This window comes from Veillonella intestinalis (assembly GCF_943192895.1).
In the GTDB taxonomy this organism is placed as follows: Bacteria; Bacillota; Negativicutes; order Veillonellales; family Veillonellaceae; genus Veillonella_A; species Veillonella_A intestinalis.
In genome coordinates this window covers 1-57,671 of the sequence record NZ_CALPCB010000006.1, presented here as the reverse complement: position 1 = coordinate 57,671, position 57,671 = coordinate 1, and the positions used below count along the sequence as shown (strand labels likewise).

Annotated in this window: 43 protein-coding genes and 3 tRNA genes (1 of these 46 running past the window's edge); 42 read left to right on the top strand and 4 right to left on the bottom strand. The window is 39.1% G+C overall.

Translation table 11 applies throughout. The features are described from left to right. From NFR27_RS05820 to NFR27_RS05720, 21 genes are all read left to right on the top strand, one after another. Positions 1 to 260: the 3' end of an amino acid ABC transporter ATP-binding protein gene (locus tag NFR27_RS05820; protein WP_251442591.1), read on the top strand. 499 nt of this gene lie to the left of the window's left edge; only the last 260 of its 759 coding nucleotides appear in the window; its start codon lies beyond the left edge, outside the window; the stop codon is at positions 258 to 260. Next, positions 257 to 790, top strand: coding sequence for a GNAT family N-acetyltransferase (locus NFR27_RS05815; protein WP_251442588.1), 534 nt, complete (start codon positions 257 to 259; stop codon positions 788 to 790). Before NFR27_RS05820 ends, NFR27_RS05815 begins: the two co-directional genes overlap by 4 nt. A gap of 258 nt (positions 791 to 1,048) precedes the next feature. Further along, complete coding sequence (gene panD, locus NFR27_RS05810; protein WP_251442585.1) at positions 1,049 to 1,441, top strand: aspartate 1-decarboxylase; 393 nt, start codon at positions 1,049 to 1,051, stop codon at positions 1,439 to 1,441. A gap of 58 nt (positions 1,442 to 1,499) precedes the next feature. Further along, on the top strand, positions 1,500 to 2,354 hold the full coding sequence (gene panC, locus NFR27_RS05805; RefSeq protein WP_251442582.1) for a pantoate--beta-alanine ligase: 855 nt from the start codon (positions 1,500 to 1,502) through the stop codon (positions 2,352 to 2,354). 22 nt (positions 2,355 to 2,376) lie between these two features. Beyond that, the gene (locus NFR27_RS05800; RefSeq protein WP_251442579.1) at positions 2,377 to 3,366 is read left to right on the top strand and encodes a bile acid:sodium symporter family protein; all 990 of its coding nucleotides are present in this window, start codon (positions 2,377 to 2,379) and stop codon (positions 3,364 to 3,366) included. 419 nt (positions 3,367 to 3,785) lie between these two features. Further along, positions 3,786 to 5,624: a carbon starvation CstA family protein gene (locus NFR27_RS05795; protein ID WP_277612537.1), complete on the top strand. Its 1,839-nt coding sequence runs from the start codon at positions 3,786 to 3,788 to the stop codon at positions 5,622 to 5,624. 300 nt (positions 5,625 to 5,924) lie between these two features. Beyond that, complete coding sequence (zwf, locus tag NFR27_RS05790) at positions 5,925 to 7,457, top strand: glucose-6-phosphate dehydrogenase (RefSeq protein ID WP_251442576.1); 1,533 nt, start codon at positions 5,925 to 5,927, stop codon at positions 7,455 to 7,457. Then, on the top strand, positions 7,442 to 8,188 hold the full coding sequence (gene pgl / locus NFR27_RS05785) for a 6-phosphogluconolactonase (protein ID WP_251442573.1): 747 nt from the start codon (positions 7,442 to 7,444) through the stop codon (positions 8,186 to 8,188). The genes zwf and pgl overlap by 16 nt, the downstream gene beginning before the upstream one ends. Positions 8,189 to 8,295: 107 nt before the next feature. Continuing rightward, positions 8,296 to 8,532 (top strand): Sec-independent protein translocase subunit TatA/TatB, encoded by a 237-nt coding sequence (locus tag NFR27_RS05780; RefSeq protein ID WP_251442570.1) that lies wholly within the window; start codon positions 8,296 to 8,298, stop codon positions 8,530 to 8,532. A 76-nt stretch (positions 8,533 to 8,608) separates the two neighbouring features. Continuing rightward, a complete protein-coding gene (locus NFR27_RS05775; protein ID WP_251442567.1) occupies positions 8,609 to 8,920 on the top strand; it encodes a heavy-metal-associated domain-containing protein in 312 nt (103 codons plus the stop codon). A gap of 76 nt (positions 8,921 to 8,996) precedes the next feature. Next, a complete protein-coding gene (locus tag NFR27_RS05770) occupies positions 8,997 to 9,440 on the top strand; it encodes a cupin domain-containing protein (RefSeq protein ID WP_251442564.1) in 444 nt (147 codons plus the stop codon). 168 nt (positions 9,441 to 9,608) lie between these two features. Then, positions 9,609 to 11,420 carry a translational GTPase TypA gene (gene typA / locus NFR27_RS05765; protein WP_251442562.1) on the top strand — a complete coding sequence of 604 codons (1,812 nt, stop codon included), beginning with the start codon at positions 9,609 to 9,611 and terminating at the stop codon, positions 11,418 to 11,420. Positions 11,421 to 11,431: 11 nt separating this feature from the next. Next, positions 11,432 to 12,214 carry a M48 family metallopeptidase gene (locus NFR27_RS05760; RefSeq protein WP_251442559.1) on the top strand — a complete coding sequence of 261 codons (783 nt, stop codon included), beginning with the start codon at positions 11,432 to 11,434 and terminating at the stop codon, positions 12,212 to 12,214. A 184-nt stretch (positions 12,215 to 12,398) separates the two neighbouring features. Beyond that, positions 12,399 to 15,809, top strand: a complete 3,411-nt coding sequence (locus NFR27_RS05755) for a DNA polymerase III subunit alpha (protein ID WP_251442555.1) — start codon at positions 12,399 to 12,401, stop codon at positions 15,807 to 15,809. 77 nt (positions 15,810 to 15,886) lie between these two features. Further along, positions 15,887 to 17,635 (top strand): pyruvate kinase, encoded by a 1,749-nt coding sequence (pyk, locus tag NFR27_RS05750; RefSeq protein ID WP_251442552.1) that lies wholly within the window; start codon positions 15,887 to 15,889, stop codon positions 17,633 to 17,635. A 58-nt stretch (positions 17,636 to 17,693) separates the two neighbouring features. Next, entirely contained in the window at positions 17,694 to 18,392 is a 699-nt protein-coding gene (locus NFR27_RS05745; protein WP_251442548.1) for a Bax inhibitor-1/YccA family protein, read from the top strand. Positions 18,393 to 18,404: 12 nt separating this feature from the next. After that, positions 18,405 to 19,298, top strand: a complete 894-nt coding sequence (locus NFR27_RS05740) for a LysR family transcriptional regulator (RefSeq protein ID WP_251442545.1) — start codon at positions 18,405 to 18,407, stop codon at positions 19,296 to 19,298. Between the two features lie 349 nt (positions 19,299 to 19,647). Further along, positions 19,648 to 21,078: an anion permease gene (locus NFR27_RS05735; RefSeq protein ID WP_251442542.1), complete on the top strand. Its 1,431-nt coding sequence runs from the start codon at positions 19,648 to 19,650 to the stop codon at positions 21,076 to 21,078. A gap of 125 nt (positions 21,079 to 21,203) precedes the next feature. Further along, complete coding sequence (citD, locus tag NFR27_RS05730) at positions 21,204 to 22,448, top strand: citrate lyase acyl carrier protein (protein ID WP_251442540.1); 1,245 nt, start codon at positions 21,204 to 21,206, stop codon at positions 22,446 to 22,448. Beyond that, positions 22,438 to 23,991: a citrate lyase subunit alpha gene (gene citF / locus NFR27_RS05725; RefSeq protein ID WP_251442536.1), complete on the top strand. Its 1,554-nt coding sequence runs from the start codon at positions 22,438 to 22,440 to the stop codon at positions 23,989 to 23,991. The genes citD and citF overlap by 11 nt, the downstream gene beginning before the upstream one ends. Positions 23,992 to 24,184: 193 nt before the next feature. Further along, positions 24,185 to 25,513, top strand: a complete 1,329-nt coding sequence (locus tag NFR27_RS05720) for a CitMHS family transporter (protein ID WP_251442533.1) — start codon at positions 24,185 to 24,187, stop codon at positions 25,511 to 25,513. Positions 25,514 to 25,605: 92 nt separating this feature from the next. Here NFR27_RS05720 and NFR27_RS05715 read toward each other — a convergent pair whose 3' ends face one another. After that, complete coding sequence (locus NFR27_RS05715; protein WP_251442530.1) at positions 25,606 to 26,079, bottom strand: hypothetical protein; 474 nt, start codon at positions 26,077 to 26,079, stop codon at positions 25,606 to 25,608. A 5-nt stretch (positions 26,080 to 26,084) separates the two neighbouring features. After that, positions 26,085 to 27,014, bottom strand: a complete 930-nt coding sequence (locus NFR27_RS05710) for a LysR family transcriptional regulator (protein ID WP_251442527.1) — start codon at positions 27,012 to 27,014, stop codon at positions 26,085 to 26,087. Positions 27,015 to 27,617: 603 nt separating this feature from the next. Between NFR27_RS05710 and nifJ the strand changes: the two genes are divergently transcribed. The 4 genes from nifJ to NFR27_RS05690 all read left to right on the top strand — a co-directional run bounded on the left by nifJ (position 27,618) and on the right by NFR27_RS05690 (position 36,834). Beyond that, the gene (gene nifJ, locus NFR27_RS05705) at positions 27,618 to 31,148 is read left to right on the top strand and encodes a pyruvate:ferredoxin (flavodoxin) oxidoreductase (RefSeq protein WP_251442524.1); all 3,531 of its coding nucleotides are present in this window, start codon (positions 27,618 to 27,620) and stop codon (positions 31,146 to 31,148) included. Between the two features lie 425 nt (positions 31,149 to 31,573). Continuing rightward, positions 31,574 to 33,133 carry a WG repeat-containing protein gene (locus NFR27_RS05700; protein WP_251442521.1) on the top strand — a complete coding sequence of 520 codons (1,560 nt, stop codon included), beginning with the start codon at positions 31,574 to 31,576 and terminating at the stop codon, positions 33,131 to 33,133. A 338-nt stretch (positions 33,134 to 33,471) separates the two neighbouring features. Then, positions 33,472 to 35,100: a YadA-like family protein gene (locus NFR27_RS05695; protein WP_251442519.1), complete on the top strand. Its 1,629-nt coding sequence runs from the start codon at positions 33,472 to 33,474 to the stop codon at positions 35,098 to 35,100. 135 nt (positions 35,101 to 35,235) lie between these two features. Next, positions 35,236 to 36,834: a YadA-like family protein gene (locus tag NFR27_RS05690; protein ID WP_251442516.1), complete on the top strand. Its 1,599-nt coding sequence runs from the start codon at positions 35,236 to 35,238 to the stop codon at positions 36,832 to 36,834. A 263-nt stretch (positions 36,835 to 37,097) separates the two neighbouring features. Here the strand turns inward: NFR27_RS05690 and putP are convergent, their stop codons facing one another. Further along, positions 37,098 to 38,579: a sodium/proline symporter PutP gene (gene putP, locus NFR27_RS05685; RefSeq protein WP_251442512.1), complete on the bottom strand. Its 1,482-nt coding sequence runs from the start codon at positions 38,577 to 38,579 to the stop codon at positions 37,098 to 37,100. 164 nt (positions 38,580 to 38,743) lie between these two features. After that, positions 38,744 to 39,562, bottom strand: a complete 819-nt coding sequence (locus NFR27_RS05680) for a sulfurtransferase (RefSeq protein WP_251442508.1) — start codon at positions 39,560 to 39,562, stop codon at positions 38,744 to 38,746. Between the two features lie 287 nt (positions 39,563 to 39,849). Between NFR27_RS05680 and recQ the strand changes: the two genes are divergently transcribed. The 17 genes from recQ (at position 39,850) to NFR27_RS05595 (ending at position 57,177) form a co-directional block, all read left to right on the top strand. Then, positions 39,850 to 41,703 (top strand): DNA helicase RecQ, encoded by a 1,854-nt coding sequence (gene recQ / locus NFR27_RS05675; RefSeq protein ID WP_251443266.1) that lies wholly within the window; start codon positions 39,850 to 39,852, stop codon positions 41,701 to 41,703. A 183-nt stretch (positions 41,704 to 41,886) separates the two neighbouring features. After that, positions 41,887 to 42,678, top strand: a complete 792-nt coding sequence (locus NFR27_RS05670; protein WP_251442505.1) for a thymidylate synthase — start codon at positions 41,887 to 41,889, stop codon at positions 42,676 to 42,678. Beyond that, entirely contained in the window at positions 42,678 to 43,169 is a 492-nt protein-coding gene (locus NFR27_RS05665; protein ID WP_251442502.1) for a dihydrofolate reductase, read from the top strand. The genes NFR27_RS05670 and NFR27_RS05665 overlap by 1 nt, the downstream gene beginning before the upstream one ends. A gap of 3 nt (positions 43,170 to 43,172) precedes the next feature. Next, complete coding sequence (locus NFR27_RS05660) at positions 43,173 to 45,620, top strand: Tex family protein (RefSeq protein WP_251442499.1); 2,448 nt, start codon at positions 43,173 to 43,175, stop codon at positions 45,618 to 45,620. Between the two features lie 185 nt (positions 45,621 to 45,805). After that, the gene (gene cshA / locus NFR27_RS05655; protein ID WP_251442496.1) at positions 45,806 to 47,377 is read left to right on the top strand and encodes a degradosome RNA helicase CshA; all 1,572 of its coding nucleotides are present in this window, start codon (positions 45,806 to 45,808) and stop codon (positions 47,375 to 47,377) included. Between the two features lie 178 nt (positions 47,378 to 47,555). After that, on the top strand, positions 47,556 to 47,975 hold the full coding sequence (locus NFR27_RS05650) for a Fur family transcriptional regulator (protein WP_251454711.1): 420 nt from the start codon (positions 47,556 to 47,558) through the stop codon (positions 47,973 to 47,975). 273 nt (positions 47,976 to 48,248) lie between these two features. Beyond that, on the top strand, positions 48,249 to 49,085 hold the full coding sequence (locus NFR27_RS05645; protein WP_251442490.1) for a deoxyribonuclease IV: 837 nt from the start codon (positions 48,249 to 48,251) through the stop codon (positions 49,083 to 49,085). Between the two features lies 1 nt (position 49,086). Continuing rightward, the gene (locus NFR27_RS05640; protein ID WP_251442488.1) at positions 49,087 to 50,274 is read left to right on the top strand and encodes an exonuclease SbcCD subunit D; all 1,188 of its coding nucleotides are present in this window, start codon (positions 49,087 to 49,089) and stop codon (positions 50,272 to 50,274) included. Continuing rightward, positions 50,271 to 53,354, top strand: coding sequence for an AAA family ATPase (locus NFR27_RS05635; RefSeq protein WP_251442486.1), 3,084 nt, complete (start codon positions 50,271 to 50,273; stop codon positions 53,352 to 53,354). Before NFR27_RS05640 ends, NFR27_RS05635 begins: the two co-directional genes overlap by 4 nt. Before the next feature lie 218 nt (positions 53,355 to 53,572). Then, positions 53,573 to 53,944 carry a VOC family protein gene (locus NFR27_RS05630; RefSeq protein WP_251442484.1) on the top strand — a complete coding sequence of 124 codons (372 nt, stop codon included), beginning with the start codon at positions 53,573 to 53,575 and terminating at the stop codon, positions 53,942 to 53,944. A 27-nt stretch (positions 53,945 to 53,971) separates the two neighbouring features. Continuing rightward, a complete protein-coding gene (locus tag NFR27_RS05625) occupies positions 53,972 to 54,673 on the top strand; it encodes a tRNA threonylcarbamoyladenosine dehydratase (protein ID WP_251454709.1) in 702 nt (233 codons plus the stop codon). 2 nt (positions 54,674 to 54,675) lie between these two features. Then, entirely contained in the window at positions 54,676 to 55,107 is a 432-nt protein-coding gene (locus tag NFR27_RS05620) for a peptidylprolyl isomerase (protein ID WP_251442480.1), read from the top strand. A gap of 91 nt (positions 55,108 to 55,198) precedes the next feature. Then, positions 55,199 to 55,825: a hypothetical protein gene (locus NFR27_RS05615; protein WP_251442478.1), complete on the top strand. Its 627-nt coding sequence runs from the start codon at positions 55,199 to 55,201 to the stop codon at positions 55,823 to 55,825. Between the two features lie 198 nt (positions 55,826 to 56,023). Continuing rightward, complete coding sequence (gene speE, locus NFR27_RS05610) at positions 56,024 to 56,863, top strand: polyamine aminopropyltransferase (RefSeq protein ID WP_251442477.1); 840 nt, start codon at positions 56,024 to 56,026, stop codon at positions 56,861 to 56,863. A gap of 75 nt (positions 56,864 to 56,938) precedes the next feature. Next, positions 56,939 to 57,014 (top strand) — tRNA-His (locus tag NFR27_RS05605). Positions 57,015 to 57,022: 8 nt separating this feature from the next. Beyond that, positions 57,023 to 57,097 (top strand) — tRNA-Gln (locus tag NFR27_RS05600). Between the two features lie 4 nt (positions 57,098 to 57,101). Beyond that, positions 57,102 to 57,177, top strand: a tRNA-Lys gene (locus tag NFR27_RS05595). The last annotated feature ends 494 nt before the right edge of the window (positions 57,178 to 57,671 follow it).

Genomic DNA, 57,671 nt, shown 5'->3' with positions numbered 1-57,671 from the left:
CCAGTGCTTTAGACCCTGAATTAGTAGGTGAAGTATTAGGGGCTATCAAAACCATTGCCCGTGAAATGCATGTGACTATGATTGTAGTGACTCATGAAATTAGCTTTGCTAAAGAAGTGGCAGATCAAGTTATTTTCATGGAGCAAGGGGTTATTGTAGAACAGGGAACGGCTAAAGAAGTTATTAGCAATCCTCGTGAAGATAGAACTCGTCAGTTCTTAAATCGCTATTTAGGACAATGGGAGGACTATGTAATATGAGTCAAGTTGAATCTAAACAAACAGTGGTTAGTGTAGTTGGTGAGTTAAGCTATCGTCAATTGACTGCTCAAGATGGGCCTGCATATTATGAAGTTCTTCATGAAGGGTATGCTAGTAATTTAGAACATGGTGTTGACTTTTCCGCCAGTCATATGACGGAAGCAGACGCTCTTGATTGGGTGAATACGCACCCTACTTATGGGTTATTTGTAGACGGTCAATTAGCCAGCTCTATTACGCTACGGATGCCTTGGGGACCAAAACCAGGCCCTCGAGAATATCCTCATATTGGCCATTTTGTGACCTCTCCTCGTTTTAAACAACAAGGATATGCTAAGAAAATGCTACAGTGGTTGGAAACTAATGTATTGCGCGATCAGTTAAAAGCGCCTATAGTTACGTTAGGAACTGCTGATACGCATCCTTGGCTTAAAGATATGTATATAAGCTTAGGGTTTACGATTACTAAAATAACTCAACTGCCTGGTTTGAGTCATAAAACTATTTATTTTGAAAAGAAAATTGTATAGTGCTAGGAGTCAGATGGAATTTATGTTATACTGCAGAGGGAGATAGTATTCTGTAGAAACTATACTCTATCTGACACACAATGCTTCATGTATATATAGACGAGAGAAGGTCTCGCCGTGTAGGGGCAATCTTTAGGATGTCCAATACAAGACGGAGAGGCTTAGTTTGCCTATGTAGGTGTTCGATGGATATAGCTCCACGAACACCTTTTTTATTGCTTTGGCCTTTAAAAAGGCATGACAGTAAAGGAGATATACATGATACGTGAAGTATTAGCTGGTAAAATTCACCGGGCTACGGTGACACAAGCAGAGCTTGATTATGTAGGAAGTATTACAGTAGATTCAGAATTGTTAAAAGCAGCAGGAATCTACGAATATCAGAAAGTGGATATTGTAAATATTAACAATGGTGAACGCTTTCAGACTTATACCATTAGTGGTGAAGCCAATAGTGGTGTAATTTGTTTGAATGGTGCCGCCGCTCGTTGTGCTTGTACTGGGGACATGATTATTATCATGGCTTATGGTCAATTAGCTGACGAAGAGATTGAAAATCATAAACCGTCCGTTGTGTTTGTGGATGAGAAGAATGCGATTGTAAGAGTGACAAACTATGAAAAACATGGTTTGTTAGCCGATATGAAGTAATTGTGCTGTCAGAGCAGAGCTATCTTCGCAAACGTAAATCACGAAAGGACGAGATATTATGAAAATCATAACAACTATTAGTGAGGTGCGAGCTATGGTTACCGCTTGGCGCCAAGAAGGAAAGACAGTAGGTTTTGTGCCAACAATGGGTTTTTTACATGAGGGTCACGCTTCTTTAATTCAACGGGCTGTGGCAGAAAATGATAAAGTGGTAGTGTCAACCTTTGTCAATCCCACTCAATTCGGGCCTACTGAAGATTTGGAGGCCTATCCACGTGATGAGGCTCGTGATGCCGCTTTGTGTGAAAGCTTGGGGGCCCATATTATGTTCCGTCCAGAGCCTACTGAAATGTATGATAATCCTAAAGTGTCGGTTGTTGTAAAAGATATGAATGAGCATTTGTGCGGTGTAAGTCGCCCCATTCATTTCCATGGTGTTTGCACGGTTGTAACTAAGCTATTTAATATTGTCACACCTGATAAAGCATATTTTGGTGAAAAGGATGCGCAACAATTGGCGATTATTCGTAAAATGGTAAAGGATTTAAATATGCCATTAGAGATTGTGGGTTGCCCGATTGTGCGTGAAGCAGATGGACTAGCGAAATCTTCACGCAATACGTATTTATCCCCTGCTGAACGAGAAGCAGCCCTTTGCCTATCTCGCAGTATTTTTTATGGCCAGGATCATATTAAAGTAGGCCTAAAAGCAGCTGAATTAGAAGAGGCCATGAAGGATATCATTGCTAAGGAGCCAATGGCTACTATTGAATATGTAAAAGTAATTGATGCTTTGACTATGGAAGATGTTGAGACTATTGAACAACCTGTATTAGTAGCTATGGCGGTGTATATTGGTAAAACGCGCCTTATTGATAATTTTAGTTTTAATCCTTTAGATGAGAAGAATTAGGCGAATGCGTAAGGAGGCTGCTATGAATGGACTTGTGCTTAGCTTACAACGTATTACTACTATGATTACTAAGTATATTGGTGTTATTATTATTGCCTTTACGATTTGGGCTTGTTGGACTCCCGAATTATTTAGTTGGACCGTTAGTTATACCTCGGTGTTTTTAGGGGTAGCCATGTTTGGTATGGGATTATCTATTAAAGCCCAAGATTTTAAAATTGTTTGGGCCAATCCAAAAGAAATCTTGTTAGGCGGCATATTGCTTCAGTATACGATTATGCCTATTACCGCTTATATTCTTTGCCAAGCGTTACAGTTGCCTACGGATATTGCCATAGGTGTTATTTTGGTAGGCTGTTGTCCTGGGGGGACGGCGAGTAATGTAATTACCTATATTGCTAAAGGGGATGTCGCCTTATCAGTAGGGATGACGATTGCCTCAACTTTGTTGGCGCCTTTGATTACACCATTTTTAATTTTTTCGCTAGGTGGCACTTGGGTAGAAGTGTCCTTTTTAGCTATGGTGTTGTCTGTCGTGAAAGTCGTATTGTTGCCTGTATTGATAGGCATTGCAATTCATCATTTCTTTGGCAAAAAATTAGAAGCTCTTTTGGCTTGCATGCCTTTAGTTTCGTCAGTAGCTATTGTAATGATTATTGCCGGTATTATTTCGGTCAATGTGACTAAAATATTTACTGCTGGTTTATTGGTTTTAGCGGTGGTTATCCTGCATAATATCATTGGCATGTGCTTGGGACTTGTGGCGGCTAAACTGTTACGAACCACCTATCCTAAAGCTACGGCCATTGCCATTGAAGTGGGGATGCAAAATAGTGGTTTAGCCGTATCGCTAGCAACCTTGCATTTTGCTATGAATCCATTAGCAACATTACCAGGGGCAATTTTTAGTGTGTGGCACAATATTTCAGGTGCTATTTTTGCGTCTATACGTCAAAAGCATAAGAGCCTAAAACCCTCGATGCCTACTGATTTTATAGGAGAATCCGAATAGACGTTTTTTTGACGATTGTATACTAAATCAGCCTATAATTAATCTATTATTCATAAATGATAATTGACACAGTTAAGAATCGATGTAAAATAGGTACATGAAAGATTGCATTTTGGCATAAGTATGCGAAAGAATTGATAAATTTCTAGGTGTTGTTTGTTAGAGTTTCCAGTGAATTTGTGACTTACGCCATTGGGAGGATGTAATCACAGTTAGACAGCGGTTTATACAATGTCAGCTTGTGACCCCAACATTGGTTGTTAGTGAGCGGCGATATAGACCAGATGTCTAGAAGAATATACGCTCCCTTAATAGCAACATTGTTTGTGAGGACGCATCGATTATTATTCTGCTCTTATTTATTTTGAATGTGAGCCATCACCTTCAGTGTTGTTATAAAACACTGGAGGTGTTTTTTTGTGGAAATGAATGGTTTGTATCTAGTAATCGCCTCGGCGTGTATCCTCGTCTTAGCGTATCGCTTCTACGGGGCATTCCTTGCGTCGAAGGTATTGGTGTTGGACCAATTCCGTCCTACACCAGCGGTCGTTCACAATGACGGCCATGACTATGTACCTACAAATAAGTGGGTAACATTTGGTCACCATTTTGCAGCTATTGCCGGTGCTGGTCCATTAGTAGGTCCAGTTATTGCAGCGCAATTTGGTTATTTGCCAGGTTTACTTTGGATCTTAATTGGGTCCGTAGTAGCTGGTGCTGTGCATGATATGGTAATTTTATTTGCCTCTGTTCGCTATGATGGCAAATCGATTGCCGATATTGCCAAAGAAGAAATTTCCAATTTAGCTAGTGTAGGCGCTATGTTAGCTACTTTATTCTTGCTTATCATTACCTTAGCAGGGATGGCCGTAGTAGTTGCTAATGCTCTTCACAATTCCGCTTGGGGTTTCTTCTCCGTAAGTATGACAATTCCGATTGCTGTTTTTGTAGGGATTTACTTACGTTGGTTACGCCCTGGTAAGATTCAAGAAGCGACAGTTATTGGGGTAGCGCTTATCTTTGCGGCTATTTTCTATGGCCCAGAAGTAGCAGCATCTCCATATGCGCATTGGTTTACGTATGACTTGCAAACTATTGAAATCATGTTAGCTGTATATGGTTTCTTTGCAGCCGCTTTACCAGTTTGGTTATTGTTGGCACCTCGTGACTATTTGTCCACATACTTAAAAATCGGTACTATTGGCGCATTAGCACTTGGTATTATCATCGTAATGCCTGTAATTCAGATGCCAGCTGTGACACAATTTGTTCATGGTGGTGGCCCTGTATTGAAAGGGTCTGTATTCCCATTCATCTTTATTACTATCGCTTGTGGTGCTTTATCCGGTTTCCATACAGTAATTGCGACTGGTACAACACCTAAGATGATTACTAATGAACGTGAAATTTTACCTATCGGTTATGGTGCGATGCTTACAGAAGCCTTCATCGCTATGATGGCGTTGATTGCGGCTACAGCATTACATCCAGATGATTACTTTGCTATTAACTCTACGGCTGAATCCTTTAAAGCGTTAGGCTTACAGGTTCATGAATTGCCAGCCTTATCGGCTATGGTAGGGGAAGATTTAATGCACCGTCCAGGTGGTGCTGTATCATTAGCTGTTGGTATGGCTCATATTTTCTCTAAATTGCCTAATATGGATCATTTAATGGGTTACTGGTACCACTTCTGTATCATGTTTGAAGCATTGTTCATCATGACATTAATCGATGCTGGTACTCGTGTAGGTCGTTATTTATTACAAGAATTATTAGGCCGTTTCTACAAACCACTTGAAAACGTTAACTGGGCTCCTGGCGTATATGGCTGTGCAGCTCTTATCTGTATCATGTGGGGTTACCTCGTATTACAAGGTAACATCGGTATTATCTGGCCATTATTTGGTGTATCTAACCAGTTATTAGGGACTATGACCTTAGCTGTTGGTACGACTGTTATTATGCGCCTTGGCCATAAACGTTACGCTTGGGTAACGGCGGTACCTTGTTTCTTCATGGCTATTATTGCCATTGCCGCAGATTTTGAAAACGTGTTCTATAGCTATATTCCAGCTGGCAAATGGACACTTGTGGCGTTTAGCTTAGTTATGTTCCTTATGATTGTTATCGTGTTGGTAGAAGCTGTTCGCAGCTGGATTCGCTTGGCTAAGATGCCTCAAAGCTATCGTACCCAAGAAGAAATCGAAGCAGAAAGCCTTAAAAAATATGGCACTGCTAATGTAGAAGTGAAATAGTCTCTACATAACTATGGTTTGAATGACATTACTATAAGAATAACCGTCTTAAGTTTGTAAAAACTTGAGGCGGTTATTTTTTATTTTTATATATGATTGTGAAATTTGCATAGTTATAAATATTACGTCGTCAAAGGTGATTGTATACTTATTTGTTATGAATTGGCTACTGTTGTATATTGTGCGCTTAAGAAGTATCTTCTATGCAGTCGTTTTCTTATACCCGTATATTGAAGTTCTTCTCATTTTGTGCTAGAGTAAGCATATAATGATATTCTATAGTATAGGAGATTGCTAACAATGAGTGCAAAACCAATGACAGTTTCGTATAACTGCCGAGAACAATTATGTGTTGAATCGGCACCAGGTCCAGGAGCTATCGTAATTTTTGGGGCTTCTGGTGATTTGACGAAACGAAAATTGTTACCCGCTATATATGCATTGTTTGAACGAAAATTATTACCAGAGAAATTTGCAGTAGTTGGTGTAGCGCGCACAGAAATGAGTAATGAAGAGTTTCAAGCAGAAGTGCGTGAATCTATGCTAGCTAATGGTGATACAGTGACAGAGGACTTCTTGTCGCGTTTTTCCTATGTAGCTGGGCAATATACCGAAGCGGATACTTTTAAGCGTTTACAATCGGAATTAACTCGTGTGAGTGATGTCCATGGTACAGAAGGGAATGCTTTATTCTATTTAGCTATGCCGCCAACTATGTTTGAGCCGATTGTAAAGGGCTTAGCAGAGCAAGGCTTATTAGCTGAAGATGAGGCTTGGGCACGCGTAATTATTGAAAAACCATTTGGACATGATTTAGAAAGTGCCGTAGCTCTAGATAAATCGTTAAAACGATATATTAAGGAATCCCAGACATATCGTATTGACCATTATTTAGGTAAAGAAACAGTACAGAATATTTTAATGCTCCGCTTTGCTAATTCTATTTTTGAACCGCTATGGAATCACACTTATATTGAAAAAGTGGAAATCACGGTAGCGGAAGAATTAGGTGTAGAAAAACGAGCTGGTTATTATGACAAAGCCGGTGCTTTGCGTGATATGTTCCAGAATCATATGGTGCAAATGTTATCGCTCATTGCAATGGAACCACCGGCCGTATTTGAAGCGGATGCATATCGTGATGAAATAGCAAAATTAATTTCATCCATTCGTCCATTAGAAGAACAAGAACTTGGTCAAATTGCCGTGCGTGGTCAATATGTAGAGTCCGTTGATTCTGATAGACCAGCAGCAGGCTATCGCAAAGAAGAAGGAGTAAATCCTCGTTCGCAAACAGAGACCTATGTAGCTTTGAAACTATTCATTGATAATTGGCGTTGGCGTGGCGTGCCGTTTTATATGAGAACGGGCAAGCGTTTACCTAAGAAGTCTAGTGAAATTGCGATTACGTTTAAGCCAATTCCACATTCCATTTTTAGACCAATTCGTCCTAAAGACTTTAATCAAAATGTGTTGTTATTACGGATGCAGCCTCACGAAGGTATGGGCTTATCTATTGAAGTGAAGGCGCCTGGCTCTAAGTTATGTGTAAACACTTTAGATATGGACTTTTCCTATAGTGATTTCATGCAAGGGGAAGATATTCCAGATGCTTATGAACGCTTGATTTTAGATGCTCTTTTAGGTGATCAGACACTCTTTGTGCGCAATGATACAGTTGAAGCATCTTGGCAGTTATTTATGCCTTTATTGCGTGCGTGGGAGGCGAATGCTGATGATGTGCCGCTTTGTTTCTATCCTGCCTTTAGTGAAGGGCCAAAAGAAACCAACGAGATTTTGGAAGGGGGATCCTTACAATGGCGCAAGATATAATTCATTCCTTTGAAACGCCACAAGAAGTGGCTGAAGCAGTAGCAAATGCCTTTGTCGCGTTGACTAATCAATGTATTGCCGATACTGGTTCTTGTGTAGTCGCTATTTCTGGCGGTACTACGCCCAATACATTGTTTGAACTATTGAATACTGATGAATATCGCAAGCAACTTGATTGGGAACGGATTTATTTTCTTTGGGTTGATGAGCGCTTTGTGCCACATACTGATCCAGATAATAATTTCTATCGTGCTAAAGAGCGTTTATTTGCTTATATTGGTGGTAGCAGCCATTTTTATCCAGTGCCAACTAATAGTGGTACGGTAGAGGAAGCAGCGGATGCTTATGAAAAAGAAGTCATGATGGTGTTGCGGGCTTGTGAAAAAGAAGGTGTTGATTTAGCCCTACTTGGTCTTGGTGATGATGGACATACGGCCTCTTTATTTGCTCGTTCTACCGCGTTAGAAGAAGAAAGTCGTGCTGTGATTCCTGTAACTGATGGCAAAGTATGGCAACGCGTGAGCATGTCGTTCCCATTTTTAGCCAAAGCGAAACATGTATGGTTTACCGTTGTTGGTGAATCTAAAGCGGCGGCTTTAGGCCGTGTATTGCGTCAGCGGGCTGATTATATGGATGAACCTTGGCAAGATCGAATTGGTCATGTATTACCGGGGGCTGTATTGTCGCAAGAGGAAGTTGTTTGGTACGTTGACAAAGCCGCTAAAAATTAATGTTTAAATTGACAATTTGCTATGACTCATCTATAGCTATTTAGGTTCTTTTCGTGTTACACTGTAAAGAGAAACGATTATTATTGTAGCTAAACGAGGTGAAAATTATGTTTAATTTCGGAACACAAGAATTAATCTTAGTGCTTATCATTGCACTGGTTGTGTTCGGACCAGGTAAGCTACCAGAAGTAGGCAAAGCCATTGGTAAGGGCATTAATGAATTTAAAGATGCAGTAAGTTCAGATAAGAAAAAAGAAGAAAAAGTATCTGATGTAGCTAAAGTGGAAACTATTGATGTAGAAGCGGGCGCTATTAATGATAAAAAGCATAAAGATGCTGAATAAGTAAACTATGCAAGGCCTCCCTATGCCGTTAGGCCCTAGGGAGGTCTTTATGACTTTTGTGATTGGAGGTTTATATATGTGTAAAGATTGCGGTTGTGGCAGCACTGGCCACACTCATCAACAAGTATTTAATGTGCCAGGTATGATGTGCAGTAATTGCGAAAATACAGTAAAAACAGCTGTATTAGGTTTGCCTGGTGTTATGTCTGCTGAAGTGGATTTGAAGTCTAAAGATGTGACAATTGCTTATGATAGCAATAAAGTTAATGCTGATGCTATTAAAGAAGCAATTGATGCTACTGGTTTTGATGTGGCGTCTGTATCAGCAGCTACTCATGGTCACGAACATGGCGGGCTTATGGGTACTTTAAAACGTTTATTTAAGTAAGTTTGTGATGCGTCCGTACTATGAGTAACGGACGCATTTTATGTACTGTATCATTGTTAGGGTTGAGGAGCTACGCATGATTAAGAAGTTTGACACAGATACCTACACTTGGGAAGGTGTAGATACATTAGTCTATAAACAAGATGGCAGTCCGTTTAAAGATGTAACACGGCAAGTTCTTTTTAATGGAGCCTTTGATATTCCTTGCCAATTTCGTTATTTTGAAGTGAAACCAGGTGGTTATTCTACATTGGAACATCATGAACATACCCACATGGTTATGATTTTCCGTGGGCAGGGGCAATGTTTATTAGGGGATTCGATTGTAGATGTAAAAGTGGGCGATTTCCTTGAAATTCCTAGCCATACGATTCATCAATTCCGTGCTAATAAAGGGGACTATATAGGCTTTTTATGTTTAGTAAATGTAGAGCGTGATAAGGTTCAAATTCCTACAGCCGAAGAAATAGAAGTCTTGAAAGAGAATCCTGCTATAAAAGAGTTTTTAGAAAGTTGTTAAAACCTACTCTTTATGTTATAATTAAGCGTTATCACTGTAAATTGTTTTCGGCTGTAAGCTGTTAAATAGGCAGGATAACGCTTTATACTGCTGCGTAATGAATCGTGATTGCACGCTTCATTTCACACATATACTTTTGATTTGTAGCGAAACAGGAGGCAAACATACATGATTCGCGAAGATATTCGTAATGTTGCAATTATTGCACACGTTGACCATGGTAAAACAACTTTGGTAGACGCCTTGTTAAAACAAAGCCATATTTTTAGAGAGAATGAAAAAGTGGCCGAACGCGTAATGGACTCTAATGATTTGGAAAGAGAACGTGGGATTACCATTTTGTCTAAAAATACGGCTGTTATGCATAATGGTGTAAAGATTAACATCGTTGACACCCCAGGCCATGCTGACTTCGGCGGCGAAGTAGAACGTGTACTTAACATGGTAGATGGCGTATTATTATTGGTTGATGCTTTTGAAGGTCCTATGCCACAGACTAAATATGTACTTCGTAAGGCATTGGAACAGAAATTAAAACCAATCGTAGTTATTAACAAAATTGACCGTCCAGACCAACGTGTTCATGAAGTAGAAGATGAAGTGTTAGAATTATTCATGGAACTTGAAGCTGATGATGATCAATTAGATTTCCCTGTAGTATATGCATCAGCTCGTGATGGTATTGCTAAAGCAAGCATGGAAGATGAAGGCAAAGATATGCAACCTTTATTTGAAGTATTGCTTAAAGAAATTCCAGCACCACAAGGTGATATTGAAGGCCCATTACAGTTCATGGTAACAACGCTTGACTATGATGATTATGTAGGTAAAATTGCCGTTGGTCGTATTGTGCGTGGTCGCATGAAAACAAACCAACAAGTTGTGATTATGAATGGCGAAAGCACACGCAAAGCTAAAATCGGTCGAGTATACACTTACAATGGTTTAAATCGTGTAGAAACTGACGAAATGGCTATGGGCGATATTACGGCTTTCGTAGGTATTGAAGATATCAATATTGGTGAAACTGTTGCCGATTCAGAACATCCAGAAGCATTGCCAGCCCTTACGATTGATGAACCAACATTATCCATGGTATTCTCCGTAAATAACTCTCCATTTGCAGGTCGTGAAGGGGATTATGTAACAAGCCGTCATTTGCGTGACCGTTTGTTCAAAGAAGTAGAAACCAATGTGTCCATGAAAGTGGAAGAAACAGAATCTCCAGATGCCTTTAAAGTATCTGGCCGTGGTGAACTTCATTTAGCAGTTTTAATTGAAACTATGCGCCGTGAAGGGTATGAATTGCAAGTTGGGAAACCTCGCGTAATTTACAAACGCATTAATGATCAATTGTGCGAACCATTAGAATATTTAACAATTGACGTACCACAAGAATTCATGGGTACTGTTATGGAAAACTTAGGGGCTCGTAAGGCTGAATTAATTAATATGAACGAATTAGCTGGTTACTTACGTATGGAATTCATTATTCCAGCTCGTGGGCTTATTGGTTTCCGCGCACAATTCTTAACAAGCACTAAAGGTAATGGTATTATGAACCATGTATTCCATGGATATGCACCATTTAAGGGTGAAATTCCTGGCCGTACACGTGGTGCCTTAGTAGCCTTTGAAGATGGCGAAACAACACCATATGGATTGAACTCCATTCAAGATCGTGGAACTTTATTCATCGGCCCAAATGAACCAGTGTATACAGGTCGTGTTATTGGTGAAAATGCTCGTGAGTCAGATATGGACGTTAACCCATGTAAGAAAAAACATGTTACTAACATGCGTTCTAGCTCCTCTGATGAAGCGGTGCGTTTAGTACCACCTCGCATTTTCAGCTTAGAACAAGCTTTAGAATGGATTAATGACGATGAATTAGTAGAAGTTACACCAAAGAGCATTCGCATGCGTAAAGCTATCTTAGATCGTGCTGCACGTGCTAAAGCAGCTAAAAACGCACGCTAAGAGCTAGTGTCATGGCTAACTGGTCACGAAATTCGTCGCGTAAGTCGGAATCTAGGACCTATGAATTACGCATTGCCGGCGAAATGGTTCCTTATACAGTAACTTGGAAAGCTATTAAGAATTTAAATTTACGTGTTATGCCTAATGGAGCTGTCAAAGTTTCAGCTCCTTGGCGCACGTCAGCAACCACGATTGCTCACTTTGTAGATGAGCATAAGGGTTTTATTGATAGAGCTAGACAGCGCTTTGCCACATATCAGCAACCAACGGTAGAAGTGAGCTATGAAACGGGCGATATTTTTTATATACTGGGATATAAGGCTAAATTATTGGTAGAGCCTTGTGAACCGAATCATAGTTCTTATGTGACCTGGAGTGAATCGGATCCGTATACTATTTATATGTATGTAAAACCGGCGAGTACCTTAGACCAGCGGGCACAATTGATGCTGAAGTTTTGGCTACAATTGTGTGAGGCTACCGTCAAGGACATGCGTGATCGTATTTATAATCGTTATATTGAGGCGGGCTATGATGTACCCTATCCAAGTCTTAGAATTCGTAAAGCGAAAACTCGTTGGGGTTCTTGCTCTTTGCGGACACAACGAATTATGATTAATCAACAATTGTTAATGGGGCCGCAGCATTTTTTAGAATATGTGATGATTCATGAATTTGCTCATTTCATACAGCCGAATCACTCACCTAAGTTTTGGCAAGTAGTTGCACAATTTATGCCTGAATGGCGTGAAGTACGGCATGCGTTAACAGCGTATTTTCGTGGTAAATCGTAATATGTAATTTATGAGTCAACAACGTTAATATAATGCATAAGATGTAGTTGTTAGATGTGATATAATTAAATAAGGTACAGAATCAGGACTGACCTCGTGGTCGGTCCTTTTTATATAAAGAAACACATCAAGTTAAAACTATAGAAAACAGGATAACCTTGTGAGTCTATAAAGGAGGGCACCTATGAAACCATTTGTTCATTTGCATGGACATACAGAATATAGTTTGCAAGATGGGATTAGTCGGTTGCCACAGATGGTGGCACGGGCTAAGGAATTGAATATGCCCGCTTTAGCTATTACAGACCATGGGAACATGTGTGGGGCTATCTATTTTTATAAAGAAGCTGTTAAAGCTGGCATTAAACCGATTATTGGTTGTGAAGTGTATGTTACAGTAGGGAGTCGTTTTGACAAAGACGCTAATAGTGTTAAACAGGAGCGTTTAAAGCATTTAATTCTGCTAGCTGAAACTATGGAAGGCTATCAAAATCTTACGAAGATTGTATCTCGTGGATTTACCGAAGGTTTTTATCGTAAACCTCGGGTAGATCATGATTTATTGCGCCGTCATAGCAAGGGACTAATTGCACTGAGTGCTTGTATTCAAGGGGAAATCCCTCAGTGCATTTTGCAGGATAATCCCGAAGGGGCTCGTCGTGCGTTAGAAACATATATTGATATTTATGGGAAAGATAACTTTTTCTTAGAAATACAAAATCATGGCTTGCCAGCGGAAGTAAAGGCGCAAGAAGCTTTAGTAGCGTTGGCCAAGGAATATGAGGTAGGCATTGTTTGCTCTAATGATTTTCATTATGTACTGAAAGAAGATGCTGATGCCCAAGATATTAAAGTGTGCATTGCTACTGGGGCAAAAGTAGCCGAAACGAATCGTTTAAAATTCCCTAATGACGAATTTTATATGAAAAGTGGCGATGAAATGGCAGCCTTATTTGGTCATATTCCAGGGGCTATAGAAAATACGCTCGCCATTGCTGAACGGTGTCAGGTCGCGTTTAATTTTGATGAACACCACTTACCTCATTTTGATGTGCCAGAAGGAGAAAATGCGACTACTTATTTACGTCATTTATGTGAGCGAGAAATTCCTCGGCTCTATGGCACAGTAACACCAGAATTGCAGGAACGGTTAGACTATGAATTATCTGTTATTGCTCAAATGGGCTTTGACGATTATTTTCTAATCGTATGGGACTATGTGCGATACGCGCGGGAACATGACATTTTAGTGGGCCCTGGACGTGGCAGTGCGGCTGGCTCTGTGGTGGCATATTTACTGGGGATTACGGGCCTTGATCCATTAAAATATAATCTTTTGTTTGAACGCTTTTTGAATCCAGAACGCATTAGTATGCCTGATATTGATATTGACTTTTGCTATGAAAAACGTGGCAAGGCAATTGAATATGTAACTGAAAAATATGGGCAAGCACGAGTAGCACAAATTATTACGTTTGGTACAGAAGCGGCACGAGCCGTTATTCGTGATGTGGGCCGTGTACTAGATCATCCGCTACCAGAAGTCAATCGGTTAGCTAAGATGATTCCTAATGAATTGGGGATTACGTTGGATAAGGCCTTGAAAGGTAAAGAGTTGAAGGCAGCCTATGAAAGTGATCCTCAAGTTAAGCAATTATTTGATTATGGTCGTAAATTGGAAGGCATTGTGCGCAATGCGTCTACCCATGCGGCCGGGGTTGTAATCTCGGCGGCTCCTTTAGAAGACCATGTGCCAATTCAAAATGCTAATGACAGTGGTTTTGTCACTCAATATGATAAGGATAATATTGAAGAGTTAGGCCTGTTAAAGATGGACTTTTTAGGGCTACGAACGTTAACGGTAATGGGAGATGCCCTCGCTTTAATTAAAGCGAATCGTGGCATTGATTTAGATTTAGATGCAATTCCTCTTGATGATGCGGCGGCTTGTGATTTGTTGACTAAAGGGGATACACCAGGTGTATTCCAGCTTGAATCTGAAGGGATTACTAAGCTGGTTATGGATTTACGACCTGAGCATTTTGAAGACTTGATTCCGCTTGTAGCATTATATCGACCAGGGCCTCTTGGCAGTGGCATGGTAGAAGATTTTATCAAACGCCGTCATGGTGAGATGGAAATTACCTATCTTCATCCTTTATTAGAGCCTATTTTAAAGGATACTTTCGGGGTTATTTTGTATCAAGAACAAGTTATGCAGATTGCCTCGGCTATGGGTGGTTTCTCCTTGGGGCAAGCGGATTTAATGCGTCGTGCGATGGGTAAGAAGAAGGAATCGGTATTAAAGGCACAGCGTGAATCCTTTATTGAAGGGGCTACTAAGAATCAGATTGATCCAGCTATTGCCAATGAAGTGTTTGACTTGCTCGTATACTTTGCTGGTTATGGTTTTAATAAATCCCATAGTGCCGCCTATGCCTATATTGCGTATCAGACGGCATATTTAAAAGCTCATTATTATCCAGAGTTTATGGCAGCTACCTTGTCGAGTTTCATGACCAATGTAGATAAATTGACATATTATATTAATGACTGTAAGAAACATGGTGTTAAAGTATTAGGTCCTGATATTAATTATGGTGAGCAAGCGTTTGCCGTACAAGATGGGGCGATTCGCTTTGGCCTTGGTGGGGTAAAAAGTGTAGGCGACAATGCAATTCAGCAGCTACTTTTTGAACGTCAGCAAGGTGGTTTATATACGTCAATTCTTGATTTTTGCAAACGAGTTGATTCTAAGGTAATTAATAAGCGCCTACTAGAAAGTTTGATTCGCTGTGGTGCGATGGACAGTTTTAAAGAAAATCGCAATCAATTGCTGGCGATGTATGAAGGAGCGCAAAGTTTAGGCCAGCGTTTGCAAAAAGAAGAAGCCCGTGGAACGATGAGTTTGTTTGGTGATGATTTAGCAGTTGAGGAAACTATTGAAGTCCCTAATTTGCCTGATTTGCCGTCCGAAGAAAAATTACGTGATGAAAAAGAATATACTGGCTTTTATATTACTGGTCATCCTTTGAATGCTTTTGTGGAGGAATTAAGTGGCTTATTTGAAATGGGGAAACTTAGTTCTAATCCTGAACAATACGATGGTCAGACGGTCACTGTAGGGGGGCTCATTGTAGATAAATCAGACAAGGTAACGCGTCGTAATGACATTATGTCTATTTTGCGTTTGGAAGATTTTTCAGGTTCGGCCTCTATTGTAGCCTTTCCGACTGTATTTCAACAAAGTCAGGCCTATTTAGCGGTTGATATGGCTGTGCGTATTACGGGCCGTATTGATGCTGATGAAAAGGGTGTGCAAATTATTGCTGATTCGGTGAAGCCGTTAAAAGTGAATTATGAAAAGGCTAAGCAGATAATTATCCATATTCGTCCTGGTTTTGATACAGCGGAAGCAAGTAATAGCCTTAAAAAAGTATTGCTTGAAACAGATGGGACAGTTCCGGTCTCTTTTTACCTACATCGACAACGTAAACGTATTGATGTAGCAAAGGAATATTTTATAACGCCTGGGACTAAAATATGCCAAGCTATCGAAAAAATTTTAGGCCCTGACAGTGTAGAAATTATGTAGAATACTGGTGTATAATGGGTACTATGAAGGGAAAACATAGGCTTTATATCAATCCATTATAAGTGAGGTATTCTACTATGAAGAAAACTAAGATTGTTTGTACTATTGGACCGAGCACAGACGCACCTGGTGTGTTGGAACATATGTTAGAAGCAGGCATGAACGTAGCACGCTTTAACTTTTCCCATGGCTCTTATGAAGAACATACGAAGCGCATGAATGCTGTTCGGGAAGCTTCACGTAAGACAGGGATTCCGGTAGCGCTTATGCTTGATACAAAAGGTCCTGAAATTCGTTTAGGTCATTTCAAAGAAGGACGTGTTATGCTAGAAGCAGGCAAACCGTTCACTTTGACTATGCGTGATGTAGAAGGGGACGCTACTATTTGTTCCGTTAATCATAAAGGGTTAGTTAATGATGTAACGGTAGGCTGCCAGATTTTATTATCTGATGGTCTTGTTACACTTAATGTTGATAAAATTGAAGGCACTGAAATTTATACGACGATTCAAAATAGTGGCCCTATGAGTGATCGTAAGCGTGTAGCTGTACCAGGGGTACCGCTTAGCTTGCCACCTGTGTCGGACAGTGATATGGCAGATTTACGCTTTGGTTGCCAGCAAGGGGTTGACTATGTGGCAGCTTCTTTTATGCAACGAGGCAGTGATGTAGTCGCGATTCGTCGCATTTTAGAAGAAGAAGGCAAGGATATTAAGATTATCTCTAAGATTGAAAATGAAGAAGGTATCAATAACTTAGATGATATTTTGCGTATGTCTGATGGCCTCATGGTAGCCCGTGGCGATTTAGGTGTAGAAATTCCGGCTGAAGAAGTGCCAGTGCTTCAAAAGATGATGATTAGCAAGTGTAATAAAGCATCGAAACCTGTTATTACAGCAACTCAAATGTTGGAATCTATGACGACTAATCCACGGCCTACTCGTGCTGAAGCAAGTGATGTGGCTAATGCTATTTTAGATGGTACTGATGCCGTTATGTTGTCTGGTGAAACGGCTGGTGGTAAATATCCAGTTGAAGCGGTACAGACAATGGCTCGCATTGCAGAAGTAACGGAACATTCTACGTTGTATTGCAACATGGAACATCCATTTGTGGCTGATACGGTACAAACGACAGAAGCTATTAGTGCCGCTACGGTTACGGTAGCTAAAAATCTTGATGCAGCTGCGATTATTACTTGTACTGAAACCGGTAAAACCGCGATGAGCATCTCTCGTAATCGCCCGTTGGCCAAAATTTTAGCTGTAACACCACATGAAGAAACTGTGCGTCGTGTACAGTTATATTGGGGTGTAGAGGCCGTTAAAGGAATTGATCATGCCAATTCTGATGAAATGGTGCATAGTGCTATTAGTGCATCCTTAGCGGAAAATCGTATTGAGTCTGGTGATTTAGTAGTAATTACAGCTGGCGTTCCATCAGGTACAGCAGGCACAACCAATATGATTCGAGTACATGTAGTTGGCAAAGCTGTATTAGCTGGCAATGGTGTTGGTAAAGGAGCTGCTACGGGTCGTGTATGTATTGCTTATGATGCAACTAAAGCTCAGGCATCTTTCCGTGATGGCGACATTTTAGTAGTCCGTACTTTAGAAGCAGATTTAATGCCGTTTGCTAAGCGAGCAAGTGCTATTATTGCGGCTGAAGATGGTTTTACTTCTGCGGCTGCGATTGCAGGGATTAATTTTGGAATTCCTGTTGTATTAGGTGTTACTAATGCAGAACAAGTAATTAAAGATGGTGAAGTTGTAACTGTTGATGGATCACGCGGTAAAGTATTTGAAGGAATTGCTAACGCCCGTTAGTTATTCTCTTTGAGGCATTGTGCGGTATGTATCCATGACAGAATATGAGGAGGTTTTTATGAATTACTCTATGCCAGTGAACGCTGAGCAATCGGTAGTGTCTCAAGTGGTAGCGCGTAAGTTGCGCAATTCTATGTTGTGGATGGGGTGGGGTATTTTAACTACCTTTGTTACTTTATTAGCCGCCCTATTTAACCCACAATGGCTCCATATGGCCGCATCTAATTATAATATTATATTATTTATTGAATTAGGGGTTGTTATTTTGTTTAGTGCTCGACAGATGAGTGCTAGTTTAACATCTCTTAAAGCGATGTTTTTTATTTATTCCATTCTAAATGGGCTAACCTTAGCTGTATTAAGCGTAGTGTATGGCAGTAGTGCTTTCTTTTATGCGTTCCTAGGAGCGGTTGCTTTCTTTGGCACTTTTGCTATTATTGGCGGTGTCATCAAAAAGGACTTAACCTCTTGGTCGACGTATTTAGTAGGCGCGGTAATCGCGCTTATCGTAGTGAGCTTATTAAATATGTTCTTCTTCAATAGTGGCATAGTTAATTTGGGCTTAGGTGCGCTAGGCGTTATTATTTTCACAATTTTCACAGCGGTAGATGTGAATCGTATTAAAGGATTGCTGACTGTAGCTGCTCTTGAGGATGATGATGTATTAGAACGTATCGAGTTAATTGGTGCGTTAATGCTTTACTTAGATTTTATCAATATCTTCTTATCCATTTTACGCTTTTTCCGCAGAGACTAAGGAGGCTTATCTATGGATGAAAAAGAGTGGCAAACCTTCGTTACCGTGGTGGCTGAGGGGAATATTACAAAAGCAGCTGATAAGTTATTTTTATCGCAACCTGCTTTGAGTTATCGTTTGCGTCATTTAGAAGAAGATTTAGGTTGTCCATTGTTATTGCGTACCAATGAAGGGATTACCTTAACGCCACAAGGTGAAGTATTTCATGCCTATTGTCGGCGTATGTTAGAAGAGACTGAGAGTCTAAAGCAATCCATTGGTGAAATGAGTGGCGAGATTCAAGGGACTTTGAAAATTGCTTCGTCTATAAATTTTGCGGATTACCAATTACCACATTTGCTTAGTTTATTTACTAAAGAATATCCTCATATTCATATTCAAGTAAAATCAGGTTATAGTTCTCATGTGAATAAAATGTTTAATAGCGGTGAAGTAATGGTCGCAATTACGCGGGGAAATTTTAAAGAGACCCCGAATTCTATTAAGCTATTTGAAGAGCCTTATTGTTTAGTTTATAAGGATCCTATAACAATTGATGATTTATCTTCCTTACCTTGGATTCAATACCGTACGGATGGATCTATATCTTCAATAGTAGAGAGTTGGCGAAGTGAAAATTTACCGACTAACCTAGAACCGGCTATGGAACTTGATTCGATGGTGACCTGTCGTCACTTTGTGCGTGAAGGGCTAGGTTGGGCTATTTTGCCATATTTAGGACTTGGATCTTGCAAAGATGAAGGTATTCATGTAGCACCTATTTATCATAAAGATGGAACCCCATTTATGCGTAGTACTTTATTGCAGTATAGTGAAGTAAGTACAAAGCTTATTGCGGCTAAAACATTTATTGATTATGTGTGTGAACATTATAAGAATTATACACCGGTTGCTATTGAATTTTAGTTTGATATTAATCAAGTTATAATTATTAGTAATTAGATTGTAAATATAATTATTGAGTTATGCTGATATTGCAAATTATATGATGTATTTTAGAGAATCTTTTCATATTTTATGAAAAGGTTCTTTTTTCATGCTGTTTTAGGTGGTATTACCTAAAGTAATCTAATGAATGAAAAAATGTCGATAAAAAATTTATACAGCGCATATAAGCTTTTTATTTTTCAGATTTGATATAGACCGATATAATGGGCTTACAGGTTGAGCAAAACGTTTGATACGTCATTTGCCACAATCTTAAAGTTTGTGTTTATAGTGTATTATACGTTTTTATTTTAAGGAGTTTTACAGAATGAACAACAGCAAATTAATTAAAATTGCAGTTATGGCGTTGATTCCGTTAATTATTTGGTTCATGCCACCGCCGGAAGGTCTTGAAGTAAATGCTTGGCGCTTGTTTGGTTTTTATTTGACAGCGATTGTAGGTTTAGTTATTAAACCATGGGGTGCTCCTGTAGTTTTATTAGTATCTATTGCAGCATCTTCTATTTTCTTAAATAATACATCCGCTGTGTTATCTGGATATGCATCCTCTACATTGTGGTTAGTATTTTCTGCCTTTGCTTTATCTGTAGCATTTGTTAAAACCGGTCTTGGTCGTCGTATTGCGTATCATTTGATTGGTATGTTTGGTTCCACTGTATTGCGTTTGGGTTATGTTACCGCTATCTTAGATTTTATTATTTCTCCAGTAACCCCTTCGAATACAGCTCGTGCTGGTGGTATCGTATATCCGATTATCAATGCTACCGCTCGTGCCCTTGGTTCTGAACCAGGTGAAACTGCTAAAAAAGCAGGTGCTTACTTAAGTGCTAACACTTATATGGTTACTAAAGTAACATCTTTCATGTTTGCTACGGCTATGGCACCTAACTTATTAGCAGCTGACTTTATGAATAAAATTTTAGGAGTTGACCTCAACTGGGGTGTTTGGGCCTTAGCTATGGTAATTCCTGGCTTAGTAATGTTATTAGTAGTTCCATTTGTTACTTATCTTGTTGAACGTCCTACATTGACTAAGATTGACAATCATACGATTGCTAAACAAGGTCTTGAAGATTTAGGGCCAATGAAATTAAGTGAAAAAATCTTGGTAGCTATTTTCGTTTTAGCTTTACTTGGTTGGGCAATGCCTTCCATTTTGGATCAAGGTTTTGGTATTAAACTTTCTATCAATGCGACAGCCGTAGCTGTAGCGGCTATGTGCTTATCCATTGTATGTAATGTTATTAAATGGGATGATGTACTTAAAAGTAATGGCGCTTGGAACACATTCATTTGGTTCGGCGGTATTATCGGTATGTCCAGTGCGTTAAGTAAAGTGAAATTCTTTGAATGGTTAGCTAAATTCATGGAAACACATATTCACTTCGGCGATAATGCATTTATTGCGTTAGTGGTTATTGGCTTTATCAGTGTAGCGGTTCGTTATTTATTCGCTTCTGGTAGTGCTTATGTAGTAGCTATGTTACCAGTATTCTTGACAGTTGGTAAAGTAGCTGGTGTTGATCCAATGGGACTTGCTCTTGTATTAGCTGCGACTAACTCCTATGGTGGGGCCTTAACTCACTACGGCGGAGCGGCAGCACCAATTATCTTTGGTGAAGGGTTTAATGATGTTAAGACTTGGTGGATTGTAGGTGGCTTAGTTGCTATCGTATGTTTCATCTTAACAATGACCGTTGGTTATGGTTACTGGTCTGCTATCGGCCTTATTAAATAAGTTATGTTACCAGCTCAGGTGGGGCTTTGCTCCACTTGAGTATCAGTAAATTATAAATTTTAGTTCTTTTTGGTTTAGTGTTAGTTTATTATTAGCTATGATTCGTTAAGAAAGGATGCGAAGCTATGAACAAATTAGTAAAAGCAGCGACTGCTGGTTTTGACGAAAAACAAGATTGTCTTGTAACCGTTGAGCCAATCGCAGCTGGTATTGAAGTTGAATTAACTTCAAAAGTAAAACGCCAGTATGGTAAACACATTGAAGAATTAATCGTGAACACAGTAAAAGAAGCTGGTTATGATGGGGTAAAGGTTATCGCCGATGATAAGGCCGCTTGGGACTATGCAATTAAAGCACGTGTATTAGGTGCTTTAGAACGCGGTTCTGAACCGAAAGCTACTGTAACTCATGACGAAACTCGTCCCGTAGAAGTTAAAAATTTACCATTATCAGAAGCTGCTAAAGCTCGTATTTCTCGTAGCATGATGTTCGTGCCTGGGAATACGCCTAAAATGATTAATAGCGCAGATATCCACGGTGCGGATAGCTTGATGTTTGATATTGAAGACTCCATTCCTGTAACAGAAAAAGATACAGCTCGTTTGATGACAGCTGAAGCTTTGAAAAGCATGACTTTCCGCTCTGAAACAGTAGTTCGTATTAACCATCCAACTCAGACACCATATGGCTATGATGACTTAGATGTAATTGTACCAGCTAAACCAAACTTGATTCGTATTCCAAAAACTGAAGACGTATCTGAAGTTGAAATCGTAGCTCGTAAAATTGAAGAAGTAGAAAAAGCTAATGGTTGGGAAGAAGGTACAATTAATATTATTGTAGCGATTGAATCCGTTAAAGGTCTTTATAATGTACGTGAAATCTGCCATGGCCCTCGCGTTGTAGGTATCGCACTTGGTGCTGAAGATTATCGTGCTGACCTTCGCACTGGTAAATCTAAACCAGCTGTTGAATTAGCATTTGCTCGTCAATCTATCTTATTGGCAGCTCGTGAAGCAGGTATTCGTTGCGTAGATACTGTATTCTCTGATGTTAAAGATCTAGATGGTTTCGTAGAAGAAGTACAATACATTAAGGCCCTTGGCTTCGATGGTAAATCTTGTATCCATCCAAGTCAGATTAAATTGGCTCACAAAGTATTTACTCCAGATGAAAAAGAAATTGCTCATTCTGTTAAAGTATTGAATAGCTATGCAGATGCTTTGAAAAACAATAAAGGCGTTATTGCTGTTGACGGTAAGATGATTGATGGTCCTATCGTAGTTCGTGCACAACGCATTGTAGATAAAGCACGTGCAGCCGGTATTAAAGTAGAAGTAGATGAAGGAGCTGAAATTAATGTTAAATAAAGCAAATCGCGAAATTCCAATGGATTTACCAGCTCTTGCGGGTCGTGAATTATATCAAGGCGAGTTCGCTATTGAGCCTAAAGTACGCCGTGTAGGCCGTCCTGTTGCTAAATATAATCAAGGTGGCGCTGATAAATTATTATCTTCCATCGATGAAGCTATTGAAAAAACTGGCTTAAAAGATGGTATGACTGTTTCTTTCCACCATCATTTCCGTAATGGCGATTATGTTATGAAAATGGTTATGGAACGCATTCAAGCAAAAGGTATTAAAGATATTACTGTTGCTTCCAGTTCTCTTAGCCCTTGTCATGAATTCTTAATCGATATGATTAAAGATGGCACAGTAACAGCTATTGAAACTTCTGGTCTTCGTGATGCACTAGGCAAATTCTTAACGAAGAATCCAGGCGTATTGAAACGTCCTGTAGTTATTCGTTCTCATGGTGGCCGTGCCCGTGCTATTATTGCAGGTGAAGTTCACATCGATGTAGCCTTCATGGGTGCACCTACTTGTGACCGCCGTGGTAACTTTACTGGCATGCAAGGTAAATCTGCTTGTGGTGCTCTTGGTTACGCTATGGTTGACTCTCATTATGCAGATAAAACTGTTGCCATTACTGATAACTTAGTTGATTATGTATATCCTTATTCTGTACCTCAAACAGATGTAGATTACATCGTTGAAGTAGAAGCAATTGGTGATCCAGAAGGGATTGCTTCTGGTGCAGTTGGTTTTACTAAAAACCCTGTACAGATTAAAATTGCTGAAATGGCTGCAGAATTCCTTGATCAAGCAGGCATCATTAAAGAAGGTTTCAGCTTCCAGCTTGGTGCTGGTGGGGCACCTTTAACAGTAGCTAAATTCATCGGCCAAAAACTAAAAGAACAAGGCGTTAAAGCTGGTTTTGGTATTGGTGGTGCCACTGGTATTTTGGCAGGTATGTTAGAAGACGGTTTAATCAATGCTATTTATGATACTCAAACATTTGATACAGTAGCAGCTGCTTCTTTACATAAAAACCCTGCTCATATTGAAATGAGTGCATCCATGTATGCGGATCCTTGGACTGACAATATGACTAACTACCTTGATGTTGTATTCCTTGGTGCTACTGAAATTGATACAAACTTTAATGTTAACTGTATGACTGACTCCAATGGCGTTCTTATGGGGGCTTCTGGTGGTCACAGTGATACAGCTGCTGGTGCTAAATGTACAGTTATTACTTGTCCATTAGTACGTGGCCGTTTGCCAATGATTTTAGATAGCGTTCAAACTGTTATTACGCCAGGTGAATCTGTTGACGTAATTGTAACAGAACGCGGTATCGCTATTAACCCTCGTCGCACTGACTTGATTGAACGCTTTAAAGATTCTAACTTACCAATTTACACAATTGAAGAGTTACAGAAATTAGCTTTTGATCTTGTTGGTAAACCAGAAGGTATTACTGTAAGCGATAAAGACGAAGATGTAGTAGCTATCGTTGAATACCGTGACGGCTCTATTATCGACGTAGTTCGCAAACCATTAGACTAATTAGTCGATGGAATAAAGACAAATTAATTATTGAATCAGCGTTACGAAGCTTGATTGAAATTGCTAATAGTATTTTTGAAAAAGGGATTGTTACGGCAATCCCTTTTTCTTATATAGTGCAACAGGCAAGCTTGTTAAATGAGCAAGAGTTTTTTAGTCTGTAACGTTTATATGTTGGAAAGGAGTTTTTCCTATGTTTTTAGGTATTTTGGGCCTATTGATGATTGTTATCATCGTATGGGCATTAATCCAATCTAAAACAAATCCTGTGCCGATTTTCGTAATCGTGCCTATTATCATGGCTGTTATTGCTGGTTTTGGTCCATCAGATATTTTTACATTTATTCAAGCAGGTGTATCTAAAACTTGGTCTACAGCGGTATTATTCGTATTCTCTATTGTGTACTTCTCCTTGATGAGTGATGTTGGTCTATTTGATCCATTGGTAAATTACTTGGCTAAAAAAGCCGGCAATAATATTATGTTAGTTACCATTGCTACAGCACTTATCGCAGTAGTAGGGCATTTGGATGGCGCGTTAGCATCTACCTTGTTAATTACGATTCCTGCCATGCTTCCTATTTATAAAAAGTTACACATTCGCCCTGTAACTTTAGTATGTATCATTGGTGCGGCTATGAGTATCATGAACTTGGTACCATGGGGTGGTCCAGTAGCGCGTACAGGGGTTGTATTAAACGCTGATGTAAATGCTTTATGGCAAGCATTAATTCCATTACAAGGGGTAGGCTTAGTAATCTTAATTGTGTTTGCTGCTTATATGGGGATTGTTGAAAAACGTCGTGGTGCTGGTTTAAACCCAACTGGTGAAGCTGCATTATTAGATTCTTCATTAGTACCAACTGATGGTAATGTAACTTCTGAAGATTTAGAAGCTATGAAACGTCCTAAATTGTTATGGTTCAATGGTTTGTTAACTTTAGTTGTTATTGGCTTACTTTGCTTCACTAAGATTCCGCTTTATGGTGCGTTCATGTTCGGACTTGCCATTGCTTTGATTGTTAACTTCCCTGGTGCAAAAGCACAATCTAAAGCTATTAAAATGCATGCTGATACTGCCTTAACAATGCCTATGATTTTATTAGCATCTGGCGTATTCTTAGGTGTATTAAGCGGTACTAAAATGATGGATAACATGGCATCTATGTTAATTACCTTAGTACCAGATTTCTTGGGTGGTCATTTACAAACTATCTTTGGTATTCTTGGGGTACCAATTGGTATGTTGCTTGGCACTGACTCCTACTTCTTTGGTCTTGTTCCATTGGCTATTAGTGTAGGTGAAAAATTTGGTGTAAATCCTCAAGATATGGCTATGGCTATGTTGATTTCTAAAAACTATGGTGTATTAGTAACGCCTCATGCAGCGACTACATTCTTAGCTTGTGGTTTAGCTGGTATTGAAATTAAAGATATGTTGAAATTCTGTGCTCCACGTTTGTTTATCATGTCCTTGATTTCGTTAGCTTGTGGTGCTATGTTAGGTTTGTTCCACTTATAATTTTTACTAGCAGAGAGTTAGTAATATAATAAAAGGTCGTAAGTAAACGATGTATGATTCGTTTGCTTACGACCTTTTTTATTTTTTATATACTAAGGTGTTGTGTCATTAAAAATACTTTCCCCTGGTTGTAGTGGGGAGGGAACTTGGCCTGGATTACTATCAAAGTCTTTTAATGAGGGCACGGTTGGTGCCGCTTGTGGTACTTTTATTTCAGGATGAAGCCATTCTAATTGTATGAGGCGCCATTGAAACTGATTAGTCTCTTTTTGGAGTTGGACAATATCTTTTTCCGCTACTTTTAAACGAGCGGCGTGCGCATTGCTGATGTGTTCTAGGTTAGTAATACGATAATCAAAACTGTCCATGTCACTCATATTGTATTGACCATAGACTCTGGTTGCTAGCTCATCAATTTGGGCTTGCTGATAAGCGATATAACAGCCCATACAAACTATGAGTAACCATAACCAAGTTGTAGTGCGCTTCCATAAGTTAGTGAGCGTTTTTGGTGGCTTATTAGGGCCTGGTTGAGGCTCGAACTTGCGAGGACGTTCCTCACTCATGATGCTTATTTCCCTTCTGCAGAAATAGAACCAGTTGGTAATGGTAATTTAGCGGTTACAAAATCTAACCACAAGCGAGACGCGTGGGAGAGATAATGACCTTTTTTCCAAATTACATATAATGTATGAGTAATTTCAGGACGAACTAGTGGGCGCACGGCTACGCTAGTACCAACTTTTGTATTTTCCCCTTTGGCAGGGCAGAGACGGCTTGGTAGCAAAGCAATGGCTAAGTGAGCACCTACTGTTTGTAACATTAAGTCACGTTGGCTAGTTTCAAATACAATATGAGGTTGGAAACCGGCATGTTTACAAGATTTTACTACTTCATCATGAAGGTTGAAATCATCTTTATGAAGTACAAAAGATTCTTCGGATAACATGTCTAAGGAAATTTCTTTTTCTTTAGCTAATGGGTTATCGCGCGGTAAAATAACACAGAGTGGGTCGCTAGTAAGATAGAAGGACTCAAATTCTTTAGGATTTGGTTTTGTACAAATAATACCAATATCAATAAGACCTTCTTGTACACTAAGTTCAATTTTTTTAGAACCTTCTTCGTATAATTCTAAATTAATTTGTGGATAAGAACGTTTAAATTCACCTAATAGTTGAGCAAAAATAGGGGCATCTGTAATTGGTGGTAATCCAATGTGAATAGAGCCTTGTTCTAATCGGAACTCATTTTCAAAATCTGTTTTTAAATGCTCAAACATGAAAACAACGCGTTTCGCATGAGTTAAAAAGATGGTACCGCCATCAGTTAATTCTACTGATTTAGCATTACGCATGAATAAAACAACACCTAGCTCATCTTCAAGAGCTTTAATCGTACGACTAATAGCGGATTGCGAGATGTGCAAGTTGCGTGCTGCTTTACTAAAACTTTTTTGATCGGCTACTTCTACGAAGTATTTTAAATGATGAAAATCCATAGTACACCTCAACTAGTAAAAATATATGAAAGACTCAAAGCTACTTTTCAAGAATGCGTTAAACTCATGTAATGTAAAGAATGACTCCAATATCGTTGAAAAATAGCGTTATTGAAAAACGTTCGCAATATTGAGAACCTATGAAAAAATGTCAAGTTATTATCTCATAATTAGCAATTCAGATACGCCTGTTTCAGTTGCTATATGCAATCTATAATTGTATAATTAAGACATGAGGCTATATCGATTTGTTATTTTAGGAATGAAATAGGTCCTCCAAATGCAAAATAGTTTTAATAGTATTATATTATTACATTTTTGCAAGATAGGCAATGCTTTTACGAAAAATACGACAAAGAATGCATTAAATTTTAACATTCTTGGTTGCTTGATAGTAGAAGCAGTGCAGTTTAGAAGCGATTTGCCAATATGTATGTCAAAAATTTATACGCAGTATAAAATCCTATAGTGTATTCATTATACTATAGGGTATTCACATGCTAAGACATAGATATGCGCTAGGTGCGGGGGAATTTGTTCCTGAGATAATAAGGGTAAGCAAGTGTAAAACTCATTCTTAATGCTTAAGGAGGCTTTTTTAACATGCGTAAAATGAAAACTATGGACGGCAACCAGGCCGCAGCTCACGTTGCATACGGTTTTACCGAAGTAGCAGCTATTTATCCAATCACACCGTCTTCTCCAATGCCAGAACACGTTGATGACTGGGCTGCTACTGGCCGTAAAAATATCTTCGGCCACAAAGTACAGGTTGTAGAAATGCAGTCTGAAGCTGGTGCTGCCGCTGCTGTACACGGTTCCTTACAAGCAGGTGCTTTAACAACTACATTTACCTCTTCTCAAGGTTTATTGTTAATGCTTCCAAACTTGTATAAAGTAGCTGGTGAATTATTACCAGGTGTATTCCATGTAGCAGCTCGTGCTCTTGCCGCTCACGCATTAGCCATTTTTGGTGACCACCAAGACGTTATGGCCGCTCGTGCCGCTGGTTGTGCAATGCTCTCCGAAGCTTCTGTACAAGAAGTTATGGACCTTGCTCCAGTAGCTCACTTAACAGCTATTAAAACACGCGTACCATTCATCAACTTCTTTGATGGTTTCCGTACTTCTCATGAAATTCAAAAAATTGAAGTTCTTGACTATGAAGAATTAAAACCATTAGTAGATATGGAAGCAGTTGAAGAATTCCGTAAACGTGCTTTAAATCCAGATGCGCCTGTAACTCGTGGTACTGCAGAAAACCCTGATATTTACTTCCAGCATCGTGAAGCATCTAACCCATTCTACCTTGAAGTTCCTAATGTAGTAGAACACTACATGGCTGAAATCAACAAATTAACTGGTCGTAACTACCAATTATTCAACTACGTAGGTGCTCCAGACGCTACTGATGTTATCGTAGCTATGGGTTCTAGCTGCCAAGTAGTAGAAGAAACTGTTGATTACTTAAACAAACAAGGCCGTAAGGTTGGTTTAGTGAAAATTCACTTGTTCCGTCCATTCGCAACTGATCGTTTCGTAGCAGCTTTACCTAAAACAGTAGAACGCATTGCTGTCTTAGACCGTACGAAAGAACCAGGTGCTTTGGCTGAACCTTTATTCTTAGATGTACAGGCTGCTTTAGTACAAAACGATATCAACGCTAAAGTATATGGCGGTCGTTATGGTTTAAGCTCCAAAGACGTTATCCCTGCAGACATTGTATCTGTATTCGATAACATGTTAGCTGATGCTCCTAAACGCTTCTTTACATTAGGTATTGAAGACGACGTTACCAACTTGTCCTTAAAACGCGCTGAAGGCGTTTCCATTACAGCTGAAGGTTTAACTGGCTGCAAATTCTGGGGCTTCGGTTCTGACGGTACTGTAGGTGCTAACAAATCCGCTATCAAAATCATCGGTGACTACACTGATATGTATGCTCAAGCATACTTCGATTATGACTCCAAAAAATCTGGTGGCGTAACAATGTCTCATCTTCGTTTTGGTAAGACTCCAATCAACAAACCTTACCTTGTAACTGAACCTGAGTTCATTGCTTGTCATCGTCAGTCCTATGTTCATGAATATGACCTTCTTCGTGGTATCAAAAAAGGTGGTACATTCCTCTTGAACTGTACTTGGACTCCTGAAGAATTAGAAGAAAAATTACCAGCAAACCTTCGTCGTACAATTGCTGAAAAAGAATTGAACTTCTACATCATCAACGCTGCTGAAATCGCTCGTGAAATCGGCTTAGGTGGTCGTATCAACATGATTTGTCAGGCTGCATTCTTCAAATTGACAAATATCATTCCTGTTGATAAAGCTATTGAATACCTTAAAGACTCCGTAGAAAAAACATACGGTAAAAAAGGTCAAAACGTTGTTGACATGAACAATGCTGCTATCGACAAAGGTGTTGGCGCGCTTGTTAAGATTGATGTACCTGCTTCTTGGAAAGATGCTGTTGACAATGCAGCTAAAGAAGAAAAACCAGGTTGTGCATCTTGCCCAAGCTATGTTGAAAACATCTGTAAACCTGTAAATGCTCAAGCTGGTTATGATTTACCAGTAAGCTCCTTTGCTGGTTTCGAAGATGGTACATTACCTGCTGGTACAGCTGCTTATGAAAAACGTGGTGCTGCTTTATTCGTTCCACACTGGATTAAAGAAAACTGTATCCAATGTAACCAATGTGCGTTCGTATGTCCACATGCTACAATTCGTCCTGTATTAGCTACAGCTGAAGAAGTAGCGGCTGGTCCTGATAACTTCGAAGCAATCCCAGCTCTTGGTGCTAAAGATCTTCAATTCCGTATTGCTGTATCTCCACTTGATTGCTTAGGTTGCTCCAACTGTGTTAATATCTGTCCTTCTCCTAAAGGCAAAGCTATTGAAATGCGTCCTATCGATGGCGAAATGGAATTTGCTGAAACTTGGGACTATGCAGTTAAATTACCAGTAAAAGCTAACCCAATGAAGAAAGACACTGTAAAAGGTAGCCAGTTCGAAACTCCACTTCTTGAGTTCTCCGGCGCTTGCGCAGGTTGTGGTGAAACTCCATACGCTCGTTTAATCACTCAATTATTTGGTGATCGCATGGTGATTGCAAATGCTACTGGTTGTTCCTCTATCTGGGGTGCTTCCATGCCAGCTTCTCCATACACTACTAACCAACAAGGTCAAGGTCCTGCATGGGGCAACTCCTTGTTCGAAGATAATGCTGAATATGGCTATGGTATGTTCGTTGGTGCACAAAAAGTTCGTGCTCAATTAGCTGAAACTGCACAAGTTGTTGCTGAAAAAGCAGCTCCAAGCTTAAAAGCAGCTATCGAAAACTGGATCGAAGGCAAAGACCAAGGTGAAGGTTCTCGTGAACGCGTAGCTGAATTAGTAAAAGAATTAGAAGCTGCTGAACAAACTGAAGAAGTTAAAGAAATGCTTGCTAAGAAACAATACTTAGTAAAACGTTCTCAATGGATCTTCGGTGGTGACGGCTGGGCTTACGATATCGGTTTCGGCGGTCTTGACCATGTATTAGCTTCTGGCGAAGACATCAACGTATTTGTATTCGATACTGAAGTTTACTCCAATACTGGTGGTCAGTCCTCTAAATCCACTCATACAGCTGCTGTAGCTCAGTTCGCTGCTTCTGGTAAACGTACTAAGAAGAAAGACCTTGGCATGATGGCTATGACTTATGGCTATGTATATGTAGCTCAAGTTTCCATGGGTGCTGATAAAAACCAATTAATGAAAGCTATCACTGAAGCTGAAGCATATCCAGGTCCATCCTTAATTATCGCTTATGCTCCATGTATCAACCATGGTATTAAAGGCGGTATGGGTAATGCTCAGGAAGAACAACGTCGTGCTGTTGCTTCTGGTTACTGGGATCTTTACCGTTACAACCCAGCTCTTAAAGAAGCTGGTAAGAACCCATTCAGCTTGGATTCCAAAGAACCAACCGAAAGCTTCCGCGACTTCTTAATGAACGAAGTTCGTTATGCTTCCTTGAAGAAAGCTGCTCCAGAAATGGCAGAAGAATTATTCGAAAAAACTGAAAAAGATGCTATTGAACGTCGTAAATCCTACGTTCGTCTTCAAAAAGGTTTTGACGAAGTACAATAATTCAAATAAACATGTAGACTGTAGTTATTGCTAATCTTACAATGAAGTAAGGTATCGACCATGATGGTCAAGAGGCATAAGTACGGGCTAGTAGAACCGCAAGGTATCAATAGATGCCTTGCGGTTTTTTATATTAATTTCATTATTTTTAGATGCAATATTAGCTGTTAAATAAGATAATTGCCAATTTAAAAATCAACAATTATAATATGAGTAACTAATAAAAGTTAAGTGAATACAGTGAACGTTAGCGCAGAGTTAAGTATGTGTTAAGGTGCTAGATATGTATTTAGCGTGTGTTACATACGTATTAAGTATGTGTTCAATATATATTAAGCGTGTGCTAGATATGTATTCAGGAGCACCTAAGTATGTATTAAGTGAGTATTAAAAGTTATTTTGCTAGAATTAGAGGAGGGTATTGTATGAAATTATCAAAGCGGTCGAAGACTTTACTGGTTGCTGCGGTATGTTCTTTTTGCGTTGGCCATAGTGATGCCATAATTACAGAGTCTATTAATTATTTACCTAATTCAGCCTTACAAAGTGAGGATGTAATGTTTGTGCAAGATGGGAATGTATTTGCTACTATTCCTAACAATGGTGTTGCCATTGAAAATAGTGCTGTAAAAGGAGAGGATCCTGCACAATTAAAAGATAAACAACGTGTTATGGCGATTGTAGAAACTAAAGAAGGTTATGGTCTTGTTGATACAAAGGGGCAAGTTTTAGTTGAACCAAAATATAAGCGCGTCACGGCTCGTGAAAACGGACATATTATAGTATTTAATAATCCTAAAGCGGAAGATGACGGCTATATTGGTGTTAAACTAGATGTGCCTGCTGTTGAGGAAGATATTAATTATGTTTCAGATGGATATATCCCATTTAAAGACAAGAAGACAAAGAAATATGGCTTTAAAGACATAAATGATGATGTTGTTATTGCACCTCAATTTAAAAATGTTCTTACTAATTTTAGAGAAGATAGAGCCTTTGTTAAAAGTAAATCTGGTGCCCCTGTAGCTATTGATAGCAGTGGCAATGAATTATTTACTGTTGATGCTGACTATGTGTATCCTTATTATGACGGTTTAGCTGAAATTCAGCGTAAAGCATCTGGTTTTAGTTTACTAGGCGCTATTGCAGGGGTAGCATTAGCCGGTATTGGTAATAGTCATGGTGCAGGGATTGGTATCAATGTTGGTCCTGATGGAGTTGGCTTAGGTGTTGGTTATGGCTATAATGATTTTTGGGACTACGGTCGTCATAACCACTTCTATAGTGGTGTTACAGTTGTACGAGATAAAATCAAACGGGGGTATATTGACCGTGATGGGAACGTAGTCATTGATAGCAAATTAGACCATGTATATCCAATGATGCCTTTTGGTACGATTATTGAAAATGATAAAAAATTAGCTGTCGTTGATCGTAAGGGAAATTTCTTGATTCCTTATGGTGATTATGCTTTAGAAAAAATCAATTTAAATGATCCTTACATTGCTTTTAAAGATAAAACAACTGAAAAACGAGGTGTCATGAATTATTTAACAAATACTCAGATATTGCCATTCCTCTACGAAGATGTTGATTTTATGAATGATGGTTTTGTAGTGGCTACGGCAGCAGATGGTAAGCGAGTTTATCAAATAGAACCAACTCGTAAGGAAGTATTCCGACTATCTAAAATTTCCTTGCATAGTGGATTTGGTGCAGAAGGTTTCGCTTGGGTAGTAGGCGATTCTGAACTTGGCGATGGCTTTACAGGTTATAAAATTATTAATCGTGAAGGGCAAGTTGTTTTTGAAGCGAAAGATATAGCAATACAAGATGCATCTAATTTCTTTGCCTATTATTCTGCAGTTCGTGTAGATGGTAAATGGGGGGTTATGGATACGACTGGTAAATGGATAGTAGAACCAATTTATAAAGATGTTAATTTTGTAATTCCTACTGGAAAAAGTGTGATGTTGATGCGATAGGTATGATGTATTTGTAAATTAATAAATCGAATATAGATTTGGCTTTAAAACTTAAAATTAAATGAAAAAATAGACTATCAGTATTAAAAATGATAGTCTATTTTTTCTTTTATTTAATATTGTATTAAATACATTTTTATTTAAAATGGCTAAAATAATGGAATTAAGTGTCATTATTAAAATATTATGACCTTTAATATATTAGGATTATAAATTAAAATAAGATGAAAAAAATATAAAAAGATATTGCTAAAAATAAAATGAATGTGCTATAATTTGTTTTGTTGAAAAAGAAGTATTTGAGTATAGTTTATATTTAGAGGTAGAAAGGATTTAAAATGAGTAAGAGGAAAGTGTTAAAGAGTTTAGTTTTATCTAGTCTATTGGCAGTAAGTGTTATAACAGTAGCACAGGCAGATGATGTTAAATTAGGAGATACAGCTACTGTTAAGGATGCTAAAAGTATTGCCGTAGGTCATGAAGCTCATGCAAGCCATAGTGGTATTGCTATTGGTAATGAAGTTTATAATGGAACCAAGAATGATGGTAAAAATGTAAGTCTACATCATGAGAATATTTCAATTGGTAATCGAGTTGAGGCAAGAGCTACTGCCATTAGTCATGGTATCGGTATTGGGCGTGATGTTGTTTATGGGAAACAGGCAGTGGCTATAGGCAGCGAGACTATTGCTGGTAGTACAGATGCGATAGCTATTGGTAATAATGCAAGAGCAAATGAAACGGGTGGAGATCAAGGTATTGCTATTGGTGCAAGAACATTTAGTGGTAAATTAGCAGCAGCATTAGGTACTGAAGCTAATGCTGATTTTTCCGGCGTTGCTATTGGTGCACAATCTAGATCTGTGTTCTATGGTGTTGCCGTTGGCGCAGAGTCTGACAGTGGCAAAAATGCGGGAGCTTCATTAGGCTATCAAGCTAAATCTGATAACTTTGGGGTTGCTTTGGGAACTTATGCTCAGGCACTTGTTAAGGCTTCAGTCGCTTTGGGTGGGACATCAGTAGCTGATCGAGAAGGAATACTTAATAAGGGGAATACTAAGGTCATAACAAGTTCGAATCCAGAAATTACGCAAGTTTATGCTAATGATGCTGCAAGTAGAACTGATAAAGATGCAATAGTCGCTACAATAAAAGGGTCATATGGTGCAGTATCAATAGGTAAGGCTGATGCTACTCGTCAAATAATAAATGTTGGTGCTGGTAGTGCTGATACAGATGCTGTAAATGTGGCACAGCTTAAATCTGTAGATAATCGCTTGACTTTAGTAGATGGGAAAGTAGACGCATTAGGTGACCGTGTGACTGTAGTAGAAGAAAAAATTGATAATATTGAGAGTGCAGGTAATGCTAATACTACAGAAATCAACAATATTAAAAAAGACGTAGAGGACCAAGGTAAGATTATTGAAACACATACGTCTCAGATTAGTGATCTTGATGGCCGCGTAACTAAAAATACTAATGCTATTAATGACTTGACAGATCGTGTAAGCAATCATGATATTGCTATTTCTGGCTTAAATAATCGCGTAGATAAATTAGGTACTCGTGTAAATAAAATTGGTGCTGGTGCTGCAGCTTTAGCAGGCTTACACCCACTTGATTTTGATGATGACTCCAAATTGACATTTGCTGCAGGTTTTGGCTCATATAAAAATCAACAAGCAGCCGCTCTTGGTGGATTCTATCGTCCAAATGAAAATTTAATGTTTAGCTTTGCTACTGTAGTAGGGAACTCTGAAAATATGCATAGTGCAGGTTTATCTTTCCGCTTTGGCGAGTCTTCTCCATACCAAGGTCTATCTAAAGCTGAATTAGTGTCTGTTGTAGAAGAACAGGGAAAAGAAATTAAAGCACAGGCTAGTGAAGTAGCTATTGTTAAAGCAGAAAATGCTGCTTTAAATGAACGCTTAGCGAAATTAGAAGCTTTATTAGCTACTAAATAATAGAAGTAAATAATTAAATAGAGATAATTTTAAAGCTACAGTTGATAAGGTTATTCTTTTATAATGTGAGATAATTTATTCGTTAAAAAGAAGTATTTGAGTATAGTTTATATTTAGAGGTAGAAAGGATTTAAAATGAGTAAGGAAAAAGTGTTAAAGAGTTTAGTTCTATCTAGTTTATTAGCTGTGAGTGTTATGACAGTGGCACAGGCAGATGCTGTAACGTTAGGGAGTACTGCAACAGCTCAAGAGGGTACAGTTTCTATTGGTAACAATTCTCGGGCAGAAAACAGTAGTATTGGGATTGGTAATGATGTAATTGCTGAAGATCGTGGTATAGCTATTGGTAATAAAGTATCGACTAGTGATGCTGGCGATACAGGAAATAGTCGGCATACTGAAAATATTTCTATTGGTAATCGTGTAGCAGCAGGCTCTTATGCGATTAGCCATGGTGTGGGCTTAGGCTCTGATGTTTCGTATGGGATGAATACTATTGCTATAGGCACTAATGTAAAGGCAAATGCAATGGATAGTATAGCTTTAGGTAATGGTGTGAAGCTTAATAATGGCAAGGAAGGCATTAGTATTGGTAAAGATTCAGAGGCTGGTTTACAGAGTATAACTTTAGGTTCTAATGCAAGTTCTAATTTAAGATCAGTTGCTATTGGGTTAGAAACTAAAACGAACCGCGTAACAGATGCTATTGCTCTAGGCAGTTATTCAGTAGCGAATCGTAGTAAATTAATAAATAATAAAGCTACAGATATTATTACAACAAGTGCGAAGGCTAATTATTCAAATAGTGAAGTATATGCTGCGGATAAAGCAATTGATACGGACAAAAAAGCAATTGCTAATACAGTAAAAGGACAATTAGGTGCAGTATCAGTAGGTAATAGTTTATCTACTCGTCAAATTGTTAATGTAGCAGCTGGTAGTGCCGATACTGATGCTGTAAACGTAGCACAGCTTAAATCTGTAGACAATCGTTTGACTTTAGTTGATGGGAAAGTAGCGGCATTAGATGGCCGTGTGACTGTAGTAGAAGAAAAAATTGGTAATATTGAGAATACAGGCAATAATAATACTACAGAAATCAGCAATATTAAAACTGATATAGAAAATCAAGGCCAAACAATTAAAGAACATACAGATCAAATTAAGGATTTAGATAATCGCGTATCTGACAACACAAATTCTATTCAAGACCTTAATGGCCGTGTAACTAATAACACCAACGCTATTAATGACTTGACAGATCGTGTAAGCAATCATGACACGGCTATTTCTGGCTTAAATAATCGCGTAGACAAATTAGGTACTCGTGTAAATAAAATTGGTGCTGGTGCCGCAGCTTTAGCAGGTTTACATCCACTTGATTTTGATGATGACTCCAAATTGACATTTGCTGCAGGTTTTGGTGCATATAAAAATGAACAGGCAGCTGCTCTTGGTGCGTTCTATCGCCCAAATGAAAACTTAATGTTCAGTTTTGCTACTGCTGTAGGTAACTCTGAAAACATGTACAATGCAGGTTTATCCTTCCGCTTTGGCGATTCTTCTCCATACCAAGGTTTATCTAAAGCTGAATTAGTATCTGCTTTAGAAGATCAAGGTAAAGATATTGAAGTATTAAAAGCAAAAGCTAATGAAGTAGATACTGTTAAAGCTGAAAATGCTGCTTTAAATGAACGTTTAGCAAAATTAGAAGCATTATTAGCAGCTCGATAATTTTGTATTAGTAACTGAATACTGATAAATAAGAATTCGTATAGCAGAGTATTATTTTATTCATATATTATATGAACGGATTAACTATAATATATGTGAAGGTAAATGTATATACTATATGGAAGTATAACAAAGGCTATAGTTCACGATTAGTGAGCTACAGCCTTTTTATTATTCCTCTAACAATAGATAATAGTAAAAAGAGGCCCTAGGGCCTCTTTTGTTATTGGTATATATAAGTATATTTAATTAATCAATATATCTTACAAAATATGCATTTGTTGAGCTGCATCAAATTCATCAGTAATTTCTTTGGATGGTGGTGCATCTAATAGACTTACCACATAAATAGCTAAGGTTGATAAGATGAAACCAGGAACAATTTCATACAAGCCAAACCAAGCAAATTGTTTCCAAATTAGAACGGTTAAGCCGCCTACAATAACGCCAGCTACACAGCCTTTCAAAGTCATACGACGCCAGAAGAGGGAGAGTAGAATAGCTGGACCAAAGGCAGCTCCAAAACCAGCCCAAGCATAGGCTACCATGGTTAAGATATAGCTGTTAGGATCTAATGCTAGCCAAAGGGCAATGGCAGAAATAATAAGAACGGTAATACGACTAATTAATACGAGTTCACGGTCACTGGTTTGATGCCCTACAATATTTTTATACAAGTCTTGTGATACTGAAGAGGCTGTTACTAGTAATTGGCCAGAGGCTGTACTCATAATGGCAGCTAGTACAGCGGACCAAATGAGACCAGCTACAAATGGTGGGAAAAGCTGTTCATTCATTACTAAAAATACTTTTTCCACATCAGCCCCTTCTAGTGGTGTTGTCAGATATACCTTACCTACAAGGCCGACAATAACAGCCGCTACTAGAGAAATAATAACCCAGACCATAGCGATGTTAGTAGCTTTTTTTAACTCGCGTGCATCAGATATTGCCATGAAACGCACTAAGATATGCGGTTGGCCGAAGTAGCCAAGGCCCCAAGCTAAGGAAGAAATAATACCTATTGTTAAGGCAAACGTATCTGATTCAGGTCCCCAAATTGATAAGCCTTGAGGAAACTCAGTAGCAATTAAGTGAGCTGTATTAACAGGACCATTTAACATAATGGTAGCTGTAATTGGAATGATTAAAATAGCAAAAAACATCATAGTGCCTTGAATTAAATCAGTCCAGCTTACGGCTAAGAAGCCACCTAAGAAGGTGTAAAAGATAACTACGCCGGCTGTAATTAGGAGTGAGGTTGTATATTCCAAACCAAAAATTGTAGTAAATAATTTACCCCCAGCGACGAAACCGGACGATGTATAAATCAAGAAGAAGATAATAATAAAAATAGCAGATACAATCGGTAAAATTCTTGACGTGTCGCGGAATCGGTTTTTTAAATAATCCGGAATTGTTAAACTGTTGTTGGCAACCTCTGTGTGATTACGAAGTCGCTTTGATACAAAGGCCCAATTGAGCCAGGTGCCACCAGCGAGACCTAAGGCGATCCAAATAGCTGAAATGCCAGTGCTGTAAGCAAAACCAGGTAAACCCATGAGCATCCAACCACTCATATCAGATGCTTCGGCGCTCATTGAAGTGAGCCAAGGCCCTAGTTTACGGCCCCCTAGAATGTAATCACTTAAATTTCGTGATTTGCGATAATAATAGATGCCGATGTACATCATAAGGCCTAAGTAAATTGCAAAGGCTATGATAATCGGAAACTGTGTGTGCATACGTAGATGCACCCCCTTTTCATTATAGATATATTGTTATATTTTATCATAAAACAAGCTATACTACTACACAGAATTAGAGATTTCTATAGAAATATTAGGCAAAGTGCAAAAAATGAGAAATAAATAACTATAAAATCTATAAGTATAGCTAAAAATTAACTTTATTTAAGCCTTTCAACGCCTGTTTGGATAGGGAAATCAGGGTAGGTGACCCAATCACTAGAACTACCTACATATAAGGCTGATTCGATACCAATTTCACCCATTGCTAGCATAGTTAAGCAAGCAGTGATACCAGAACCACAGTAAGTGACGATAGGTTTATCAGTGGTAGTAATATCTTTAAAAAGCTCTTTCAAAGCTTCAGGTGTTAAAGGACCGTTAGCGTCAAAGCCATTAGCCCAGAAGTGATTGATGGCAGTAGGTATATGGCCTGTCATACCGTCCATAGTATCTACTTCACGGCCCGTATATCGTTCAGGTGCACGAGCATCTACAATAATATGACTTTGCTCTATGCTACTTTGTAACACTTCATCACGGGTCATTATCATATGTGATTGTAGGGTGTAGTTAAATGTACTAGGTTCAGCTGGTAGTGGTGTAGGATCTTGGGTGAGCGGGAATCCTTCACGAGCCCAGCGTTCAATGCCGCCGGCTAAGACTTTAACATCGGTTAAGCCCATGTATTTTAATGTCCACCAAAGGCGACCGGCTAAAAATAACCAAGAGTCGTAGACAACAACTTGACTGTCAGAGGTGATGCTAAAAGACGCTAATTTATTAGCCAATATATCAAAATTAGGTAGGGGATGGCGACCACCATGCGTTGCAACTGGCCCTGATAAATCGCTAGTTACATCAAGGACAAAGGCATTTGGGATATGTGCTTGCTCATAGGCTTGCTGACCACGGATATCTAAAATAATGTAATTATTTGTTTGTGCTGCTAATTCAGCGGGTGTAATAAAATGTTTCATATATAACCTCATTTATATAATCTGTTATAGGAAGTAAATGTATCTAATCTACAACAAGTTAGGCAGGTGTTGTTTAGGTGTGTTAGATACTATAGAATTTATATCTTCTATTGTAACAGATATTAGGGGACTCGTGTAATTTTTTATAGGTTTAATTTCCTATAGTGCAGTGTTTGGAAATAGAGTGGTAGTGTAATTTTTTAGAAATAATGGTAAAATAATATGATACATAAAATAACTGTTATGAAATAATTATTGTGAAAGTATTGAGAGAGGATGTGAATCGTATGGCTCACCCTGCTGCTGAAGCGGCACTACAACATTATTTTGGGTATGCCACGTTCCGTCCTGCCCAAGAGGTGCCAGTAGCTTCACTTCTTGCGAATAAAGATATTTTAGCGATTATGCCAACGGGGGCAGGGAAATCAATTTGTTTTCAAATACCTGCTCTATTGAAACGTGGTTTGACTGTTGTTTTTTCACCCCTTATTTCTCTTATGCAGGATCAGGTTGATGGATTACGTATGCAAAAAATTCCGGCGGCCTATCTAAATAGTACTCAAGAGCAAGATGAGTCAACTCAAATATTAAGAGCTTTGCGTGCGAATCGGGTTAAATTATTATATTTAGCACCAGAGCGATTAAGTTCAGAGTGGTTTCAGAATTTTTTGAAAGAATTACCTATTGAACAAATTATTATAGACGAGGCGCACTGCGTATCGCAGTGGGGCCATGATTTTAGGCCGTCCTATCAGTTGATTGCACCATTTATTGATACATTGCCCAAACGACCTGTTATTGGGGCCTTTACAGCCAGTGCTACGCGTGAAGTTGAAGCCGATATGAAACGCTTGTTAGGTTTACAAGAGGCAACAGTTCATGTGACGGGCTTTGATAGACCAAACCTTTCCTTTGAAGTGGTTCAACCAGAACGAAAGTTGCCGTATGTACTTCAATTTGTTGCACAGCATAGTGAGGAGAATGGTATTATTTACTGTGCGACTCGTAAAGATGTAGAAACAGTGTATGGTGAATTAGCTAAGCGTGGTGTAGAAGTAGGCTATTATCATGCTGGTTTAAGTGACGAAGTGCGTAAATTACAACAAGAGCGATATGCCTATGATAAAGTGAAAGTTATGGTGGCCACCAGTGCCTTTGGCATGGGGATTGATAAGAGTAATGTGCGCTATGTATTGCATTATCAGATGCCTCGCAATATGGAAAGTTATTATCAAGAGGCTGGTCGTGCAGGGCGTGATGGTGGCGCCTCGAAATGCGTATTGTTATATAGTGGTCGTGATGTGATGATTCATAAATATTTAATTAATGAATCCGTTCATGAGCCTGATAGACGGCGTATTGAAATGTCTAAGCTACAACAAATGATTAATTATTGTTTTACCAGTGATTGTTTGCGAAAATACATGCTTACTTATTTTGGTGAAACCGTTGCATGGTCCCGTTGTGATAATTGTGGCACTTGTCAGCATAAGGGGGCATTACGAGATTTAACGAAAGAAGCGCGGTATATTTTTAAAGCCGTATTAGATACAGAAGAACGGTATGGTGCTGCAATGATTACCGATATTGTAGGTGGTAATCGTACAGACCGTATTGTGCGGTATGGTTGGGATAGACTCGCTGTATTTGGTGCTTTGCAGGATATGGAGGACCGAGATATAAAGGGGCTTATTAGACAATTTACATCACTTGGTTATTTAGCTTGTGCGACTGGGAAATATCCAATTTTGAGTATTACGCCGGCTGGTGAAGCGGTGCTTGATGGCAGTGCTAAGGTTACGGAAGTGCGGCGTCAGTTAGTCACTGTGCGACCAGATGGGCCACGGGGCGTAAGTTCTAATGGTGATAGCCGTTTCAGTCGACGGGGCGCAATGCATAAGGTTAACTCCAATAAACCAAACTTATTTGAAGCTTTACGCCAACATCGTAAAGAATTAAGTGCCCAATTAAAAGTACCACCGTATTTGATTTTTCCTGATACGGTGCTAATAGATATGGCTTCTATGAAACCGCAAACCTTAGCTGATTTGTATAAAATTAAAGGGATTGGGGAAACGAAATTACAACGTTTTGGTTTATCCTTTTTAAAGGTAATTAATGCGTTTTCAAAAGAAGGTTAGTTACTAAATTTTTATTTTGTTTTTGTTTTAATGTAGACGTATATTGTTCTGATATACTTTATCTTGAATATGCTTATTATTGTTTTAATGTGTTAATTATTGTTTTAATATGCTAATTGTTGTTTTAATATACTTATTGTTGTTCTAATATCAATGTATGTTACTTTAACTGAGGAGGTTCTCATGAGTTACGCTGATGATCAATATTTGGCCATTGTGGAACGAATTTTAAAAGATGGGTATTATGCCAATAATCGTACAGGTGTGCCAACGTATAAATTGCCTCATCAAGTGATGCAATTTGATTTGAGTAAAGAATTTCCTATTCTAACTACAAAATTCGTAGCCTTTAAAACGGCGGTGAAAGAGCTTTTATGGATTTGGCAAAAACAAAGCAATGATGTAAAAGAATTACAGGCTATGGGCGTTCATGTATGGGACGAGTGGATGCGTGAAGATGGGACTATTGGCAAAGCTTATGGCTACCAATTGGCTAAATACAAGCAAGTGGATAATTTATTGCGGATGCTCAAAGCGGACCCTCAAAGTCGTCGTATGATTGTAACCCTTTGGAATATTGAAGATTTACCGGATATGGCTTTGCAGCCTTGTGCCTATGAGACCTTATGGGACGTGGCTGGGGACCGCTTAAACTGTATGCTCGTACAACGCAGTGGCGATATGGGCTTAGGTATTCCTTTTAATATGGCGCAGTATGCCGCTCTTGTGTGTATGATTGCTCATGTGAGTGGTTTGAAACTAGGACAGTTTACACATATTATCAATAATGCACATATTTATGAAAATCATGTAGAAGCGCTACAAACACAGTTGGCTCGTCGCAGTGAAGCTAAGTCAGCTCCAAGTTTGTGGATTAATGAGGAAGTCCAAACATTTTATGATTTTACTGCTGAAGATGTGAAATTAGAAGGCTATGAACATTTAGGCAAGTTACCAATGGAGGTGGCCGTATAATGTTAGCAATGGTTGTGGCGAAAGCAAAGAATAACGTAATTGGCAAAGATAATCAACTGATTTGGCATTTGCCTAAGGATTTGCAGTATTTTAAAAAATTAACCACTGGTCATGTGATTATTATGGGGCGTAAAACCTTAGAGTCGTTACCATTTTTGTTACCTAATAGAGAACATTGGGTTGTGACACGACAAGCTGATTATAATCCACCGTATGAAGGGGTTCGCGTATTTCATTCGCCAGAGGAAGCCGTAAAGGCGGCGGAGGCATTAGAAGTAGCCTATTGTATTGGCGGCGCTCAGATGTATGAGTCATTTATGCCATATGCAGAAACTCTGTATGTAACGGAGATTGATCAAGAGTTTGAAGGGGATGCACATTTTCCTACTATTGATTTAAATCAGTTTGAAGTGGTAGAATCTATAGCCGGTGAAGTGGATGAGAAAAATCCTTGGCCATTTAGTTTTGTTACGTATCGTCGGAAGGAGTAGTACATGTTAGAAAAAATGTCCCAATATATTGCTACTGAGTTAGGGGTTAAAGGGTGGCAAGTTAAGGTGGCAGTCGAGTTATTAGATGAAGGCAATACAGTGCCTTTTATTGCCCGTTATCGTAAAGAAAAGACCGGCGAGTTAAAAGATGAACAACTTCGTGAGATCGAAGAACGCATTAAATATTTGCGTAATTTAGAGCAACGTCGTGAAGAAATTATTCGCTCTATTACTGAACAAGAAAAGATGACGCCTGAATTGGCAACTGCGATTGAAGGGGCTATGAAATTACAAGAATTAGAAGACTTGTATTTACCATATCGTCCTAAGAAGCGAACTCGTGCTTCTATTGCCCGTGAGCAAGGGTTAGAACCATTGGCTACGCTGATGTTAAGCGAGAGTGCTGATAATCCAGTTGCTAGTGCTGAAACATTAGCTGAACCGTTTCTTTCAGAAGAAATACCGACTGTGGAAGCGGCTTTGCAGGGGGCTATGGATATTGTAGCTGAAGATGTGAGCGATCGAGCTGATTTCCGTGCATATTTACGTGAAGCCATTTGGCAAGAAGGCAAAGTAAAAGCGGTGTTAGTAGAAGAAACGGATGAGAACAAAGAAGTTCGTCAGGGATTTTTACAGTATGAAGATCATGAAGAACCAATTCATCAAATGCCGTCTCACCGTATTCTAGCTATTAATCGTGGCGAAAAGTTAGGCGTGTTGAAGGTGAGCTTAGTCGCACCTGATGATACATATATTGTCTATATGATTGGTAAATTACCAGTGCCAGCGGTTACAAGTTTAGTAGCCTATAAGGAAGCGGCTGTTGCTGATGCCTATAAACGGCTTATTTTCCCTGCTATGGAACGTGAAATTCGTAAGACTTTGACAGAAAATGCAGATGAGCAAGCAATCAAAGTATTTGGTACTAATTTGCGCAATTTATTATTGCAGCCACCATTGGCAGGCCATGTGATTATGGGCCTTGACCCAGGCTATCGTATGGGCTGTAAAATGGCAATTATTGATGCGCAAGGAAATGTATTAGATCAAGGAATCTATCATCTAACATCAGGTGAAAAAGGTAAGGAAGCGGCTAAGCTTGATATGGCCAATCGCATTCGTAAATGGAAGGTTACGTTGCTTTCTATTGGCAATGGGACAGCTTCGTATGAAACGGAACAATTTGTTTCACAATTAATTGAAGCGGAGCAATTAGATTGCCATTATATTATTACTAATGAAGCGGGTGCCTCTGTATACTCGGCTTCCAAATTAGCGATTGAAGAATTGCCAGATTTAGATGTATCCATTCGTGGTGCTGTTTCAATAGCACGGCGGGTGCAAGATCCGTTGGCAGAATCTGTTAAAATTGATCCTAAATCAATTGGTGTAGGGCAATATCAGCACGATGTCAATCAGAAACAATTAAGTGCCACCTTAGATCAAGTGGTTGAAACGGTAGTTAACCATGTTGGGGTTGAATTGAATACAGCATCACCAGCAATTTTGCAACATGTGGCAGGGATTAGTAGTGCTGTAGCCAATAACATTGTGGCCTATCGTAAGGATAATGGAACCTTCCAAAATCGTAAGGAATTATTGAAGGTGAAACGTTTAGGCCCAGCGGCATTTACACAATGTGCCGGTTTCTTGCGTATTAAAGATAGTCAAAATCCATTGGATAATACGCCGGTTCATCCAGAATCCTATGAATTAGCGGAAACGATTATTAAAGATTTAGGTTTTACTTTAGATGAATTAAATGATAAAGCAACGTTAGCACAGTTTCACGAAAAATTAGCTCTTGTGGATGCTGAAACGATTGCTGCTAATTTAGAGGCTGGCGTACCGACTGTGCGCGATATTTTAGAAGCACTAGCTAAGCCAGGCCGTGATCCTCGTGAAGATTTACCGGCACCGATGACACGCAAACATGTAATGAGTTTGGAAGATGTAAAGGTAGGTACGGTTGTTAAAGGAACGGTACATAATGTAGTTGATTTTGGCGCCTTTGTTGATTTTGGGCTTAAAGTGAATGGTTTATTGCATCGTAGTGAATTCTGTCGTCGTAATGAACATCCTTCAGATGTGTTAGCTGTAGGTGATATTATTGAAGCAGAAATTATTTCTGTTGAGCCAGAGCGAAATCGTATTGGTTTATCTATGAAGTCCTTGCGTGATAAAGAGAAAACCCATAAAGGGGAAATGTCGACTCAAAGAGAGGGAAACCAATCAGGTCAAGCGAATCGTCCGCGTCGACAAGGGGATAGCCGTGAAGGGCAGAGCTCACGTCATGACAATGAAAGACATAATCCGCGCAAGGGTCAACGTCATAACAATCAGCAGAATAATAAGCAAAGGAACCAACAAAATCGTCGTCAACAAAAACGAAACGAGCCAGCTCCTTTTGTAAACAATAATATTACTATTGTGTATAGTAAGAAAAAGTAGTATACTACACTAATAAGAAAATTCGTTGATATTTTATTAGGGTATCTGAATAAGATAGCTAAATTAGAAAATTTTCAATCTTCTGATTTGGCTATCTTCTTTTTTATGTGTTATAATATTAGAATGCGCCGACGAATAATAGAAAATAATTAAGGTTAATTTAATAAGGAGGACTCATATAGTTCATGCTTGAAAAATTTGAAGAATTACAAATTAGCGAGCCCATTTTACGGGCTTTAAATGATATGGGGTTTGAAGAACCTACGCCAATTCAGAAGGAAGCAATTCCAGTAGCCATGGAAGGTCTTGACATGATTGGTCAAGCTCAGACTGGTACTGGTAAAACAGCAGCCTTTGGTATCCCTGCCTTAGAACAGGTGGATGAACATTTACGAGCTGTGCAAGTATTAATCTTGTCACCAACACGCGAATTGGCTATTCAGGTAGCAGAAGAACTCAATAAAATGGCTCAACATACGCAAATCCAAGCGTTGCCAATTTATGGCGGCCAAGATATTCAGCGCCAGTTCCGTAGCTTACGTAAAAATCCACAGATTATCGTCGCAACTCCAGGTCGTTTAATGGATCACATGGAACGCGGTTCCATTAGCTTTGATAAAGTGAAAGTGATCGTGCTCGATGAAGCTGATGAAATGTTAAACATGGGCTTCATTGATGATATTAATAAAATTTTAGGGGCTGTACCAGAAGAACGTCAGACTTTGTTGTTCTCTGCTACTATGCCGCCAGCGATTCAAACATTAGCAGAAAATTACTTAAAAGAGCCTCGTTTGATTCGCATGAAACCTACACAAGTGACGATGGACTTAATCGAACAATACTACATCGAAGTACAAGATCGTCAGAAGTTTGATTTACTTTGCCGTTTGTTAGATATGCAAGCTCCAGACCTTGCCATCGTTTTTGGTCGTACAAAACGCCGTGTTGATGAAGTAACTGAAGGTCTTAAAAAACGCGGTTATATGGCAGAAGGGATTCACGGTGATTTATCACAGCAAAAACGTGATAGTGTAATTCGCCAGTTCCGTGAAGGTACTATTGATATTTTAGTGGCTACTGATGTAGCGGCACGTGGTCTTGATATTAGTGGTGTAACTCACGTGTATAACTATGATTTGCCACAAGACCCAGAAAGCTATGTACACCGTGTAGGCCGTACTGGTCGTGCGGGCAAAGCGGGTATGGCTAATACCTTTGTAATTCCTCGTGAAATGGAACATCTACATGCTATTGAACGTTTAACTAAACGTAAAATTGCACGTCGTAAAGCACCATCCTTAGGAGAAGTATTAGAAGGCCAACAGAAATTAGCGGTACAAAGCTTAATTAATATGGCTGATGATACAGAAAACTTGAAAGAGTATCGTGCAAGTGCTGAAGAATTGTTGAATGATTTGGATTCGGTAACGTTAGTAGCAGCAGCTATTAAGTTGTTAACGAAAGAACCAGATACAACACCAGTAAATATTACTGAAGAAGCACCACTTCGTGTACGTAAAAAACGTTCATTTGGTAAAGATGGCCGTCGTCGTGAAGGTCAGCGTGGTGGACGTAGTGGTGAACGTCGTAGCAGTGACCGTCGCAGTGGTGAGCGTTCTTCACGAAGCCGTAATAGCCGTGATGATCGTCGCTCTAGTGGCAGTCGCCCTAAGCGTCGTAGTTCAGAAGGTCAAGGTCGCCGTGGCGGTCAAGAAGGCCAAAAGAATGGCGCTTTTAAGCCATATTTCAAAGATTAATTATATAGGCTGAGATAAAATTCGGTATGGCTTTACTTGCAAAACCATACCGAATTTGCTATAATTATTTAACTAATAATTATTATTGGTTGATAAATAGTCATAGAACTATAGGAAGACATATGTGTTAAGTAGCACAGTATTAGATTAAATCCGAGTGGAGAGAGGATTGATTGCTATGGATATTGCACAAAAATTGCGTTCTGAAGGTTATAAAGTAACCCCACAGCGTATTGCGATTTATCAAGTGCTTTATGGTCAAAATGAGCATCCTACGGCAGAAATGATATATCAAAGTTTGCGCCGTGACCATCCAACTATGAGTCTAACAACAGTTTACAAGACGATGGAGATTTTTGAAAAAATCGGTCTAGTAAAAGTTCTCGATACGGGTGACGATTGTAGCCGGTATGACTGGGATACTCATAATCACCCACATATGCGTTGTGTTGTATGCAAACGCGTTGATGATTTAGATGGTATGGACATGGATGATACCCTTACTAAGGTTGAGCATCTTAGTCAATATAAGGTAACAGGTCAACAAATTACATTTGAAGGAATTTGTCCTGAATGCCAACGTAGAGAAGCACATTAATTAAAGAGAGCCGTCCTAAAAGACTTTGTAAGATGTTGATTAACTTTTACAAGTCCTTTGGTGAGGCTCTTTTTTTGTTTGATTCAATTTGTTATATAATAGAGAGAGTATGAGTTAGTTTTGTTAGTTAATGATATATTATTGGGAATATATTAAAAGTTAGAACATACTGTAGTAGAAATTAAGAGTACTGCGGTTTTAATCATAGTGAGGAGACCGCTTGATTGGTTTTAGTTGTAAAGGCTACATAGTTATCGTATAAAGGAGAAAAAGATGTTAACAATTGGTTGTCATTTATCGATTAGTAAAGGCTATTTACATATGGGGCAAGAAGCCTTGTCTTTAGGAGGAAATACGTTTCAGTATTTCACGCGCAATCCACGAGGTGGCAAAGCGCGCACTTTTGACGAAGCTGATATGAAAGCGCTGAGAGAGTTTATGACTGAGCACAATTTTGGTAAAGTTTTGGGGCATGCACCGTATACATTAAATGCTTGTGCTGCCGATCCTTCGTTACGTCAATTTGCTAAAAATATGATGCGTGAAGATTTAGAGCGGTTGGAATATTTACCTAATCAATTATATAACTTTCATCCTGGGAGTCATGTAAAACAAGGGGTGGATGTGGGTATTGAACATATTGTGGAAGCCCTCAATGAAGTCTTGTTTGAAGGTATGCAGACGACTGTGTTATTAGAAACTATGGCGGGCAAAGGCACTGAAGTAGGTCGTACTTTTGAGGAAATTGCACGCATTATTGATGGTGTAAAATTAAAAGAATATATAGGTGTTTGTATGGACACTTGTCATATTCATGAAGGGGATTACGATATTATTGGTGATTTAGACGGTGTTATGACTTCCTTTGACCATATTATTGGCTTGGATCGTTTACATGCTATTCACTTAAATGACTCAAAAAATCCTCGTGGTGCCCATAAAGATCGCCATGAAAAAATAGGGGAGGGGCATATTGGCTTAACCGCTATTACGGAAATAATTAATCATCCTGCCTTGCGTGATTTGCCATTTTATTTGGAAACACCGAATGAATTAGATGGTTATGCCAAGGAAATCGCTTTGCTTCGCAGTGTTTATCGCGAGGTGTAAGATGCGCATTCTTCATATGGCCGATTGGCATTTAGGGCGCATTTTTTATGCGCGTCATTTAACAGAAGATCAAGCGTATGTAATTGAACATCAATTGTATCAGCTGGTAAAAGAGGCCAATATTGATGTTATTGTATTAGCTGGTGATGTGTTTGATCGGGCTGTGCCACCAGTCGAAGCGGTTGAATTGTGGGATGCAGTAATAACTAAGTTCACGTTGGACTATAAGGTACCAGTGTTAGTTATTGGTGGTAATCATGACAGTGCACAGCGCCTAGAAGTAGGGCGTGATGTATGGTCTCAAGCGGGGTTACATGTTTGGGGCGGTTTGGAGCGTAGTTTACAGCCTTTATATATTGAGGATACATATGGTGAGATTGCCTTTTGCCCTATGCCATTTGCTGAACCGCGTACAGTGTTAACTCACTTATTAGCCATAAATTCTGATGAATCACAACGCGAGCAGTGGCAAGCATTACCTATAGCTTATGGGCCTATTTATGATGCGTGGGCGACTTATTTACGTAGTTTAGTAAAAGGAAATGTGAGAACGGTAGCAATCGCCCATGCATTGGTTATGGGAAGTGAAACTAGTGAGTCCGAACGGCCTTTAGTTATAGGTGGTTCGGCTAGTGTTGGGGTGGATGTATTTGCGCCTTTCAATTACGCAGCATTAGGACATATTCATCGACCACAGCGTATCGGTGCTGACCATGTTCGGTATAGTGGCTCTTTGTTGAAGTATTCGTTTGACGAAGCCAATCATAAAAAATCTTTTACTATTGTAGATATGGATAGCACAGGTGCTTGTAAATTAGAACAAGTTCCTATTGAATTCCTTCATGATGTGGTAAGCATAAAAGGTTATTTTAATGATATTTTGCATGATGAGGCACTTCATAAAAAGCATGTGAATGATTATGTGCAGGTACAATTATTAGATACAGCGCCCGTTATTGATGGTATGGCAAGACTTCGTGACATATTGCCATATGCTATGTCTATGGAGTTAACTGGGCGTATGGCTACCGAGGAAAAGGATGTAGACACTGTAGCATATAAACATTTATCAGAACGGGAATTATTTGAACAATTTGCTGCAGCTGTTCGTGAAAACCCATTGAGTGAGACTGAAAAAAAATATATGGATGCACTTTGGGACCGATTATTGAAGGAGGCTGATGTATGAGACCACTGACACTGACTATGACAGCCTTTGGTCCTTATGCGGGCAAAATTCATTTGGATTTTGATGAACTAAAAGGGCAGAGCTTATTTTTAATCACAGGCCCTACTGGTTCTGGGAAAACAACTATTTTAGATGCTATGGTGTATGCCTTATTTGGTGAGTCCAGTGGGGGTTTGCGCAGTGGTACATCTATGCGCAGTGATTATGCTACTCCTACAGAACCAACAGCAGTAGAATTTACATTTGCTGTGGGCGATAAACAATACAAAATGGAACGAAGCCCTAAGCAACAAGTTAAGAAAAAGCGCGGCGAAGGGTTTCGTGAGCAAGGGGCTCAGGCACGTTTGTTGATTTGGCAGGATGGGGACTGGGTTGAATTTAGTACCCGTTCGCAGGAAATAAAAGATAAAGTGCATGAAATTTTGGGGTTTAGGGCGGAACAATTTTTGCAAGTTGTATTATTACCGCAAGGCGAGTTTCGTAAATTATTAGTAGCGCCTACTTCAGAACGAGAAGATTTGATGCATAGCTTATTCCGTACAGAACTATACAGTCGTTTACAAGATATGTTAAAAGATGAATATGATACAGTGAGTGCGGAAGCAAAAGATGTTATTGACCGTCAGCGATATTTATTAAGTCGTGAAGAGGTAGTTACAGTTGGTGAATTACATACTCGGTGGCAGGCACAACAAGAGTTAGTCCAAAAGAAGGATAAAGACGTTGAAGTGCTTCATCAAGAACAGTTAGCGCTAGCTAAGGCGTATAAATTAGGTGAACAGCGCCAAGGGTTAGCACAACAAGTACATAAGTATCAGACTATGTTAGAGGAATTAGAACAAAAAAAATCACAAATTTCAGAAATAAAAACGTTGCTTAATCAATTGTCTGCTTATGAGCCTGTTAGTCGGCTTGAAGCAGCGTGGCAAGCATTAGTGGTTAAGGGAGAAGCTACGAGAGTTTCTTATGAAGAGGCTCTTGCCAAACAGCAAAGTTTACAAGAAGAAGCAGAAACGTTGAAAGTCTTGGCTGATAGTTTACAACAGGCTAAACCTAAACAAGTAGAGTATGAATTGAATGTTCATAAGGCAGAGCAAATTCAGGCTCAATTTGACCGTGTAGCAGTTTTACAAACTGAAATTGCTATGCTAGTTAAGGATGTTGATGTAAAGGCAAAGACTGTAGGCGAGAAGGAACAGGACGTATCAGCGTTACAAGAGAACATAGTCGTTTTGAAAGAAGGTCTAACCTCTTTGCGTCGACAGCTGAGTGTGCAAAATGAAGTAGTAAGACAACGTGAGGAATTATGGCAAGCTTTACAAATTGGCAAAAATGCCTTAGCAACTCGTGAACGTTGTGAAGCGGCTAAAAGGGCGGTAGATGTTAAACGGCGAGCCTATGAATTAGCGGAACAAGTTGAAGTAAATGCTCGTTTGGAACGTGAACATCAGGTGCAATTGCAGGATCAATATCAAGCGGCTAATTTAGGGCTTACCTTGCAAGTAGGGGTCCCTTGTCCTGTATGCGGTTCAAAAGAGCATCCTCAGCTAGCTGTTATACCTGAAGGGCTACGTGATGGGGCTTTGCAAGAAGCCGAAGCTGCTTATGCTGAAGCATTGCAGCAAACTTCCAAAGCAAAGACTGAATGGAATCAAGTTGAAATTACCTATAAAAATGAAGTTGAATTGTTAGAGGCTGCTGAAAAGGCTATTGACGATTGGTTAGCTACTCATGGGGGGCTAGGTATTGTTTCTCAGGCTAGTTCAGAATTTATGGCGGAAGTAGAAGTTCAGCAACAGTTATTAGATAGTCAGTGGCAACAGATACAACATAAAGAAAAAGAAGTAGAACGATTAGAGCAAACGCTGCAAGAGGCAGAACAAACTTTGCAAACTAAGCAAGCGGATTTACAAATTTTAACTCAGTCATATCAGGCGTTGACAGCTGATTTAGGACGTAAAGAAGAAGCCCTTACGGTATTACAACATGAATTGGCTACTATAGATCGTGATACTTGGTTAACTGAGTTAGAAGCACAGAAAAAATGGTTGACAGAGTTTGAAAGTAAACGACAGGCTTATGAAGAATCTCATACAAAGCATATTGAAGCGGTTAGTGCTATTGAAACTACTTTGAAAAATTTACTACAACAGCAAGAGGAGTTAGACACACAAAGTGTTCAGGCGCAACGTACTTATGAAAACGCTTTGGAGAAGTCTAAATTAACGGCTGTTGAAATAGAACGTATTAAAGCTTTTGACGGAGATGCTGCGGCGCTAACTAATGAAGTGCGAGCCTATGAAGATTCCTGGGGGCAAACAGAAGTCTTGTTAGCATCAGCAAAACAACAATTGGAAATGCTGCCTGAACCGAGTCGTATTGTTACTGAACAAGATACGAATATGGCTATGGAAGCTTATGAAGAAGCTGTTCGTGAAGCGGCTATACAGAATAAGGAAGAACAGCGTTTAGCTAACGTGGTTGAAGAATATGAAACCTTAATGGCTCAAAATGAGGTAATTACAGAACGAAGTTCGTTTATTTTTAATTTATATGATTTGGCGAATGGTGGCGATACAGGCTTAAAAGGGGTTACCTTTGAACGATATGTGCTAGGTGCTATTTTAGAAGAAGTCGTTGTAGCTGCAAATGCACGCTTGCGGCGCATGAGCCGAGGCCGTTATACATTGGAACGTGCTGATTTAGATAGTGTACGCCGTGGTCATCGCGGTCTGGATTTAGCCGTATTAGATACATATACAGGGTATGCAAGACCAGCGAATACCTTGTCTGGTGGAGAGACTTTTTTAGCATCCCTCGCGCTAGCTATGGGTTTGGCTGATATTATTCAAGCTTATGCAGGTGGCATACATTTAGATACGATTTTCATTGATGAGGGGTTTGGTACATTAGACCCAGATACTTTAGAAGTAGCAATGCAAACCTTAGTAACTGTACAAGAATCAGGTCGCTTAGTTGGTATTATTTCTCATGTGCCAGAATTAAAAAATCGGATTCCGGCTCATTTAGAAGTACGGACTACAGAGCGAGGCAGTGAGGCGCAATTTATAGTTCTTTAGGGGCAATCTGGTTAATAGTGATTGAAATAATCATCTTGGCAGTAAGTTGATGGTAAAATTTATGCCCTATATAGCCATATATCGAGATTTGTGATACTATTAAATAGCAGTATTAAGTAGATAGTAGAGGGAATTTAAGAATCCTCTTAAATGATAGGCCAGTTCACAGCTTGTTAATTTAGTGGACTGGAGGTTTAGTAGTGAAAGGAGATGGCTGTATGAAATTTATGATGGTACATAACAACTTTAATGTGCGTGATTTAGACAAAAGTTTAGATTTTTATAAAGAAGCACTTGGTTTAACGCCAGGTCGTCGCATTGAGCCAGAAGATGGTTCATTTAAAATTGTATATTTAGAAGATGGTGCAAGTAATCATCAGTTAGAATTGACTTGGCTACGTGATTGGGATCGCCCATATAATTTAGGTGATAATGAATTCCATTTAGCGTTTAAAGTTGATGATTATGAAGGGGCTTATAAAAAACACAAAGAAATGGGTTGTGTAGTTTATGAAAACCCTAAGATGGGTATTTACTTTATTGCTGATCCTGATGGGTATTGGTTAGAAATCATTCCATTAAATCGTTAATATCATACTGAATTGGAGTTTTTCTGAATGGAACATATGTTAACCCGCTTAGAGTGGTTAGTGGGTAAAGAGAAATTAGAGAATTTGGGGACAAAGTCAGTAGCCCTTTTTGGCTGCGGTGGCGTTGGTGGTTTTGCTATGGAAGCGCTGGTACGCACGGGGGTAGGACGATTAGTATTGATTGATGGTGATAAAGTTACAGTAAGTAATTTGAATCGTCAATTAATTGCGACACAGGCTACGATTGGTCGTCGTAAAGTTGAAGTAGCCAAAGAGCGCGCACTAGCTATTCGGCCAGATATGCAAGTAGATACCTATGACATTGTATATACGAAGGAAGTCTATCCAAATTTTATTAAAGATTTGAAGGTTGATTTCGTAATTGATGCCATTGACATGGTAACTGCCAAATTGGCTATTATTGAAACTTGTCAGGAATTAGGCATTCCGTGTATTTCCTCAATGGGAACAGGGAATAAAATGCATCCTGAATTATTGACGATTGCTGATATCAGTAAAACACATACATGTCCGCTCGCTAAAGTAATGCGTCGTGAATTGCGTAAGCGTGGTATTAAAAAACAGACTGTTGTTTTTTCGACAGAAAAGCCTATGACGCCAACTCGTGATGATGATTCTAGAAGTCCTGGGTCCTGTGGTTTTGTGCCTTCTGTTTCAGGATTGATGTTAGCAAGTTATGTATTACGTACATTATTGGAGGTAGAATAGATATGAAAAAAGCAATTATTCATATGGAAAAAGGCGATATTACGATTGAGTTATTTGACAAAGAAGCACCAGGTACAGTAGCTAACTTTGAAAAATTAATTAAAGAAGGCTTTTATGATGGCTTAATTTTCCATCGTGTAATTCCAGGTTTTGTAGCGCAAGGCGGTTGTCCTAATGGAACTGGTACTGGTGGTCCTGGCTACACAATCAAGGACGAATTGATTGGCAATCCTCATAAACATGAACGTGGTGCCTTATCTATGGCTCATCGTGGCCCTAATACAGGTGGTAGTCAGTTCTTTATCGTGTATGAACCACAGCCTCATTTAGATGGTGTTCATACTGTGTTCGGTAAAGTTATCGAAGGTATGGATATAGTAGATGCGATTCAGCAAGGTGACCGCATGACAAAAGTGGAAGTTGTAGAAGACTAAGCTTAGTAGGCTTTCTTTGCAGGCATCTATTACTGAAAATGAATATATTGTTATAACATTGTATATTAAGTAATAGAGGATTGAGAGATATATGGAGAGCTTGACAATCACACATCCAGAATGGTTGCAGGTAAAAAAAGATGGCCGTTTTTCCTATGGTTATAATCAAGAGTGGTATCATGATGATTGGCAGCGTTTAGCCGGCTGTGGTCCTACTACAGCGACACAGTTAATTAGTTATGTGCAGTTCCGTGATGGCTTGTTAGATGTGACGGAAAGCGCAGATGGTGAAGCTGCTTTGAAACGTATGGAAGCTGTTTTTGATTATGTGCGACCACGTTTTGGCGGTGGTTTATATAAGACACAGTGGCTTGAAGAAGGATTAAATTCATATGTTAATGATCAAAATTTACCTTATACGGTAAAGATGATGGGGATTTATCCGTTTGCTGTGTGTCGACCACCATTGCAGCAAGTCGTTAAATTTATTAAACAAGGGTTAGCTAGTGATTCACCAGTAGCATTTTTAAATCGACATAGAGGGCGTGAAAAAGAATTGTCTACTTGGCATTGGGTACCGATTGTAAAATTGATGGAAAATAACGACGATGTTCGTTGTATGGTATATGACGAAGAAATTGAACGAACTTTTTCTGTACAGAAATGGTTAAAAGATACTATGCTAGGCGGTGGCTTTGCCTATGTAGTGCGCAAGTAAGTATTGCGGCAAATATATAGGGAAGTAAGCGTTGTTGCTTGGTATATTCGCAAGTCAGTATGGTCGCTATGCTTATAGAACGATAAATAAGTATAGATACATATGGCTAAGCATGTATAAAGATGTTTTGGTAAATTAATAGGGCTACATATGTAGCCCTATTACGACTGTTTACCTATTAGGATTAGGAGGCTAATTATGGCAGAGTGGCTTACAGAAAATCAGTCTGATAATTTAAAATTGAGTGCAAAAATCGATAAGGTCTTGTATTCCGGAGCTTCTGAGTTTCAGAAAATTGAAGTAGTACATAGTTTAGAATATGGCAATATGCTAGCTCTTGATGGTGTATTTCAAACGTCTGAACGTGAAGAGTTTGTATATCACGAAATGATGTCTCACATTCCACTATTCTTACATCCTAATCCTAAACATGTATTGATTATCGGTGGCGGTGACGGAGGCGTAGCACGGGAATGTGTACGTCACGACTGTGTTGAATCAGTAACTATGATTGAAATTGACGGCAAAGTAGTTGAACTAGCTAAGGAATATTTGCCAACAATAGCAGATGCTATGATTCGCAAAGACCCTAAATTGACAGTAACTATTGGTGATGGCATTGGGTATGTAGCTGAATGTGAAAACAAGTTTGATGTTATTATCGTTGACTGCTCTGATCCAATTGGGCCAGGGGAAGGTTTGTTTACAGAAGAATTCTATGCTAATACTTATAAAGCACTTAAAGAAGATGGTTTATTTGTACAACAAACAGAATCACCAATGATGCATCAGCCATTAGTTGAAAAAGTATTTGGCTACGTGGCTAAACATTTCCCAATTCCACGTTTATACACAGCGTATATTCCAATTTATCCAACTGGTATGCATTGCTTTACCATGGGGTCTAAAAAGTATGATCCATTAACTTGGGAAGCAAATCGCAAACAAGAGTTTACTACCAAATATTATAATGAAGGCATTCAAAAAGCAGCCTTTGCATTGCCTAATTTTGTAAAAGATTATTTAATTAAAAAATAGTTGTTGACAGTATCCCCCGAGGAATGATACAATATCATTCGTTACGGGGGATAAATCTCCCAAACAACCACAGTGGTGGGTATGGTGAAGCGGTTAACACGGCGGATTGTGGCTCCGTTATGCGTGGGTTCGATCCCCACTACTCACCCCACTTTTTATAGGGGCGTCGCCAAGTGGTAAGGCAATGGACTTTGACTCCATTATGCGCTGGTTCGAACCCAGCCGCCCCTGCCAACATGACTCACTAGCTCAGTTGGCAGAGCACCTGACTTTTAATCAGGGTGTCCCGCGTTCGAGTCGCGGGTGAGTCACCATGTAAAAGCACTGTCTTTTGACGGTGCTTTTTCTAACTTTTTTATTAGCTGATGTTATTTAGTAATATTTTGTTTTCTGAGGTACTAAATCCTTTTAGAGTGCCTCTCATGAAGTTGATATAATCATCTTTAGACAATGCTAAACAAGTGTGCTAGATGAGAAAAAGTCTTTTATTACAAGCTTTTAAGTCTTTGTTTTTATGGACTTATATTGGTGAGTATAAAAATAGTAAAAAAGTTGTAAAAAAGTAGTTGACATAATTAGAATTCACTGTTAAACTAATTAAGTCGTCAGGCGATGAAAGTTAACTGCCTGAAACACAGATCTTTGAAAACTGGACAATGTAAGGTAATCATTTCTAATGAAATGAACATAGCCAGAGTGCGGGTTTCAACAACGTTGAAACCAACCAAAAAAAATTCTAAGTTAGATAACTTCGGTTAAGCTAACAACAACGAAAACGAGCTAGCAAATAGCTCCAAGATATCTTGGA

Excerpts from the sequence above, each read along its gene's own strand:
- NFR27_RS05670 (WP_251442505.1), top strand. The coding sequence starts at position 41,887 with ATGAGTTACGCTGATGATCAATATTTGGCCATTGTGGAACGAATTTTA.
- typA (WP_251442562.1), top strand. The coding sequence starts at position 9,609 with ATGATTCGCGAAGATATTCGTAATGTTGCAATTATTGCACACGTTGAC.
- pgl (WP_251442573.1), top strand. The coding sequence starts at position 7,442 with ATGGCGCAAGATATAATTCATTCCTTTGAAACGCCACAAGAAGTGGCT.
- NFR27_RS05615 (WP_251442478.1), top strand. The coding sequence starts at position 55,199 with ATGGAGAGCTTGACAATCACACATCCAGAATGGTTGCAGGTAAAAAAA.
- NFR27_RS05620 (WP_251442480.1), top strand. The coding sequence starts at position 54,676 with ATGAAAAAAGCAATTATTCATATGGAAAAAGGCGATATTACGATTGAG.
- panC (WP_251442582.1), top strand. The coding sequence starts at position 1,500 with ATGAAAATCATAACAACTATTAGTGAGGTGCGAGCTATGGTTACCGCT.
- NFR27_RS05645 (WP_251442490.1), top strand. The coding sequence starts at position 48,249 with ATGTTAACAATTGGTTGTCATTTATCGATTAGTAAAGGCTATTTACAT.
- recQ (WP_251443266.1), top strand. The coding sequence starts at position 39,850 with ATGGCTCACCCTGCTGCTGAAGCGGCACTACAACATTATTTTGGGTAT.
- NFR27_RS05770 (WP_251442564.1), top strand. The coding sequence starts at position 8,997 with ATGATTAAGAAGTTTGACACAGATACCTACACTTGGGAAGGTGTAGAT.
- NFR27_RS05775 (WP_251442567.1), top strand. The coding sequence starts at position 8,609 with ATGTGTAAAGATTGCGGTTGTGGCAGCACTGGCCACACTCATCAACAA.
- NFR27_RS05635 (WP_251442486.1), top strand. The coding sequence starts at position 50,271 with ATGAGACCACTGACACTGACTATGACAGCCTTTGGTCCTTATGCGGGC.
- NFR27_RS05690 (WP_251442516.1), top strand. The coding sequence starts at position 35,236 with ATGAGTAAGGAAAAAGTGTTAAAGAGTTTAGTTCTATCTAGTTTATTA.
- NFR27_RS05665 (WP_251442502.1), top strand. The coding sequence starts at position 42,678 with ATGTTAGCAATGGTTGTGGCGAAAGCAAAGAATAACGTAATTGGCAAA.
- NFR27_RS05720 (WP_251442533.1), top strand. The coding sequence starts at position 24,185 with ATGTTTTTAGGTATTTTGGGCCTATTGATGATTGTTATCATCGTATGG.
- NFR27_RS05710 (WP_251442527.1), bottom strand. The coding sequence starts at position 27,014 with ATGGATTTTCATCATTTAAAATACTTCGTAGAAGTAGCCGATCAAAAA.
- NFR27_RS05680 (WP_251442508.1), bottom strand. The coding sequence starts at position 39,562 with ATGAAACATTTTATTACACCCGCTGAATTAGCAGCACAAACAAATAAT.
- NFR27_RS05695 (WP_251442519.1), top strand. The coding sequence starts at position 33,472 with ATGAGTAAGAGGAAAGTGTTAAAGAGTTTAGTTTTATCTAGTCTATTG.
- NFR27_RS05745 (WP_251442548.1), top strand. The coding sequence starts at position 17,694 with ATGAATTACTCTATGCCAGTGAACGCTGAGCAATCGGTAGTGTCTCAA.
- pyk (WP_251442552.1), top strand. The coding sequence starts at position 15,887 with ATGAAGAAAACTAAGATTGTTTGTACTATTGGACCGAGCACAGACGCA.
- NFR27_RS05740 (WP_251442545.1), top strand. The coding sequence starts at position 18,405 with ATGGATGAAAAAGAGTGGCAAACCTTCGTTACCGTGGTGGCTGAGGGG.
- NFR27_RS05815 (WP_251442588.1), top strand. The coding sequence starts at position 257 with ATGAGTCAAGTTGAATCTAAACAAACAGTGGTTAGTGTAGTTGGTGAG.
- NFR27_RS05780 (WP_251442570.1), top strand. The coding sequence starts at position 8,296 with ATGTTTAATTTCGGAACACAAGAATTAATCTTAGTGCTTATCATTGCA.
- zwf (WP_251442576.1), top strand. The coding sequence starts at position 5,925 with ATGAGTGCAAAACCAATGACAGTTTCGTATAACTGCCGAGAACAATTA.
- NFR27_RS05640 (WP_251442488.1), top strand. The coding sequence starts at position 49,087 with ATGCGCATTCTTCATATGGCCGATTGGCATTTAGGGCGCATTTTTTAT.
- NFR27_RS05700 (WP_251442521.1), top strand. The coding sequence starts at position 31,574 with ATGAAATTATCAAAGCGGTCGAAGACTTTACTGGTTGCTGCGGTATGT.
- NFR27_RS05760 (WP_251442559.1), top strand. The coding sequence starts at position 11,432 with ATGGCTAACTGGTCACGAAATTCGTCGCGTAAGTCGGAATCTAGGACC.
- NFR27_RS05625 (WP_251454709.1), top strand. The coding sequence starts at position 53,972 with ATGGAACATATGTTAACCCGCTTAGAGTGGTTAGTGGGTAAAGAGAAA.
- NFR27_RS05755 (WP_251442555.1), top strand. The coding sequence starts at position 12,399 with ATGAAACCATTTGTTCATTTGCATGGACATACAGAATATAGTTTGCAA.
- NFR27_RS05630 (WP_251442484.1), top strand. The coding sequence starts at position 53,573 with ATGAAATTTATGATGGTACATAACAACTTTAATGTGCGTGATTTAGAC.
- NFR27_RS05735 (WP_251442542.1), top strand. The coding sequence starts at position 19,648 with ATGAACAACAGCAAATTAATTAAAATTGCAGTTATGGCGTTGATTCCG.
- putP (WP_251442512.1), bottom strand. The coding sequence starts at position 38,579 with ATGCACACACAGTTTCCGATTATCATAGCCTTTGCAATTTACTTAGGC.
- nifJ (WP_251442524.1), top strand. The coding sequence starts at position 27,618 with ATGCGTAAAATGAAAACTATGGACGGCAACCAGGCCGCAGCTCACGTT.
- citD (WP_251442540.1), top strand. The coding sequence starts at position 21,204 with ATGAACAAATTAGTAAAAGCAGCGACTGCTGGTTTTGACGAAAAACAA.
- panD (WP_251442585.1), top strand. The coding sequence starts at position 1,049 with ATGATACGTGAAGTATTAGCTGGTAAAATTCACCGGGCTACGGTGACA.
- NFR27_RS05800 (WP_251442579.1), top strand. The coding sequence starts at position 2,377 with ATGAATGGACTTGTGCTTAGCTTACAACGTATTACTACTATGATTACT.
- NFR27_RS05715 (WP_251442530.1), bottom strand. The coding sequence starts at position 26,079 with ATGAGTGAGGAACGTCCTCGCAAGTTCGAGCCTCAACCAGGCCCTAAT.
- cshA (WP_251442496.1), top strand. The coding sequence starts at position 45,806 with ATGCTTGAAAAATTTGAAGAATTACAAATTAGCGAGCCCATTTTACGG.
- NFR27_RS05650 (WP_251454711.1), top strand. The coding sequence starts at position 47,556 with ATGGATATTGCACAAAAATTGCGTTCTGAAGGTTATAAAGTAACCCCA.
- speE (WP_251442477.1), top strand. The coding sequence starts at position 56,024 with ATGGCAGAGTGGCTTACAGAAAATCAGTCTGATAATTTAAAATTGAGT.
- NFR27_RS05660 (WP_251442499.1), top strand. The coding sequence starts at position 43,173 with ATGTTAGAAAAAATGTCCCAATATATTGCTACTGAGTTAGGGGTTAAA.
- citF (WP_251442536.1), top strand. The coding sequence starts at position 22,438 with ATGTTAAATAAAGCAAATCGCGAAATTCCAATGGATTTACCAGCTCTT.